At 32.9% G+C, this 57,671-nt stretch carries 46 protein-coding genes and 4 pseudogenes (1 of these 50 cut by a window edge); 31 read left to right on the plus strand and 19 right to left on the minus strand.

What is annotated here, in order from left to right; translation table 11 throughout:
- Positions 1-501: 501 nt before the first annotated feature.
- Positions 502-1,362: an exosporium protein D gene (locus tag ACQVV1_RS08895; RefSeq protein WP_309259093.1), complete on the minus strand. Its 861-nt coding sequence runs from the start codon at positions 1,360-1,362 to the stop codon at positions 502-504.
- A 420-nt stretch (positions 1,363-1,782) separates the two neighbouring features.
- Between ACQVV1_RS08895 and ACQVV1_RS08900 the strand changes: the two are divergent.
- Positions 1,783-1,944: pseudogene (locus ACQVV1_RS08900) on the plus strand (DUF6944 family repetitive protein); the annotation flags it as partial.
- Between the two features lie 617 nt (positions 1,945-2,561).
- Here ACQVV1_RS08900 and ACQVV1_RS08905 read toward each other — a convergent pair.
- The 4 genes from ACQVV1_RS08905 to ACQVV1_RS08920 all read right to left on the minus strand — a co-directional run bounded on the left by ACQVV1_RS08905 (position 2,562) and on the right by ACQVV1_RS08920 (position 8,185).
- A complete protein-coding gene (locus tag ACQVV1_RS08905) occupies positions 2,562-3,689 on the minus strand; it encodes a Ger(x)C family spore germination protein (protein ID WP_431168772.1) in 1,128 nt (375 codons plus the stop codon).
- Positions 3,686-4,789 carry a GerAB/ArcD/ProY family transporter gene (locus ACQVV1_RS08910; RefSeq protein ID WP_242254450.1) on the minus strand — a complete coding sequence of 368 codons (1,104 nt, stop codon included), beginning with the start codon at positions 4,787-4,789 and terminating at the stop codon, positions 3,686-3,688. The genes ACQVV1_RS08905 and ACQVV1_RS08910 overlap by 4 nt, the downstream gene beginning before the upstream one ends.
- Positions 4,776-6,284 (minus strand): spore germination protein, encoded by a 1,509-nt coding sequence (locus ACQVV1_RS08915; RefSeq protein WP_309259091.1) that lies wholly within the window; start codon positions 6,282-6,284, stop codon positions 4,776-4,778. The genes ACQVV1_RS08910 and ACQVV1_RS08915 overlap by 14 nt, the downstream gene beginning before the upstream one ends.
- Before the next feature lie 857 nt (positions 6,285-7,141).
- Positions 7,142-8,185, minus strand: a complete 1,044-nt coding sequence (locus ACQVV1_RS08920; protein ID WP_242254448.1) for a Fic family protein — start codon at positions 8,183-8,185, stop codon at positions 7,142-7,144.
- Positions 8,186-9,450: 1,265 nt separating this feature from the next.
- Here ACQVV1_RS08920 and ACQVV1_RS08925 point away from each other — a divergent pair.
- Positions 9,451-10,827, plus strand: a complete 1,377-nt coding sequence (locus ACQVV1_RS08925; RefSeq protein ID WP_242254445.1) for a lytic polysaccharide monooxygenase — start codon at positions 9,451-9,453, stop codon at positions 10,825-10,827.
- A gap of 193 nt (positions 10,828-11,020) precedes the next feature.
- Here the strand turns inward: ACQVV1_RS08925 and ACQVV1_RS08930 are convergent, their stop codons facing one another.
- The 4 genes from ACQVV1_RS08930 to ACQVV1_RS08945 all read right to left on the minus strand — a co-directional run bounded on the left by ACQVV1_RS08930 (position 11,021) and on the right by ACQVV1_RS08945 (position 15,706).
- Positions 11,021-12,430, minus strand: coding sequence for a phosphatidylinositol-specific phospholipase C (locus ACQVV1_RS08930; protein ID WP_431168773.1), 1,410 nt, complete (start codon positions 12,428-12,430; stop codon positions 11,021-11,023).
- Between the two features lie 409 nt (positions 12,431-12,839).
- On the minus strand, positions 12,840-13,409 hold the full coding sequence (locus tag ACQVV1_RS08935) for a methyltransferase (protein ID WP_242254442.1): 570 nt from the start codon (positions 13,407-13,409) through the stop codon (positions 12,840-12,842).
- A gap of 601 nt (positions 13,410-14,010) precedes the next feature.
- Positions 14,011-14,436: a hypothetical protein gene (locus ACQVV1_RS08940; protein WP_252209161.1), complete on the minus strand. Its 426-nt coding sequence runs from the start codon at positions 14,434-14,436 to the stop codon at positions 14,011-14,013.
- Between the two features lie 280 nt (positions 14,437-14,716).
- Positions 14,717-15,706 carry a LacI family DNA-binding transcriptional regulator gene (locus tag ACQVV1_RS08945; RefSeq protein WP_000256373.1) on the minus strand — a complete coding sequence of 330 codons (990 nt, stop codon included), beginning with the start codon at positions 15,704-15,706 and terminating at the stop codon, positions 14,717-14,719.
- Between the two features lie 98 nt (positions 15,707-15,804).
- Here ACQVV1_RS08945 and ACQVV1_RS08950 point away from each other — a divergent pair, with 98 nt between their 5' ends.
- From ACQVV1_RS08950 to ACQVV1_RS08975, 6 genes are all read left to right on the plus strand, one after another.
- Positions 15,805-17,130, plus strand: a complete 1,326-nt coding sequence (locus ACQVV1_RS08950) for a DegT/DnrJ/EryC1/StrS aminotransferase family protein (protein ID WP_431168774.1) — start codon at positions 15,805-15,807, stop codon at positions 17,128-17,130.
- Positions 17,117-17,977 (plus strand): HAD-IIB family hydrolase, encoded by an 861-nt coding sequence (locus ACQVV1_RS08955; RefSeq protein WP_431168775.1) that lies wholly within the window; start codon positions 17,117-17,119, stop codon positions 17,975-17,977. Before ACQVV1_RS08950 ends, ACQVV1_RS08955 begins: the two co-directional genes overlap by 14 nt.
- 17 nt (positions 17,978-17,994) lie before the next feature.
- Positions 17,995-19,044 carry a Gfo/Idh/MocA family protein gene (locus tag ACQVV1_RS08960; protein ID WP_431168776.1) on the plus strand — a complete coding sequence of 350 codons (1,050 nt, stop codon included), beginning with the start codon at positions 17,995-17,997 and terminating at the stop codon, positions 19,042-19,044.
- Between the two features lie 74 nt (positions 19,045-19,118).
- Positions 19,119-20,321 carry an MFS transporter gene (locus tag ACQVV1_RS08965; RefSeq protein WP_242254423.1) on the plus strand — a complete coding sequence of 401 codons (1,203 nt, stop codon included), beginning with the start codon at positions 19,119-19,121 and terminating at the stop codon, positions 20,319-20,321.
- 302 nt (positions 20,322-20,623) lie between these two features.
- Positions 20,624-20,839, plus strand: coding sequence for a DUF2164 family protein (locus ACQVV1_RS08970; RefSeq protein WP_063222316.1), 216 nt, complete (start codon positions 20,624-20,626; stop codon positions 20,837-20,839).
- A 388-nt stretch (positions 20,840-21,227) separates the two neighbouring features.
- Positions 21,228-23,210 (plus strand): serine hydrolase domain-containing protein, encoded by a 1,983-nt coding sequence (locus ACQVV1_RS08975; protein ID WP_309260278.1) that lies wholly within the window; start codon positions 21,228-21,230, stop codon positions 23,208-23,210.
- A gap of 444 nt (positions 23,211-23,654) precedes the next feature.
- On the opposite strand, the pseudogene ACQVV1_RS08980 reads toward ACQVV1_RS08975, so the two are convergent.
- Positions 23,655-23,765: pseudogene (locus ACQVV1_RS08980) on the minus strand (Tn3 family transposase); the annotation flags it as partial.
- A 100-nt stretch (positions 23,766-23,865) separates the two neighbouring features.
- Here ACQVV1_RS08980 and vanR-A point away from each other — a divergent pair.
- From vanR-A to ACQVV1_RS09020, 8 genes and pseudogenes are all read left to right on the plus strand, one after another.
- Positions 23,866-24,561: a vancomycin resistance response regulator transcription factor VanR-A gene (gene vanR-A, locus ACQVV1_RS08985; RefSeq protein ID WP_242254420.1), complete on the plus strand. Its 696-nt coding sequence runs from the start codon at positions 23,866-23,868 to the stop codon at positions 24,559-24,561.
- Positions 24,551-25,705, plus strand: a complete 1,155-nt coding sequence (gene vanS, locus ACQVV1_RS08990) for a vancomycin resistance histidine kinase VanS (protein ID WP_242254417.1) — start codon at positions 24,551-24,553, stop codon at positions 25,703-25,705. The genes vanR-A and vanS overlap by 11 nt, the downstream gene beginning before the upstream one ends.
- 621 nt (positions 25,706-26,326) lie before the next feature.
- Positions 26,327-26,569: pseudogene (locus ACQVV1_RS08995) on the plus strand (D-Ala-D-Ala carboxypeptidase VanY); the annotation flags it as partial.
- A 56-nt stretch (positions 26,570-26,625) separates the two neighbouring features.
- Positions 26,626-27,264 carry a VanZ family protein gene (locus ACQVV1_RS09000; RefSeq protein ID WP_431168777.1) on the plus strand — a complete coding sequence of 213 codons (639 nt, stop codon included), beginning with the start codon at positions 26,626-26,628 and terminating at the stop codon, positions 27,262-27,264.
- Between the two features lie 294 nt (positions 27,265-27,558).
- Positions 27,559-28,542 carry a glycerophosphodiester phosphodiesterase family protein gene (locus ACQVV1_RS09005; protein ID WP_309259086.1) on the plus strand — a complete coding sequence of 328 codons (984 nt, stop codon included), beginning with the start codon at positions 27,559-27,561 and terminating at the stop codon, positions 28,540-28,542.
- 549 nt (positions 28,543-29,091) lie between these two features.
- Complete coding sequence (locus ACQVV1_RS09010) at positions 29,092-30,291, plus strand: FAD/NAD(P)-binding oxidoreductase (protein ID WP_242254411.1); 1,200 nt, start codon at positions 29,092-29,094, stop codon at positions 30,289-30,291.
- Positions 30,292-30,357: 66 nt separating this feature from the next.
- Positions 30,358-31,794: an MBL fold metallo-hydrolase gene (locus ACQVV1_RS09015; RefSeq protein WP_242254409.1), complete on the plus strand. Its 1,437-nt coding sequence runs from the start codon at positions 30,358-30,360 to the stop codon at positions 31,792-31,794.
- 655 nt (positions 31,795-32,449) lie between these two features.
- Positions 32,450-32,875 (plus strand): DUF4879 domain-containing protein, encoded by a 426-nt coding sequence (locus tag ACQVV1_RS09020; protein WP_048530324.1) that lies wholly within the window; start codon positions 32,450-32,452, stop codon positions 32,873-32,875.
- A gap of 283 nt (positions 32,876-33,158) precedes the next feature.
- Here ACQVV1_RS09020 and ACQVV1_RS09025 read toward each other — a convergent pair whose 3' ends face one another.
- Positions 33,159-34,190 carry a S66 family peptidase gene (locus tag ACQVV1_RS09025; RefSeq protein ID WP_431168778.1) on the minus strand — a complete coding sequence of 344 codons (1,032 nt, stop codon included), beginning with the start codon at positions 34,188-34,190 and terminating at the stop codon, positions 33,159-33,161.
- Positions 34,191-34,479: 289 nt separating this feature from the next.
- Between ACQVV1_RS09025 and ACQVV1_RS09030 the strand changes: the two genes are divergently transcribed.
- A complete protein-coding gene (locus ACQVV1_RS09030; RefSeq protein ID WP_242254404.1) occupies positions 34,480-35,121 on the plus strand; it encodes a hypothetical protein in 642 nt (213 codons plus the stop codon).
- A 193-nt stretch (positions 35,122-35,314) separates the two neighbouring features.
- On the opposite strand, the gene ACQVV1_RS09035 is transcribed toward ACQVV1_RS09030, so the two are convergent.
- Complete coding sequence (locus ACQVV1_RS09035; protein WP_242254402.1) at positions 35,315-35,569, minus strand: SunI/YnzG family protein; 255 nt, start codon at positions 35,567-35,569, stop codon at positions 35,315-35,317.
- Between the two features lie 277 nt (positions 35,570-35,846).
- On the opposite strand from ACQVV1_RS09035, the pseudogene ACQVV1_RS09040 reads away from it, so the two are divergent.
- From ACQVV1_RS09040 to ACQVV1_RS09055, 4 genes and pseudogenes are all read left to right on the plus strand, one after another.
- Positions 35,847-36,113: pseudogene (locus ACQVV1_RS09040) on the plus strand (2TM domain-containing protein); the annotation flags it as partial.
- A gap of 352 nt (positions 36,114-36,465) precedes the next feature.
- Positions 36,466-37,305: a YitT family protein gene (locus ACQVV1_RS09045; RefSeq protein ID WP_063222304.1), complete on the plus strand. Its 840-nt coding sequence runs from the start codon at positions 36,466-36,468 to the stop codon at positions 37,303-37,305.
- A 152-nt stretch (positions 37,306-37,457) separates the two neighbouring features.
- The gene (locus tag ACQVV1_RS09050; RefSeq protein ID WP_000781967.1) at positions 37,458-38,135 is read left to right on the plus strand and encodes a response regulator transcription factor; all 678 of its coding nucleotides are present in this window, start codon (positions 37,458-37,460) and stop codon (positions 38,133-38,135) included.
- A gap of 1 nt (position 38,136) precedes the next feature.
- Positions 38,137-39,513: a sensor histidine kinase gene (locus ACQVV1_RS09055; protein ID WP_242254398.1), complete on the plus strand. Its 1,377-nt coding sequence runs from the start codon at positions 38,137-38,139 to the stop codon at positions 39,511-39,513.
- 143 nt (positions 39,514-39,656) lie between these two features.
- Here the strand turns inward: ACQVV1_RS09055 and ACQVV1_RS09060 are convergent, their stop codons facing one another.
- Both ACQVV1_RS09060 and ACQVV1_RS09065 read right to left on the minus strand, forming a co-directional pair.
- Positions 39,657-40,916 carry an MFS transporter gene (locus ACQVV1_RS09060; RefSeq protein ID WP_431168779.1) on the minus strand — a complete coding sequence of 420 codons (1,260 nt, stop codon included), beginning with the start codon at positions 40,914-40,916 and terminating at the stop codon, positions 39,657-39,659.
- A gap of 69 nt (positions 40,917-40,985) precedes the next feature.
- Positions 40,986-41,612: an ArsR/SmtB family transcription factor gene (locus ACQVV1_RS09065; RefSeq protein ID WP_242254394.1), complete on the minus strand. Its 627-nt coding sequence runs from the start codon at positions 41,610-41,612 to the stop codon at positions 40,986-40,988.
- A gap of 181 nt (positions 41,613-41,793) precedes the next feature.
- Between ACQVV1_RS09065 and ACQVV1_RS09070 the strand changes: the two genes are divergently transcribed.
- Positions 41,794-42,858: an ABC transporter permease gene (locus tag ACQVV1_RS09070; protein ID WP_431168780.1), complete on the plus strand. Its 1,065-nt coding sequence runs from the start codon at positions 41,794-41,796 to the stop codon at positions 42,856-42,858.
- A complete protein-coding gene (locus tag ACQVV1_RS09075) occupies positions 42,858-43,529 on the plus strand; it encodes an ABC transporter ATP-binding protein (protein WP_242254391.1) in 672 nt (223 codons plus the stop codon). The genes ACQVV1_RS09070 and ACQVV1_RS09075 overlap by 1 nt, the downstream gene beginning before the upstream one ends.
- A 64-nt stretch (positions 43,530-43,593) precedes the next feature.
- Here ACQVV1_RS09075 and ACQVV1_RS09080 read toward each other — a convergent pair whose 3' ends face one another.
- Both ACQVV1_RS09080 and ACQVV1_RS09085 read right to left on the minus strand, forming a co-directional pair.
- Positions 43,594-44,712 (minus strand): LPXTG cell wall anchor domain-containing protein, encoded by a 1,119-nt coding sequence (locus tag ACQVV1_RS09080; protein WP_431168781.1) that lies wholly within the window; start codon positions 44,710-44,712, stop codon positions 43,594-43,596.
- 150 nt (positions 44,713-44,862) lie between these two features.
- Positions 44,863-45,456: an ATP-binding protein gene (locus ACQVV1_RS09085; protein WP_309260277.1), complete on the minus strand. Its 594-nt coding sequence runs from the start codon at positions 45,454-45,456 to the stop codon at positions 44,863-44,865.
- Positions 45,457-45,660: 204 nt separating this feature from the next.
- Between ACQVV1_RS09085 and ACQVV1_RS09090 the strand changes: the two genes are divergently transcribed.
- From ACQVV1_RS09090 to cuyA, 4 genes are all read left to right on the plus strand, one after another.
- The gene (locus tag ACQVV1_RS09090) at positions 45,661-46,581 is read left to right on the plus strand and encodes a class I SAM-dependent methyltransferase (RefSeq protein WP_242254386.1); all 921 of its coding nucleotides are present in this window, start codon (positions 45,661-45,663) and stop codon (positions 46,579-46,581) included.
- A 212-nt stretch (positions 46,582-46,793) separates the two neighbouring features.
- The gene (locus ACQVV1_RS09095; RefSeq protein ID WP_431168782.1) at positions 46,794-48,335 is read left to right on the plus strand and encodes a serine hydrolase domain-containing protein; all 1,542 of its coding nucleotides are present in this window, start codon (positions 46,794-46,796) and stop codon (positions 48,333-48,335) included.
- Between the two features lie 196 nt (positions 48,336-48,531).
- Positions 48,532-49,764 carry a DUF4073 domain-containing protein gene (locus tag ACQVV1_RS09100; protein WP_431168783.1) on the plus strand — a complete coding sequence of 411 codons (1,233 nt, stop codon included), beginning with the start codon at positions 48,532-48,534 and terminating at the stop codon, positions 49,762-49,764.
- 279 nt (positions 49,765-50,043) lie between these two features.
- The gene (cuyA, locus tag ACQVV1_RS09105; protein WP_242254381.1) at positions 50,044-51,039 is read left to right on the plus strand and encodes a D-cysteate sulfo-lyase; all 996 of its coding nucleotides are present in this window, start codon (positions 50,044-50,046) and stop codon (positions 51,037-51,039) included.
- Between the two features lie 175 nt (positions 51,040-51,214).
- Here cuyA and ACQVV1_RS09110 read toward each other — a convergent pair whose 3' ends face one another.
- Entirely contained in the window at positions 51,215-51,505 is a 291-nt protein-coding gene (locus ACQVV1_RS09110) for a hypothetical protein (protein WP_242254380.1), read from the minus strand.
- A gap of 100 nt (positions 51,506-51,605) precedes the next feature.
- Between ACQVV1_RS09110 and ACQVV1_RS09115 the strand changes: the two genes are divergently transcribed.
- The 3 genes from ACQVV1_RS09115 to ACQVV1_RS09125 all read left to right on the plus strand — a co-directional run bounded on the left by ACQVV1_RS09115 (position 51,606) and on the right by ACQVV1_RS09125 (position 54,983).
- The gene (locus ACQVV1_RS09115) at positions 51,606-52,025 is read left to right on the plus strand and encodes a hypothetical protein (protein ID WP_242254378.1); all 420 of its coding nucleotides are present in this window, start codon (positions 51,606-51,608) and stop codon (positions 52,023-52,025) included.
- Positions 52,026-52,958: 933 nt separating this feature from the next.
- A complete protein-coding gene (locus tag ACQVV1_RS09120; protein WP_063222289.1) occupies positions 52,959-54,404 on the plus strand; it encodes a L,D-transpeptidase family protein in 1,446 nt (481 codons plus the stop codon).
- Positions 54,405-54,767: 363 nt separating this feature from the next.
- Positions 54,768-54,983 (plus strand): hypothetical protein, encoded by a 216-nt coding sequence (locus ACQVV1_RS09125; RefSeq protein WP_063222288.1) that lies wholly within the window; start codon positions 54,768-54,770, stop codon positions 54,981-54,983.
- 192 nt (positions 54,984-55,175) lie between these two features.
- Here the strand turns inward: ACQVV1_RS09125 and ACQVV1_RS09130 are convergent, their stop codons facing one another.
- Together ACQVV1_RS09130 and ACQVV1_RS09135 are read right to left on the minus strand one after the other, a co-directional pair.
- Positions 55,176-56,549 carry a sensor histidine kinase gene (locus ACQVV1_RS09130; RefSeq protein ID WP_309259079.1) on the minus strand — a complete coding sequence of 458 codons (1,374 nt, stop codon included), beginning with the start codon at positions 56,547-56,549 and terminating at the stop codon, positions 55,176-55,178.
- Complete coding sequence (locus tag ACQVV1_RS09135) at positions 56,546-57,220, minus strand: response regulator transcription factor (protein ID WP_242254372.1); 675 nt, start codon at positions 57,218-57,220, stop codon at positions 56,546-56,548. Before ACQVV1_RS09135 ends, ACQVV1_RS09130 begins: the two co-directional genes overlap by 4 nt.
- Positions 57,221-57,396: 176 nt before the next feature.
- Here ACQVV1_RS09135 and ACQVV1_RS09140 point away from each other — a divergent pair, with 176 nt between their 5' ends.
- Positions 57,397-57,671: the 5' portion of a hypothetical protein gene (locus ACQVV1_RS09140; RefSeq protein ID WP_242254370.1), read on the plus strand. It continues 196 nt past the right edge of the window; 275 of the gene's 471 nt are visible here — the first part of the coding sequence; the start codon lies at positions 57,397-57,399; its stop codon lies beyond the right edge, outside the window.

Raw genomic sequence — 57,671 nt, forward strand, 5'->3', positions numbered from 1 at the left:
ATTTAATTGTAACTATCATAGCAAAACAGAAGGGAAAATGAAGTGATTTTACATTTTTTTAATAATATTCAGAAAACAATTAATTGTTGTCGAATGTACTTAAAATTTAAGTTATCTGTTCGGTATATGTTATCAATCTAATGCTAATAACAGTCGGAATTATTAATCTTTTGTTTATAAACAGTATCTGGCTAAATATTTATTACTTTAAACCAAGATTTATATAGATAAAAGGTGCGCATTATTGAATGTATTTTTCTATCTGTGTAACTTTTAAACAAAATTGTTATTTTATAAGATAGGGAAAATAAAAAAGCTCTATAAATTTCAAAAAATGGGATTAATAAAATTTGTTTATTTTATAAAGATAAGAGTGGTTTAAGAGATAGGATTTGTAAAGGGGAATGGTAGATAAGTAATTACGTGAATGGTGAACACTTGAATGCTATTGGTGTAAAAGAAAAAGAATCCTTTATATAAAGGATTCTTTTGGCAGTTAATCTAACACTCAAAATCGTGATCGTTTTTATCGCAACATTCATCGCAAGGATTGCTCTGATCATTGCAGCAAATACAAAACGTCTTTTGGATAAATATATCAATGAAATCAAGGATATCGGAATTGTTTGTTAAAGTGAGATTTTGGAAATCTTCTACTTGAAAAATCCTTATTTCATTTGGAACTATTGTAGCCGTTATTGGTCTGCTAGAACCTCTGGTACGAATAGTTACTTCAATAGAACTGGAATCGTTAGGAACAGATATCTGAAGTAATGTTTTGTTATGATTACTAGTAAAATCTTCAAAAACCGTTCTTGAAGTGTTGGGAGGGACGATAATAGTTAGAGGTACATTTCCAGTAGAGGGGGTTCCTGAAGCAGCTATGGTATGGGTCTCGATAAAACAGTTACCTTTTTGGTTTAAAGAACGAGATGGTTCTTTATAATAATCATTGTGGTCATTACAGCAGATGCAAAAAGTTTTTTGGATAAAAACACCAATGTCGCTATTTATATTAGTATTATTTGTGATAGTGAGGCTTTCAAAATTTTCTACTTGAAGAATCCTTGTTTCACCTGTAGTTATTGTAGCGGTAATTGGTATACGAGAATTTCTTGTACGAATAGTTACTACAACGGGAGTAGAAGTACCAGGAACACGAAATTGAAGTAATGTTTTATTATGATTATTAGTAGAATCTTCAAAGACAACTCTTGAAGTGTTAGCTGGTATGATAATATCTAACATTCTATTTGATCCAGCAACCGTGTGGGTTTCAATGAAACAGTTCTTTTTTTGCTGGTGAGACTGCGAACGATTTTTATAGTGTTTTTTACCGTATTTATAATAATAATCAGCCATACTTATGTTGTTCTCCTTTCTTTAAGATGTCTATATATTTTATTAAACAAAAGGAAATAGTGCTTGTACAAAATAATAAAATCCGCCCTCGAAAATAATTAAAATGCTATTTGATATGTAAATGTAAGAGCACTTGGGAAAGTGCTCTCGTGACGAGATTCATTTTGTAACGACTATTTTAAAAAGAAAGGAACGTAGATTATTATATGTGCGTTCAGTTAATTGTGTGCTTTTTACAAACAAAGAACAGCTAGCAAAAGCTAACTGCTCATATAAAGAAATCGGAGAAAGATAACCATGTTTCTACAGTATTGACGGATTATTGATTTTTATTCAGAAGAGAGAGAAGCAGGTCATTAACATGAAGATGTGTCGATTCATATTCTGTAAGTACTAATTTAATGACGGGATAGATGGAGAATGGATGATCCGATTAAGGAGATAGTTGACGCTTGGTTTGTTGCAGTAGGGACAATTATTGCTGCGATTGGGAGTACACCTTTAAAAAAATTGAACAGTGAATTAAGAAAAGATTTGAGCGTATGGGAGAATGTATTACAGGCAACGGGGAATGGGCTGGAAGTGTTTGAAGTACTATGAGCACAGTTGGGCATTATTAATAAGAGCCCAATATAAAATTCTCTTGGATGTAAGAGGATTTTATTATTGGGAATAGTAAGGATGAGGGGAGGTGCATTACATATGGGAAAAGGTAGAAGTAATAATGCTGGTAAAAAGCAACCGAATTTCAATGATTCATCAAATTTCGCTAAACAAAGCCAACCAACAGAAAAGAAGAAGAAATAAGAAAAGGAGCTCTCTTGATAAAGAGAGCTCCTTTTTAAGGTATATTCACATTTCAGCACAACATATCAATCGCTCAACCATATATTCATAAGTGCAAGGCTTAAATTCACGTGGAGAATGGCATCAAATTTAATATTTTTATCCTGCCTTTTCTAATGCTACTTGACCTCATATAAAATGCCAATACTCCATTTTATATAATGAGATGTTTAATAAATAAATTTTAGTTCGAAAGAAAATATTGCCATTTCGATAAATTCGTTAAATTAGAGACTGGAACTTGATTACCCTAGTTGAATGGTTTTCCCTTTTAAAAGAACGGAAAAATTTTGAGTTAGCATCCTTTACAAAATAATTATTGAAGAGGGGAAATTCCACTGATAAATGCTAGACTAATTTCTAATGGTCCCAGTATCTTTTATTTTGATGTGTGTCTTTACATTTATTTTAGCCTCTGCTAACGCTTGCAACCAATCTCCTTTTACTTTTTTCCACTCTTTATATTGAAAAGCTCTAGCATATAGGGATAATCCAATTGGATCAATTTTATTCTGCTGTATTTCATTTAATATATTTTGTAAATTATCATTAATTTCTTTTTGAATAGCACTTTTTAAATTATTTATATTTTTTTTATTATCATAGTGCCCCTTAATTAAATTCGCATTGGTTTTTTCTATTAAAGCTACATTAGCATATATATTGAAATTAAATACAAACTTTCCGTTTTGATAATTAACATCTACCTTCCTTGTCGCGTTCTGTACGAAGATAGATGTGTTTGTCTTTTTGTTGGATTTTTTAGGAGGAATCGCAAGGTGTAGTATCATTCGGCCGTTACTTTTTGGCTTATTTATAATATTGAAAAATTTAACATTTTTTTTAGGGATATGAGTTAAGTATTTCCCTCGGCGATTTAAAAATGCAATTCCTACTGTGTCGATTTCATTCTTTGTTTTTTTGATAATTGGAACAGTTTGCGTCATTCCTTCTTCATTTTGTTCTCTCATTAATTGTTGAATTGTAGAAGAGACGGATTGGTTATTTTGAATTGACGATTCGATTACACCATTTATATAAGATGAAAGTGATGGTTTACTAGGCTTGTGAATTTTAAAAATTTCTTCTGCAGGTCCATCTACAAGTACTACTTTAGCATTAATGGTAGCGTAAGGATCACGATAAGAGGAATCAAGCTCCTGCAACCAATTTGCTTCTTGCGCCAATTTTTTCCCAATTAAAATGATTTCAGCTTTGGAAGCTGTCATAAAGCCAGTTAACTTCGTATCTATTTTACTGAATCCAGTATATACAGTAGATGCTTGTGTCCAATGTTCTATAGTGCTTTTTGGCTGTTTATGATGAAAGTGTGGTATGCTTGTTCCAACTTTTATGTCTCCATTAGGGGTTCTATCCAAGCCAATTAACAGGATTAATGAAACCTTCTCAAGAGGAATTCTCTGACTACAACCAATTAAATATACACAACAAATTACAATCCATATCCATTTTCGAATCAAAGTTGTTTCCTCCTAGTAATCCAAGTAAAAAGAATACTGTAAGCGAAAAATAAGATTGGTAATAGAATAAAGAAAACGACATTTAAGATATCCATAAGAGAATATATAAACAAATATTGATCCACATCGGGATTTAGGAAAATAAATAGGCCAACTATAAATAACATAAAAGCAAGCAGCGCCCAATTGCGCGCGTTTTTTTGAAGTGAAATGGTCACAGATTTAAAACTGAAAAATAAATACGGATATATCGTAGTGGAAAATACAATTAAATAGTAAGCGATATATATAATTTCTAATCGTTCCATGAAAGAAAAACGAACCCCTTTTAACAGATGAAATACTGGCCAGATTACGTCTTTTATCCCCTCCGGACTAAAGTATATATAAGAAAGAATAGTCACATATAGATAGAAAAACATGGTTCCAGTATTCGCAATTAGTAGTCCTTTTATGGCTTTTTGTTTTTTTTGTAAGAACGGGTATATATAATATGCAAGTTCTAAGCCAGCATAAGGAGTAATGGTTTCTTTTGTTGCCTTTAGAATAGGGTATAATCCATCTTTAAAAATAGGTAATAGGTGTAAAGGGTTGTAGTTAGTCTTTAGTGAAAAAAGAAGAAATAGTGGCATCCAAGTAGTGAAGAAGAAAACAAGCATAGAATAACTAGTAAGAGCCCTTAACCCACTCAGGGCCAAAATAATAAAAGGAAATAGTAATAATATGGTGATTTGATAAGCAGGAGTGGAAGGGAATATCCACACTTTTACAATATCAGTTGCCTTTAATAAAGTATTAAAGCCAGCAAAAAATAGATAAAAGGCATATAAAAGAAAAAGAATTGTCCCTATCCATTTACCAAAGTACGTTTTTAGGATTTGTGAGAAATTTTTGTTGGGATTTTTTTGTAACAATAATATAATAAATACGCCGATTATAGAAGTAGTTATCCAGCCAAGAATGATAGAAATCCAGCCATCTGTGCCAGCCGTAGTAGCAAGTGGGCTTGGCATGATTAACATACCTGATGCAAGTTGCAGTGAATGAATGAAAATAATAAATTCAAATAAAGTTATGTTTTGGAATTTAAGATTCCCCATGCGAACCACCTTCTTTTTTCTTTTTTTGTTTCGGCTGTCCTGTACTCGAGCGGGTGGTAATCATAGAAATAGGAAATCTTACAAAAGAATCTTTTAATTCTTGAAGCCGAAATGGCGCGATTGGCAATCCGTATGGTGAACCATAGGAGGTTAGTGAAACAAAATGAGCGAATAAGAGCATTAATCCACTAACGATACCTACAATCCCATAAAAGTATGCCAATAACATCATTGGAAAACGAATAAGGCGTATAGAACTTGATAAATCATAATTAGAAACAATAAATGATGCAATGGCTGTAATAGATACGATAATAACCATAACGTTACTCACAAGACCTGCTTGAACAGCCGCCTGTCCAATTACAATCCCTCCAACAATTCCTATGGTTTGTCCAATGGGTTGTGGTAAGCGAATACCAGCTTCACGTAGCATTTCTAGTGTGATTTCCATTATAAAAGCTTCTAATAAGGGAGAGAAAGGGACTTTGACTCTAGACGTTGCAATAGAAGTGTATAAATCTATAGGAATGATTTCAAAGTGAAAAGACACTATAGCAATATAAAATGCCGGTAAAAAAATAGCTATAATAAATCCTGCAAATCGTAATAAGCGAAAAAATGAAGCAATGAGCCAATGAATATTATAATCATCTGGAGTTTGAAAGAATCCAATTAAATTCATTGGAACAATCATTGCACCAGGGGATCTATCCATTAACACTGCTACTTTTCCATCGAGTATATGATTTGAAATGGCATCTGGGCGTTCGCTTAAATAAGCTTGTGGGAAAGGAGTCCAATTTTGATCTTTTGTATAATTAGATAGTTCTCCAATACTCAATACTGCATCCGTTTTAATTCTACAGATTCTAGTTTCTATTTCTTGGACTACATCTGCGTTTGCTACATCACCTAAGTAAATTAAATAAACTACTGAAGTGGCTCGTTCTCCAATCGTCAGCTTTTTGATCTTTAACTCTGTTGAAGGAAGATATCGACGAATTAAGCCTATATTTTTTGTGGCATTCTCAATAAATCCATCATGTGAGCCTTTAATAGTAACTTCTGAAATGGGTTCTTGAATTGCTCTTTCTGCCCAGCCTTTTGTATTTATTAGAATTGACCGCTTTTCTCCTTCCATAAATAGAACACATTGACCCTCAAGTAATCCTTCTTTAATTTCATTCCATGTAAATACTATTTTGGTATGAGTAGCAATAATATTAGAATTAAATATTTGACTGTCTTCATTTACTTCTTGTAGTAATGGTGTAACAACATTGCTTTTTAAAGCGACACCATCTGTAAGGCCTTCAAAATAATATAGTAAAATATTCGTGGTTGTTTTTAATTGCAAAGGATGTTCGATTAAATCTGCACTAATATCAAAGATATTATTTAATGTATTTTTAAGTTCTTTTAAGTTACTTGTTTGGATGTTTTTAATGTTTTTATCTGTTTTAGTTTCTAAGGTCTCTTCATTTAAGGACAAAATTGACACCTCTTTAATATATAACGATTAGTTGTATTTATTATTTTTAGTTGAGGGAATTTTATTCACAAATTTAAACAAATTTGGAATGGAAATTAATAATTGAGAGTAAAAAAGTAGAGGTAATTTGTGTGGAAATCTAAGTATCAAGATAGAGTTGAAATTTGAATGATTATAACAAAAAAGAACCCTTGTAAGGCTCTTTTTCATAGTTGGTAAATATGTTGTCAACAATAGAGGGCAATTAAGGTAGTAATTTAGATGTCTTTAAGTTAATCAGTTGAATTTTGTAGGAAGAATTCTTTTTTTCATATTTTAATGATCGATTAAAAAGACATTACATTTATTTGGGTGTTCTAGTGTATTTAAACTTTGCATGCTAACAATTTTTGTTTAGGGACAAAATATTTTTTTCTGAATTGACAGAAAAATTAAAGTGCAAAATTCCTATTGGTTATTTTGGTAGGTATCAAATATTTCTTTGGCCTTATTTTCTTGATGTTACCGTACATTTATATGTTTCTAAGGGAAAGAATTACTTTTATTTTTATTACCCTCTATTGTTTGATTAAGATGGTAACATGAAATTAAAACGTTTACAACCAGAAAATAAAGAAAAAATATTAAAATGAGACTTTTTTCGACAATTTTTCTACGTTAATATCTAATATTTTTATAGGAAAGGGTGGTGGAAAACGTACCCTTTTCCTATAAGATGTTTTGTAGGAATTAGATATAACTAAAGTAATAATAGCCTAAAATTAAAATGAAATTCCATGAATTTGAGCCCAAAGTCATGAAAACCATTGATAACGTTATAATTGAATTTTTGAACCGTAAGAGTTTTAAAAGTAAGGTCAAACTTTAGTCCACTTTGCGTTTCTTCCTTTTGTAACTAGCTTAATATGCCCAAATAATTGCAAGGAATTTAAAGCCTTACTAATTGTACTCTCTGCAATGTCTGGATATGTGTTACGAATACTTTCCTTAGTAAAGGGTTGTTTTTGTTTAAGTATAAAATCCTGAATTCTCTCAACTTTAGTATGTTTACATATAGAATCTAGAACAGTGTTATGCAGATCTTTGTAAGCCTCTAATATAATAGTTAAAAACGTTTTTAACCAAAAGCTACTATTGTGTTCCTCGCAGTACCAATTTACCGAAGATTTATAAATCGAATTGTAATATTCAGATTCATTTTTCTTAATATACTTATCCAAACATACATATTTTACAAATGTATGTCCACTCTTAATTAGCAGCAACTGCATTAACATAAATGCTAGCCTGCCATTACCTTGATTGAAAGGGACTATGCAATAAAAATTTAATATAAAACGAGCTATTAATAAAAGCGAATGTAGCCCCTTACTAGTATTTAATGAGTTGTATTGATCACATAATTGCTCCATAAACTGTGGAATGAGTTCATGTGGAAGAATGCGGTAACTATTCAAGTGCATTCCATGCTCAGGAATACCTGGAATAATAAAAGATTTTTCACGCCATTTGGCACTGTCAGAGGTAAGGTAATGTATTAGTTGAAAATGTAATTCCTGTATAGTTGCTGGATTAATTGATAAAGTACAGGAGTTTTTATGTACAAAAGAAAGTGTTTGATAATAACAAAAAATAGCATCTTCCGAAATGTTTTGAGGTACTATATCATCTAAAATAAGTTCTTTTAATCTTTTATTAGGAACTTTTATATCCTCATAAATAGTAGTGAAATTTTTTATGTAATGTAGTGGTATAGTTTTTTCTAAACTATTAAATATGTCAGGGTTTTGTTCCTGATAAGCAGCTAATTTTCCTTTGAATTCGCTAATTTCACTTATTAAATTGATTAACCTCCTTTTTAATTCAATATTTTTATACTTATCATCAAAAAAATCTCTCATTTTTGTTCCCCCTGTAACCCCTTAACACGTTGTTGCATATATCATTCCATTCCATTCTAAAGGTGTTTCATGACATCATTATCAAATAACGACATTTTTGTTCTGATTTTGATCTTGTTTTAGAATCTATATTTTTATTTGATAATAAAAATATAAAAGTTATAAAAAAGAATCGTTAGGATTCAATTTTAATAGGCATAATCCTAACATCAAATGTACAAATGTACAATAAAAAAATAAAAAATATAAAACTATCGACTCTTTTAAAAGATTATTAAGTAGTTGTGGCTATAGATATGTTTTAGTTTTAGAGTAAATATTGAAGTGGCAATAAATTTTTCATGGTTGAAAAAATAGATAAACTATTAATTTGTGACAGTTATGTGCCTAATCTATTCATTTGTTATGATGAGAATTCCAAAATTAAATCCTAACGAGCTTAACTTTCTATATTTAGGATAAAGATTAGGGGAGGTATGTTGATGAAATGTACCATTAAATATAGATATATGTAACGTTCAACACTTGTATTGTAAAATATTTTGACATGAGTTAATTTAGATACTAGGTACAGGAGCATTTAATAAAAATTCAGTAAAGTACCCTTTAAACGTTTCACCCTAAAAACGTTTATATTTATTGGAATTTCAAGCACACTGAAGTTTTTTGTTTGTTCCTGTACCTTATTAGGTAAAAATAATACAATAAATTGATAGAATGTTATGGGGGAATTGGATTTTTAATTCTCTTTTTCTTACTTTATATTATCAATCTCTAGATGATTTGTTTACAGTAAGGATTCAAAGGATAGAAGATGACTATTCCAAAGTACATAAAGTTAAGTTGGATATCTTAATGATTTTATTGTGTTTTTAGGGTTTAGAAAATATGTGTGAATTTAACCTTGGAAATGACTTGTTTGTATGTTATATAGCAGAAATGTGAAGTCTGGAAGAGACTGATTTAATTAGTTTCTTCCAGACTTTTTTTACTTTAAAAACGTATTTTTTTAGCATGAGGGTAAATATAATTCTTTAAATTAATATTTGAATTTTTTGTGAAATAATGTAAGGATTTTATTCCTCTATTAATACATAATGTTACAAAATAGAGTTATTGTATTTATTTTATTGATATATAAGATTAAAAATAATAATAAATGTATCAATGTATGAGAGATATTAGTATATTTAATAGCAATTTGTTCGTTTATCTCTATATTGCTATTATATTAGCGATAACAATAATATATTGGGGGGACAAGAATGAATTTGAAATTAACATCTAAATTTGAAGGATTAAGAAAAAGTAAAAAAGGAATTGGTGCCTGTATTTTAGCTGCAGGGGTGACGGCTATTACAATGATACCTCAAAGTGCGTATGCACATGGATTTGTTGAAAAGCCAAGCAGTCGTGCTGCTTTATGTAGTCAGAATTATGGAGCATTAAATTTAAATTGTGGAAATATAATGTACGAACCTCAAAGCTTAGAAGCGCCTAAAGGATTCCCAGATGGTGGACCGATTGATGGGAAAATCGCTTCGGCAGGAGGACTGTTTGGAGGGATTCTTGACCAACAAACATCAAATCGCTGGTTCAAAAATACGATTAAGGGTGGAGCAAATACATTTACATGGAAATATACAGCTGCACATCCTACAAGTAAATGGCATTATTACATTACAAAAAAGGGATGGGATCCTAATAAACCATTAACACGTGCTGAATTAGAACCAATTGGAACTGTGAAACATGATGGTTCTGCCGCATCAAATAATTTAACACATACAATTAACGTACCAACTGATCGAAATGGTTATCATGTTATTTTAGCTGTATGGGATGTAGCAGATACTTCAAACGCGTTTTATAATGTAATTGATGTAAATCTAGTAAATAATGAAACTCCCGATACAGTAGCTCCAAGTCAACCAACTGGATTAAATGCGTCTAAAGTTTCTGCCAATAGTGTTGCACTAACATGGAAGGCTTCTACGGATAATATAGGTGTAAAGGAATATCAAGTGTTACGCAATGGGGAAGTAATTGATACGGTACCAGGTACAACATTTATTGATAAAAAACTAAAAGCAAATACGGAATATACCTATACAATAAAGGCGTTAGACTCTGCTGGAAACATATCAAAAGAAAGTGAAGAACTAAAGGTTAAGACAACAAATGAAATCCCAGATATAGAAGCTCCGACTCAACCGAAAGGATTACATAGTATGAGTACAACAGCAACAACTGTTGACTTGATGTGGAGTCCGTCTGAAGATAATGTAGGCGTAGACCATTATATTGTATATAGAGAAAGCGCTGGAGTTATGAATAAAATTGGTACAACGGATAACACATCCTTTATGGATAAAGAATTGAAGGCTAATACATCGTATAAATATGTAGTGACGGCGGTTGATTTAGCTGGAAATGAATCTAGTAGAAGTGATATTTTGAATGTAACAACAAAGTTAGAGGATCCCACATATGAAAAATGGGATGCAAGAAAAGCATATACAAAAGGTGATAGAGTAGTACATGAGGGAAAAGTGTATGAAGCAGTTCAAGATTATCAAGGCAATGGTGACACAAATTGGATTTTTGCCCTATCGCTTTGGAAGCCAGTTTTGAATAAATGATAAGTGGGAAAATATAGTTAACATTTTTGGGTTTTTCTTTGAAGTAAAGGGTCGTTCCAAATATAAATCCCTGAATGGTTTAAATGATATGTTAATAAATTTAATCACCATCCTAATGTTTACGAAATGAAATCAGAAAAGAATCCTAATGGTATTCCATTAAAAAGGAACTCCAATGGGATTCTTTTATTTTCTAATTTGTAATAGCGTATATTTTCACAGTGAATTTGCTAGTGGCACCAATTGGACTTGCGATATAATATTTAGTATTTGAGTAAGCCTCAGTCCTAGATCCATGTGAAATATTTTTCCAACGAATAGAATCGGTACCTAAGGAAACATCAATCATTACATTGAAAGAGATAGTAGAAGGATGATCTTTCTCTGAAGGCTCAATAAACCATTTTAATTCTTTAGTTCCTACAGGTAAATTATCAATTTTAAAGTTTTGACTAGAACGATTTTGTTGTCCAGATAAAGGACTAGATTCGGATGGGATTTGCGAAATTAATATCTCTTTTTCATTCGAATGTACACCATTTAATTTAATGATACTATCAATTAAACCTGGCCCAGGAAAATCAGCTGCGATAATACCAGAATGTCTAACTCTACCTTGTTGTAAGAGTTCGGTCCCAAGTGTATTCATCCCACCATAATATACTTGCCCATTTCTATCGCGGGGGAAATCACTCCACGCATTAGTGTAATTCGTTTGAATCAACTTAGGGCTACTATCAGTATTTCTATTCTCTTTTCCGCTTGCAACAAACCAAGGATATACATTATTTAAAAATGCGGCTGCACCACCCGTACCACTAAAATGGTTAAGATATATTTTTCCATTATTAAAGTTAGTATTTGCACTTTGTAGATGAGTTTTTATCGCATTCCATTTTTCATATATTTCGTCTGGTCCGCTTCCAATTTCAAATTTATCTTGTATATTCAAACTATCGTAATCAATACCGTATAATTGAGAGGATGCAAAGTTTTGTAAGACTACAATTTTACCTCGGATATCGCCTAAAGTAGGGTTGTTTCTGTCTATAGCTGGTACGGAATTAGGATCCCAAAAATATGAAGCATTAACGTTTTTATATTTTAAAAATATTTCCTCAAATGATGGAGATCCACTTTCAGGTGTAGTTTCTTCTTTTAAGCGCATTAAAATTGTTTCAGTCGGATAATCTTTTAAAAATTGAATTGCATCTTTTAATACATCTTCAAACACTGCTTTTTGATTTACAATGCCATGGTACATTGCAAAAGAATCTTTTACACGTTTAACGCGCATATCTACATATCGAATTCCAGAATTTAATTGTTGGGGTAAACTCATAGTTTGATTTCTTGTCAAATTTTCATCAAGAAAACTTGCGCCATGTAAAGCCATTGTGCCATGAGTTCCTGGAATAGATATTTCACTTAATTTTGTTGAATCTGCTACTTCTGACATCCACGATGGATTTTGATAACCTAGATTGGGTTCATAGGAATAACCTGGATGACTATCAGCTAAAATAGTTGATGGTGTACCTAAACTTGCTAGTGTAAAACAAGTGAGGATGCTAACTTTAAAGAAATTTTTTATTTTGTTCATTTTATCTCTCCTGACCTTTACATAATAGCTATAATAAGATGGTTTTTGACTATATTTATTGTTTTCTATTCCTAATGTAATGAATTTTTGTAATTGAAAAAGGGGTAGTGAGCTAACTTGAGATATTATAAATTTACTGTAATGAATTGTATCTAATAGCCAAACGGATTCTTAAAGAATAGTAGCATAAAAAGGTGAAAAATAAGCTTTTTGCTGTATTGTATACAAACAAAACAGAAGCCTTAAAAAGACTTCTATTTTGTGACATATTATGAATGATAAGGTGGTTAACAAATTAAGATAATGTGAGTGAGCGGTAAAAATCTATTTATAGCTGTTTCAGGAATTTCTTATAACAAGGCTATTCAGGAAAAGTGGTCCCTACAATGCTAATAAAAATTAAAACATACTATTCATTAAAACTTAGACTAACTACAGTTGCGATAGATTGGGCTGCATGTTCCCAGCTTCCATCTATAACTTTACCAATCTGCTGCCCAAGTGTATTTAAATCATTTGGATTAACTGGAATTCCATTATACGCAGCAAGAATTGATAAAAGTGGAGCAGCAAATGGTGTCCAACCACCTCTATCAATATTAAATACAGGCTTATCTACTACTTTTCCATCTTGCACAGTGAACTCATAATAAAATTGATCATCTGGACGGAAACTTAAATGATGAGAAATTTGTCCCTTAACATATTTTTTTCCTCCACCTAGATTTACTACTTCTATTTCTTTTACATTAAATTCATGCTCAAATACTTTTATTTTTTTGACTTCTGGACCATTTAAGGCAGCATTAACAGCTGTTTCTAAATTATTTTGTGCTAATGGTTGAATACTCATTTGTGCCTCTTTTTGTTGGATAGGAGCCTCTTTTTCTGCAGCAAATACTGATGTAGAAGGTAGTGCACCTGTAGCTAACGTAGCTGCAAGTGCTGTTGTCATCATGATTTTTCTTTTCATCTTCATAGTTTATCTTCCTCTCTTAAAGTTTTGATATATAATCTTTTAAAGACTGACATTGTGTAATATTTTATTTCATAATGCACAAAAAACTGGTTTAAGAATTATGTCAGAGAATTAAAATTATATATGTATTTTAGATGATATCTATCTACACATATTTTTTCAATTTTTAGACAAATATAATGGTAATGACTTCTTAAGAGTCAATTTAGTACCTTGTTTATATATAGAAATCCTATAAATAAACTAATTCTATAGTGAATGTAATATATTTGATATCAAATGTCTTACATAATGCTATAAAATTTCACAATTTTTTATTTTAAAGAATGGAGCAATAGGGATTCTAATTGCAAGGGATACGGGAATAGCCTAATCAATTAGAGTTTGAAAGAATTCTTTTCTTAGGATTCTCTCACTTCTAAATGAAGTGAAAGAGGGGGTAGTTCAAAATAATGAGAAAGAATCAAAGTTATGATGTATTGAAAGAAAAGAGAAAAGAGCGTACTAATTTTCCGAACCGGGGTTAAATGTCAAAGGTTCGAAATAGTCTTCTAAACCTTGAAATAACAGGTAAAAATAATAAGCACTCACGTAGAAGTGCTTATTCAAATTCGATTTCTGTTTTACCATCTGATGTGAAGTATCTTATGGTTGTTTTGTCGTATTCTTGCAAGCCACTCTGCGCAACGGCGTCTTTTAACTTTGTTCTCGTTCTGTAGCCGAAATTTTTCCGTAAGCCTTCGTCAGCATTTGACAATGCTGTTTTGTCAACGAAAACATATAAGACATACAAGTTATTTTCTTTATTTAATTCAACCGCTGTTACAGTACCACCGAAATATTCTATAATCTCCTTGGTTCTACGTTCAATACTTTTCGTCATTCGTGTCTGCTCATCTTTTGGTTGTTCTGTTTTCACCGTTGTTTGTTGTGTTTTTGACTGCTCCTGTTGAACCATTTCTTTTTCACCGCAAGCTGCTAACATTACAATCGATAAACCAACTACTAATACTAATTTCTTCATCATCTAAATCCTCTCAATGTTAATATCTAAATATCATCATAAAATGAAATTTGTTACTGAATATGGAGTGATATGTAATGCTTTTCATGGGTATGAATTATGTGGTGTCACCTATTGTAACAGTTAAAATGTTAGTACTTATCTTTCTTAATAACTTTATATATTTGACTTCGTGAAAAGCATTTTAATGGATTGTTTTAGCTTAATATAAAAAGAGAACGCATTATTATTTACGTCCTCTTTTTATATATTAGATAAATTAAAGCAGAAACTTTTATTTTAATTATGTAGATTCACGAATAATTAAGTTAGTAGGATATTCAATAATTTTACGTTTAATAGATTCATCTGTATTTATATATAGTAGTATCTCGTTAACGGTACGTTTACTCAGTTCAACAATTGGAATATCAATAGTACTAATTGTTGGGGTTGTAACTGTACAAATTAATTGATTATCATAACCACAAACAGCTAAGTCAGTTGGAATAGAATACCCTTTAATAGTAGCTCCTTTAATGACTCCAGCAGCAACTTGATCATTTCCAGTAAATAATGCAGTAGGTTTATCTTTTAATTTATCTAGCTTCTCAAAAATTTTAAATCCATCATTAATAGTAATTGCATCTCCAAATAGCCAATTTTTATTGAATGGTAATTGTTTTTCTTTTAAGGCATGCAGATAACCTTGTTGGCGTTTTAATTGTGCTTGACTATTAAGAGAGTCAAAACAAAAGCCAATTTTTTTATGACCTTTGCTTATTAAATGTTTAACAGCTTTGTATCCAGCTTCAAATTCATCGTAACAAATTATCGGAATAGGTGCATTTTCCTCATACTCATTACAAAGTATTATGGGCCCATATGCTAAATAATGCTCTATATTTTCCCAACTATTTTCTAGGGATGCGAGAATTACACCATCTACAGCTTTATTCTTTAGTAATGAAAGTAATTCAAGCTCTATTTTTTTCTCATAAAAAGTCTGATAAATTAGCAATTTGTAATTGTGTTTTAATAATTCTTTAGAAATTTCTCTAGCTAATTTCCCGAAAAAAGGATGATCTATATTTGGAATTGATAGAGCAATGGTTTGTGTCTTATTTATCCTAAGATTCCTAGCAATAGCACTAGGAGTATAGTTGAATTCTTGCATTACTTTTATTATTTTCTCACGTTTTTCTGAATTTACATAAGGATGATTATTTAGAACTCTTGAAACCGTAGCATTTGATACATTACATAATTTAGCTATTTCATTAATTGTTACCATAGAGAAACCCTCCGTAAAAAATATGTTGACATGTAATCGATAACATAAAATATAGTCTACTCATGATTTTCAAAATAATTTCTTAGAGGTGATTTAACGTGAAAACTCTTACTACAATTTCTGGACATAGTAAAGACAATTTAGCTTTATTAAAGTGCCTACAGGGGGAAACAAAAGAAAAAGAATTTGAAATTAGTAATATATTGCCGAATCACAAGATGAAAGAGAAATTATTTAGGGAAAACAAATTGAAAATAGATATTGATATAGAAAAAGATATTTTCAATTATAGCAGAAAAAATATACAGAAAATAGAATTTATGCCAGTTAATCGGTTGATTTCTCAAGATGAGGTTGAAAAAATTATTGGAGTTTTAAAAGATGTTTTACCAACAGGTCAATTTACAAGTGGACCATTTTCAAAAAAGCTAGAAGAAGTAATCGGAAGTTATTTAAATAAAAAGTTTGTAATTGCAACAAGCAGTGGTACAGATGCCCTTATGGTGTCATTGTTATCTATTGGTATTCAGCCTGGAGATGAAGTAATTATGCCAGCTAATAGTTTTGCGGCTACTGAAAATGCCGTGTTAGCAGTCGGAGCAAAACCTATATTTGTAGATATAGATCAGAAGAGTTATTGTATTGATCCATCTAAAATAGAAGAAGCTATAACCCCAAAAACTAAATGCATTTTACCTGTACATTTGTATGGTAAACAATGTGAAATGAAAAAAATTCGTGAAATTGCTGATATATATCAATTAAGAGTTATTGAAGATGCATGTCAAGCTATTGGTTCTTCAAATCTTGGAGAATATGGAGATATTATTGTCCTTAGTTTTAATCCATATAAGAATTTTGGTGTATGTGGTAAGGCAGGAGCAATAATTACTGATAATGAAACTCTTGCCATTCGTTGCAATCAATATAGTTATCATGGATTTGAAATTGATAAAAAAAATAAAAAGGTATTAGACTTTGGATTCAATTCTAAAATTGATAATTTGCAAGCAGCTATTGGTTTGGAAAGAATTAAGCACTTATCATATAACAATTTAAAAAGGGCGTATTTAGCTCAACGATATATACGTGATTTAAAAGAATTAGAGGATAGAGAACTAATTAAGCTACCTACAATGACAGAAGATAATGTCTGGCACCTTTTTCCGATTAGAGTTGAAAATGGAAGAAGAGACGAGTTGAAAAATAAATTGTACCAATTGTATAACATTGAAACAGATATTTATTATCCGATATTATCTCATAAACAAAATACTAAGTGGATAAAGGAAAATGATTTGCAAAACAATATGTTCAATACAGAGCAAGTTCATAAAGAAATATTACATTTACCTTTACATCCAAATATGATGTTAGAAGAGCAAAATTTCGTTCTGGAGGGATTATTCAATGTCAATAAGTAATGAAGTTTTACAGTCTTTAAATTTTGAAAGATTACCACAAGTTAAAAAGCCTAAGTATGTAGTGTTCTGTGATTTTGATGAAACTTATTATCCTCATAACATGGATGATTCTAAAAGAAGCAATATGAAATTGTTAGAAAAGTATTTGTATGAACAAGGAAGTAAAGGGGATTTAGCAATTGGTTGGGTAACGGGAAGTAGTTTAGAATCAATTGTTGAAAAAATGAAAAAGGGTGGTATTCAGTATTTCCCTCATTTTGTGGCGAGTGGATTAGGTACAGAAATAACGTACTTTGATAGTAATGGGACTACTATAGATGATCAAATTTGGGAAGAGAGAATTATAGAGGGTGGTTTTGATTCTTCGAAGATTGAAAGAATTCTTAAATTGCTAGAAATGAAATATGAAATTTTTTTAAGACCTCAGACACAATTAGGAAGTTCTAAGTACAAATTTAATTTTTATTATGAAGAGCAAAATGAATTTATTGATGCAAAGAATTTAGAAAAGATAGAAGAAATCGGAGAGATATTCCAAGTTGGAGTTAATATTAACAAATGTAATCCATTAGCTGGTGATCCAGAAAATTGCTATGATGTAGATTTTATTCCACTTGGAACAGGTAAAGATGAGATAGTGAAATTTATTTTAGACAAGTACGAACTAGATAAAACAAATGCAATTGCTTTTGGAGATAGTGGGAATGATTTAAGGATGCTACAAGCTGTAAGGCATGGCTATTTAGTAGAAAATGCAACAGAAGAGGCCAAAAAAACACACTCAATGTTAGCTCAAGGTGAATACTCGATTGGAATTTTAAATACTCTAAAGCACATTATTAATTAAAAGGGGATGTTCATATAATGAATATTGGGATTATAGGTGCAGGAAGTATTGCAAGAGCTCATTCTAGAGCATTATCAACTATTGATAATTGTAAATTAGTTGGAGTGTATGATGTTAATTCTGAGAATGCCGATAAATTGGTAGGGGATTTTGGTGGGAAGGTTTTTAATAGCTATGAAGAGTTACTAGAAGTAGTTGATGGGGTAATAATATCTTCCCCGAATTTTTGTCATAAATCTCAAGCAGTTCAAGCGTTATTAAAAAACAAACATGTGTTATGTGAAAAGCCTATGGCAATTTCTTGTGAAGAAGCAAAATACATGATGACAATAGCAAAAAATACTAATTTAGTCGCTTCAATGGGGTTTAACTATCGCTACCTATCTTATGTTAAGGCTTTAAAACAATTAATTCAAAATGAAGAATTAGGGGAAATAGTAGTGGTAAGATTGCATTTTAAAAAGAATAGCGCTTTTAGGAGAACTTCGTTTACTTGGCGAGATGATTTTCAAAGTAATAGAACTAGTGGAGCCTTGGGAGATTTGGGAATTCATCTAATAGATTTACTATGGTTTTTATTTGAGAGTGATTTTAGAGAGGATACTGTTCGAACTAAAATTAAAACAAATGTTAAGGAAAAAGAAAGTAAACCAGTTTTTGTTGATGACTATGCTGAGGTTTATGGCCAATTGAAAAATAAGGTTTTTGTTAATATTACAACATCTAAAAGTTCATTTCTTGATGATTGTGGTTTTAGTATAGAGGTAATAGGTACGAAGAAAGAATATAAGTATTCTTCTAAAGAGCCAAATAAATATATACTTTTTGATGGATTGGAAAAACATGAAATTCCGTTACCGTTACCTTTACTAGTCGATCCAGAAAATGAGATTTTTGAATGGTCTGATTCGTTTAGAAGTGAAATTATAGAATGGGCTAAGGCTGCGGAAGGTGGTCCTAATAAGTCTGTAGCAACATTTGAAGATGGATTTCGTTCACAAATTATATTGGATATGTTTTTTGATAAAAGCAGTAGTAATAAAGAACGATCTGTAGCAACTATTTAGTTTTATGGTAAAAACAGGGGTTTAGAACTTTTACTTAAATCCCTGTTTTTATTTTGGATTGGAGTTGAGAAAAGATGCGGTTAATGTTTTATTATGGTTGCTTGTTTTATTTTATTGTAGGAATAATACATGTTTGCATCGGTAGTTTAATTCCTTCATTAATACAATATTATGGAAGAACCCCTGATCAATTAGGTGTTTTAATATTTTTTCAATTTACAGGTTTTTTATTTGGTGTTCTAAGTTCACCCATACTAGTAAGAAAGTATCATTATTTTAAAACAATAACATTCGGTGTTTTAGTAATGTCCATCGTTCTAGGAGGTTTTATATATATTAAAGAATGGGCATATTTAGCCGTTATTTGTTTTGTATTAGGCTATGGAGCAGGTTTGTTAGAAACTACTATGGGTTCCTTTATTATTTCAACAGAAAGGAATAGTGCTGCTAAATTTAGTATTCTCGAAGTATGGTTTGGGGTTGGGGCGCTAGGGTTTCCGTTACTAGTTAATTATATTACAAAATTTTATGAGTGGTATTTTATTCTTTATGGGATATTACTATTCTTTATTTTTACACTATTTGTTTGGTACATGCTTGGACGTACAAAATTTCTAAATTTTTCTCCTCAAAAAAATGAAAAGGGAGGAGCATCCCTTTCCTCATTCAATCTTAAATTTAAAAGTGAAAAGATTAAAGTTATAGTATTTATTTCACTTTTTGCATTCTTATATGCAGGCATAGAAACCAATCTTGCAAATTTTTTATCTACTATAATGATTCTTACCAATAATGAATTAATCAGTTCAGTAAGTATATCTTGTTTTTGGTTAGCCATAGTTATAGGAAGAATACTTGTAGGTAAGTTAGCTCATAAATTTAATTATTGGACATACATTACATCTAGTTGCTTTACATTAGTGATTCTATTATTTCTATTCCCCTTTGTTCAAGGTACAGGTATGTATTTGTTTATCATCTTCATTATTGGTTTAGTCATAGCGGGTGTTTTTCCAATAACATTAATCTTAGCTTCCCGTATTATGGAAAATAATATTGATGAAGTGACTAGTTTATTTATTGCATCGGCCAGTTTAGGGGGGGCGCTAGTATCATTCCTAATTAGCTGGAGTCTATCATTAAATACTATAACTGTTACTTTTGGGATATTTTCTCTTTTTGCATTGAGTCTAGGTTGTATTATTTTAAAAATGAGGAAAATTGCAACTTACGGTAATGAAAGTGCCAAAAAGGTAGAAAGTATGAAAAATTTGTAGAAAGAATTTTTATAATATGAAAAAATTAATTTTATTTGGAATTCCTAAAAAAGTTGATAAAGTTAAAAATTCTGTATTTGGGCTTTGTTTTATATATTGTGCTGTGTAATATATAAAACAGAGATACTTCAAAAATAAAAATGATATGTAACAGTGACCAGTTCTCAGGCAATTGAATGTTATGATATGAAAAGAATGCCTTGTTGTATATACAATAAGGTAGTAAAGAACATATTTTCATAAGTAATAAAAAGTTATTTTAATTAGCTTTTAAGATTAATCTAAGAGGGGTTTGTTATCGAATGGAGATAAAGATTAGTAAAAAGGATAAGATTAATATCTCTAAAAAATTAAAGTCCTTTTTAGCTGAACAATATTCACTGGAATTGGGTGAATACATAAGCTATGAGTTACTTGAATTCATAATAAAGGAATTAAATCCACATTTTAATCAAGTTACTAGGGATAGGTTGGAAATGTTGTTAAAGAATATAGAGAAAGATATATACAGTCAATAGACTTTAAATGACAATTGAAAAAATAAGGTATCATTTTAGATACCTTAATACCCAGTAAGAATAGAATAAGTAATGCGTTACAAAACACCCATCCAATTTTATTGATTATAAAGGATGGGTGTTTTCTTTCTTAGGATATTATGAAAAACTTGCCGATGAAAGTCTATATTAAAGACTGTCTTGCATTTTTGTATGCTATATCATTTTCTATAACTAAAACCTAATGATATATAGACTAATTCCAAAAGTAGTTAATAAATGACAGAATTGAAATAAAATTAGAAAAAATAACTATATAATGGTAGAATATGGTTGGTTAACCTGTGGATGAATAATCAATAAATCTATTATTAAAGGGGGAATTAATTTGGGTAATAGGAATAAAATAATGAAAATTTATTTTCAAAGGTTAGTAGCTGTAAGTGTTTGTTTTTTGTTAGTTTTTCTAGGGAGCAATTATTCAAAAGCCGAAACTGTTGCACCAATAACATTAAATCCTAAAGATGTAGAAGCATTCACCAATAAAGTAATTCCAGAGAAAATGAAAAAAGAAAACGCAGCTGGTGTAGCTCTTGTCGTTGTAAAAGATAATCAAATTCTATTTCAAAAGGGATTCGGATTTTCCGATAAAGAAAAGAATACTCCCATCGATCCTAAAAAAACAGTTTTTCGATTAGCGTCAATATCAAAAGTTTTTACTGCTAGTGCTGTCATGCAGTTAGTTGAGCAAGGAAAAATTGATTTAAATAAAGATATAGTAAATTATATGGGGGGATTAAAGTACCAAAATAACATGGATGAACCAGTTACAATGGAGCATTTACTTACCCATACAACAGGGTTTGATTACGTAGATCCTAGACCAGAGGACATCCATTATCAAGATAATGATTATACAATGCTTAAAGATTATGTAGAAGATAATATGCCCACAGTAGTGAGAAAGCCAGGAGATACATATACATATGATAATTTTGCTTCTATGCTTCAAGGGTATATTGTTCAAAATCTGACAAACACACCTTTTTACAAATATATGGCCAAAAATGTTTTTTACCCTTTAGAAATGCATAATAGCAGTTTTGTTATGACAAATTTTATTAAAGAAAAGTTAGCAACAGGATATGATGCTAAAGGTAATGCCATTCCATTTTATCAAACTAGACCAACAGATATGCCACAAGGGAGTATGTTTTCTACAGGGAGTGATGTAGCCAATTTCATGATTGCTCAATTGAATGATGGTAAATTTAAAAATAACCAAATACTACAAAAAGAAACTGTAGAAGATATGCAAAAAACAAAATTTGCTTTACATCCCAAATACCCTAATATGACATACGGATTTGAGTTCTTTTCACCGCAAAGTCATAATGGGCAATATGTGTTTGGTAAAGGTGGAAATATACCAGGTTTTTCATCTTTAATGTGGTTAATTCCAGAGCATAGAATTGGAGTTTTTGTTGTTACAAATAAAGATAGTTCAGCACTACCTGTTGAAGTATTTGATGATTTTATGAATGAATATTTCCCAGATAAGACAAAGCCTGAATATTTGAAACCTAATGAAGAAGAATTAAAGAAATTTGAAGGGGTTTACCGTGATTTGAGATTAAAAAACCTAATGTCACATGTAAACATAAGTGAAGGAAAATTATATGTAAGTGATAAAGCATATGGTAAACAGGAGCTAAAACAAATAGACCCTTTACTATTTGAGGATGAAAAAGGGAATTATATGGCGTTTAAACTTCACAAAGATGGTACCGTGAAAGAAATGATACATTGGAACTCTGGTAGTTCAGCGGTGAAGCTAAGTGAGCCTGAGAGATTTAAAGACGTAGATGAAAATCATCCATATGCTAAGTTTATAAATCCTTTACATCAATACGAGGTATTACAAGCAAATAAGGAGGGGAATTTCACTCCAGAATCTTCTCTTACACGAGCAGAGTTTGCATATTGGTTATCTCAAATTGCTTACTTTACGCCACCTTCAAAAAAAGAACCAGTGTTTTCTGATGTGAAAAATCATCCATATGCACCACATATTCAAAAGTTATATGAAATTGGTATTTTATATGAAAAAGAAGGGGAACAATTCCATCCAGACCGTGCAATTACTAGACAAGAAGCAGCATGGATTACCTGGCAGTATTTAAAAATGTTAGGAGCGCCATCTGCAGATGCAACATTAAAGGGAGAAACTGATGAATGGGCAATAGAATCCGTGAAAAACATTGTAGGTCATCGTTTAGTAGGGCCTGAGGTTATATATAATGAAGATGGATCAGCAGATTATCTATCAAAACAAAGTATGAAACGGCAAGAGGCAGCTGCATTATTATTTTACGTTTTATTATCTAGTTAATTTGTTTTGAGATAAATTTCATGAAGAGAGAAGATCTAAAGAGCTTGAAATAATACACAGAAAAAGAATAATCTTTGACCAATGATTATTCGTAACAAATAGAGGTGGCGGAGTTATAAGCATACTCCAAATCTTAAGTATAGCTGTAATTAGAAGGATTTCATAAGCGTTTTGTAATGTAAGGAGCTCCTTTTAGGGGAGCTTTTTTTATATTATTAATAATAATTTCATGTACCGTAATTAATAATAATAATATAAAAACCTATAACAAGGGGATTCAGTCCAAGCCAGGTCACAGTAATACATTCGTTACCGCCTTTCTTTTTTTGAAGGAGATTTTAGTATTTTGAAATAGCGCAAACATTGCTATCAAGTTAAGATTATGCAAAGTCAATTTAAGACGAAATTGTTCTTTTTTCTAAAGGGAGAGTATATTGCTTTAACTATTGTAAATAATTTTGAGTCCAATAGATCTCTTATTCTTGGCGTAAAATTAAACCCCAATAAATGGGTAAATCCGAAAATCTATTTTGTGTAACCGACTGTGTCTGTATACAGCAATATGACTTTACTTGGTTTAATAGGTATGATAGGCTCGTTATTCAGAAAAGATTCCGATTGAGAAAAGCACATCCATAAAGGAGGATTGGTAATCATGAGTGATAAAGTACTTATTGTGGAAGATGAACGTGAAATTGCCGATTTGGTTGAGCTATACTTGAAAAACGAGAATTATACGGTTTTCAAATACTATACTGCTAAAGAAGCGTTGGAATGTATAGACAAGAATGCGATTGACCTTGCAATATTGGACATTATGCTTCCCGACGTAAGTGGTCTCACTATCTGTCAAAAAATAAGAGAAAAGCATACCTATCCAATTATCATGTTGACAGCGAAAGATACAGAAGTAGATAAAATTACTGGGCTAACAATTGGCGCGGATGATTATATTACAAAGCCTTTTCGTCCACTAGAGTTAATTGCCCGAGTCAAAGCGCAGTTACGCCGGTATAAAAAATACAATGGAGTAACGGCACAGAACGAGAATATTATCGTCCACTCTGGTCTTGTTATTAATATAAGCACGCATGAGTGTTCTCTGAACGAGAAACCGTTATCTCTCACTCCCACCGAGTTTTCAATCCTGCGTATCCTCTGTGAAAACAAGGGAAATGTGGTTAGCTCTGAGCGGCTGTTTCATGAGATATGGGGTGACGAATATTTCAGCAAGAGTAATAACACTATCACCGTGCATATCCGACATCTGCGAGAAAAGATGAACGACACGGTTGATAATCCGAAATATATAAAAACGGTATGGGGGATCGGCTATAAAATTGAAAAATAAAAATAAGAATAAAAAAATCGATTATTCAAAATTAAAACGGAAACTCTACCAATATATCCTTACGATTGTCATGGCAGCAGTTGTATTTGTGCTGTTTTTACGTCTATTTATCCAAGGAACACTTGGAGAGTGGATCGTACGTTTTTTGGAAAACAGTTATCATTTAGAGCGTTGGGACGCAATGATAATATATCAGTATACTATACGGAACAATATAGAAATTTTTATTTATGTGGCGGTAGCCATTAGTATTCTTATTCTATGCCGAGTTATGCTTTTAAAATTTGTAGAATACTTTGAAGAGATAAATACCGGTATTGATATACTTATTCAGAACGAAGATAAACAAATTGAGCTTTCTGCGGAAATGGATTTCATGGAACAGAAGCTCAACACGTTAAAGCGAACCCTTGAAAAGCGAGAGCATGATGCAAAGCTGGCCGAACAAAGAAAAAATGAAGTTGTTATGTACTTGGCACACGATATTAAAACGCCTCTTACATCAGTTATCGGTTATCTAATCCTGCTTGACGAGGCACCAGACATGCCAAGAGAGCAAAAGGCAAAATATGTGCGTATCACGTTAGAAAAAGCGTATCGCCTGGAACAGCTAATTGACGAGTTTTTTGAAATTACGCGATATAACCTTCAAACGATTACGCTCACGAAAAAACATATAGATCTATATTATATGTTGGTGCAAATGACTGATGAATTTTATCCCCAGCTTGCCGCGAAGGGAAAACAGGTGGTACTCCATGCTTCTGAAGATTTGACCGTATTTGGTGACCCTGATAAGCTAGCGAGGGTCTTTAACAATATTTTGAAAAACGCCACTGCATACAGCAAGGACGACAGCGTTATTGACATTAAGGCGGACCTATCCGAGGATGTGGTATCTATCGTTTTCGAGAACGCTGGATGCATCCCGAAAGATAAACTCGCTACCATATTTGAAAAGTTTTACAGATTGGATGATGCCCGTTCTTCTGATACGGGCGGCGCGGGACTTGGATTGGCGATTGCAAAAGAAATCATTGTTCAGCATGGTGGACAGATTTACGCGGAAAGTAATGATAACTCTACGACATTCACGGTAGAGCTTCCAGCCTTTCAAGACTGGGTTGATAAAGAGGGTTCATAGAAAATAATCATTGTTTCTTAAGAAATTCTTAAGGTTATTTCTACTTTTTCTTAGGAAATTAACAATTTAATATTAAAAAATGGCTCGTTCTTATGCGGTAGACTTAAACCAGAAGAACGAGCTTTTTTATTTCGTCAAAGAAAGATATGATAACTTATGCGTGGATTAAAATAGCTCAAATGTTTAGAAAAAGAGTGACACAAATATTTCTTTTCCTTTTAACGAATTGTGTCAAATGAGCAATCTGCTGTTTTGGATGTACCTGCACACAACTGAACAGAGTATCCACATAGATATAGCTTCGCTTTGCAGAAAGTAATCGTTAAGAGTTACATATCCGAAATCTTCAACGCTGAATCAGCGTGACATCATCATCAAGTCATTTACTTAAGGAGGAAGCTGAAAATGAAGAAGTAGTGTTTTTTATTGTTATTTTTCTTAGGTTTTGCTTTCATGAATAAAGCACTGTTTTTTCAGAATAAAGTAGAGGTACAAAAATATAATCAAAATCACAAAGATAACATAGATAATACAGGGACTACCTCAATTATTCAAAAGAAAGAGATTGTAAAAGAACAGATCTATCAAGGGAATTTGCTCTTAATTAACAGTAAATAGCCTATTCGCTATGTCGGTTTGCCTCACAGTACGATTATGCAAAAAATGAATTTAGCCTTGGAAGAATACCTGGATTATTTAAAAGAAGAAGAGAGCATTTCAGCAAGCATTGATGGGAAAAAATATACGATTTCATATTATCCCTTTTTTCAAAACAAGACAATTGACGTTGAAATACCAGTAAATGAATTTTGTGAAATACCTGGAAATAATATAGATGGGGTGATTGTGACCACCCGTGCTTGAATTATATTCTAAAATGACAAAGTTATAGATTACAATGTAAAGTTAGGAGATTTTAAATGCATTCAGGAGTTTTGATTAATTATTTATATACTTATTTTTTTACTATTATTTTTTGTATAGTGTTTCAAATTGGATTTTATTTTAAAACGAAAAAAAATAAATCTATTCAGCATTTTGTATGGGTGTATGTTTTTCTATTCTACCTTTCACTAGTGTATAAGGTAACGCAGATAGGGACTATATGGGACATAGGTAGATACGAAACATTAATTCGTGCAAATCAAATTAACTTGATTCCATTTGCTTCTGAAGGTATGACTACTTATGTCTTAAACATTTTACTGTTTATGCCATTAGGTTTTTTATTGCCGACTATTTGGCCGCAGTTTAGAACAATGAAAAGTGCTGCCTATGCTGGATTCGGTTTTTCATTGGCTATTGAGTTAGGTCAATTGCTAGATAATAGAATTACAGATATTGATGATTTATCTATGAACACCCTGGGAGCAATTATTGGGTATTTATTATATAGAGTATTATTCAAAATGATATATAAAAGAGATGAAAAAAAGATTGATAATAATATTTCTCTAGTAATAAAATACGAGGCTATTTTTTATTTAGTTTGCTCATTTATAGGTATGATGTTGATTTATTATCCAGTTTTATTTAGACGGCCTCTAATCCTTCAATAAGGTGATTAAGATACTGTCAGATAATATACATATAGCAAATTGATTCTTAAATAATAGGATATTACATATACCCATTTATATTAAATTCTCATAGAAATTTTTCAAAACTATTCTTACTGAAAGTTGAGTGGTTATTGAATTGATTTCTATTGCTCTCGTTTTATATCAAAGTACTAGCCTTTAATTAACAATTATATCCATTGTAAAAAAATAAGATAGGCTTTAATATTTACCAGTATTTAAATGCCGAAAATTATTTAAGGCATTTCAACCAAAATTTAAGAGGAGCATACAATGAACAAACTAAAAAGGATACTGAAACGTAAAATGACTTGGATAATTCTTATCCTATTCGTATTTGTTTATGTAAATAACAGTTCTTTTTTTGCTAAGAGGGACGATGGGACTCCTCTTCTTCTCGCTCACCGAGGACTTTCACAAACATTTAGCATGGAAGAGATTGAGAGTGATACATGTACAGCAGAACGTATAAATAAACCTGAACATTCTTATTTAGAAAATACAATTCCATCTATGGAAGCGGCATTTAAATCTGGAGCTGATCTAGTAGAGTTTGATGTTCAACCAACTAAAGATAATAATTTTGTTATTTTTCATGACTGGACTCTTGATTGCCGTACTAATGGTAAAGGTGTTACAAGAGATTTTACAACAAAAGAATTACAAGCACTTGATATTGGTTACGGTTATACAGCTGATGGGGGTAAAACATTCCCGTTTCGTGGCAAAGGGATTAATCTTATGCCAACACTTGATGAAGTACTTACCCATTTTCCAGACCGTTCTTTTCTTATTCATATTAAAAGTGATGATGAAAATGAAGGAATTCAATTGGCTACTCACCTCAAGAAATTACCAGCGAAGCGCCTTGATCAACTAACTGTATATGGTGGTGATAAACCAATTGCTGCGATAAAAGAGCGCATCCCTAGTTTACGAACAATGTCAAAAGCGACCATGAAAAAAGATCTTATTACTTATATGGCATTAGGGTGGACTGGCTACATACCTTCAAGCCTGAAGCATGGAGAATTACATATACCAGACAAAGTGGCTCCTTGGCTTTGGGGATGGCCAAATCGTTTTCTTAATCGAATGGATAAAGCAGATACTCGAGTTATCATTGTAGGAGGAAATGGGTTTGGGTTTTCAAGTGGATTTGACTCATCTGAAGATATAAAACGCCTTCCTGAAGATTATACAGGTGGAATTTGGACAAATCGCATTGATAAAATAGCACCTGTATTTAAGAAATAAGGGATAATATAACAGTCGAAGTTTTTTCATCTGTTTAACCATTTATATTTTAAAAGAAGACTTATTAATAATTTTAAAGGTTTATATACCGAAAAACACCCCTGATTTCCTATGAATAATGGAAATCAGGGGTGTTTTTCGGATGAATGGAACTTATTTTATAAGATGGTTATCATTCAATAGCTGACATTACGACAAAGTTTTCTGTTAATTCTGGAACGATTAGAGCTTGGAAAATAAGCTATGAAGTGAATGGTGAAGACGGCCTAGAACAAGCACTTTCTTGGAAAAAGGAGATAAAGATAGATTTGAGCGTAGAGAGAAATTGTAATTAAAGTAAGATAGGACAAAGACTAGCATTGAGAAATATAAAAGATGGAAGTAACATAGGGGAATTACGCATAAAGTAATATTGACGGTTTAATTAACAAAATTTTCATTTTAATCAAATAAATACATGGTGTTTTTAAATTATAATAATGTTAATAGGATGAAAATACAGCTACTAATTAGTTATTTTAAAAATCAATTTTAGATAGGAAGAGGATAATGAAGACCAGAGATAGTTATAAAATTATTGTAATTGGTGCTGGGACTGCTGGAATATCTTCTACTGCACATTTGTTACGAAATGTACCCCTATTGAAAGAAAGTATTGCAATTATTGATCCATCAAAAAAACATTACTTTCAACCACTATGGAGTTTAGTGGGGGGAGGAATTGTATCAAAGGAAAGTACGATACGTGATCAAGAATTGCTTATTCCAAAAGGGGCAACATGGATCCCAAAAAGTGTTGTTAAGTTGTTTCCGGATGAAAATAAGCTACTTTTAGATGATGGACTGCTGCTTGAGTATGAAATTCTTATTGTAGCAGCCGGTATACAAATAAATTGGGACGGCATTAAAGGCTTAAAGGAGTCTATTGGGACTAATGGGGTTTGTAGCAATTACTCTTATAAATATGTTGATTCTACTTGGAGAGAAATTGAAAAATTTAAAGGAGGAAATGCGGTGTTTACCCACCCAAATACTCCTATTAAATGCGGTGGTGCTCCACAAAAGATTATGTATTTAGCAGAAGAGTATTTTTCTAATAGCGGTGTAAGAAACAAAAGTGAAGTAATGTTTTATACCGCAAACGCTAACATATTTCAGGTTCCACGATATGCTAATACATTAGAACAAGTACTAGAAAGAAAGCAAATAATAACAAATTATAATAAAAACTTAGTAGAAATTATCGCTGAGAAGAAAGAGGCAATTTTTGAAGATATGCAAACACTGAAAAGAGAGACAGTACCGTATAGTATGATCCATGTTGTTCCACCTATGGGGCCACGTAATTTTATTAAAGAGAGTGAAATAAGTGATTCCCAGGGCTGGGTAGATATAAACCCTTATACTTTGCAACATGTACAGTATAAGAATATTTTCGGACTTGGAGATTGTACCAATTTACCAACCTCTAAAACTGGAGCGGCAATTCGAAAACAAATACCTGTCTTAAAACAAAATATTATGGACGTACTTAACGGAAGAGACTTGCATGCTAAATATGATGGATATACATCGTGCCCCATTGTTACAGGTTATAAAAGTCTTATACTCGCTGAATTTAACTATGAACATGAGCCTCAAGAAACGTTTCCGTTTAATCAAGCGAAAGAACGATATAGTATGTTTTTACTTAAAAGATATATGTTGCCCTATATGTATTGGAACTTTATGTTGAAAGGGATCCTATAGGAGAATATAGAAAGCGATTACAAATGTTGAAAAGTAATTTGAAATAACTATTTGGAGGGAATAGCTATGCTTTTAAAATATTTTTATGATGAAAAATTAGCACATGCTTCCTATTTAGTCGGTTGTCAAAAGGAAGGTGTAGCAATTGTAATTGATCCGGGTCGCTATATAGAACAATATATAGAATTTGCTAAGAAAGAGGGGATGGAAGTAATTGCTGTGGCTGAAACTCACATTCATGCAGATTTTCTTTCTGGGTCTAGAGAACTTTCTACTCTTTATCATGCCAATTTATATGTATCTGATGAAGGTGATTGTGATTGGAAATATCAATATCTTAACGAAGGTCGATATAATTTGGTTAGAGAGGGGACAGAGTTTAAAGTAGGTCATATAAAATTTAATGTAATTCACACACCAGGGCATACACCTGAAAGTATTTCTTTTTTAGTAACTGATACAAGTCAAAATAACTATACGAATGATAAGCCAATAGGAATATTCACAGGTGATTTTATATTTGTTGGAGATATAGGAAGACCCGATTTATTAGAAACTGCTGTAGGTATGAAAGATACCGCAAAAATAGGAGCGAAACAATTATTTGATTCTATACAAAAAATAAAAATACTCCCTGATTATTTGCAAATATGGCCATCACATGGTGCAGGAAGCGCATGTGGAAAAGCATTAGGAGCAATTCCGACTTCTACTTTAGGTTATGAAAAGATGTTCAATTGGGCATTTCAGTGTAATGAAGAAAGTGATTTTGTATCGACTTTATTGACGGGGCAGCCAGAGCCTCCAAGTTATTTTTCTTTAATGAAGAATTTAAATAAGTATGGTCCTCCAATTCGTAAGAAAAAAGAAGTTTTTGCTATTAAAACAGTAGAAGAACTTCAAGAAGTTATGAGAAGTGTTCAGCAAATAGTTGATATAAGAGAGGTAGAGAGTTTTGCTTCTGGTCACATCGAGAAATCAATTAACATACCGTATAACAATTCCTTCACAACCTGGTGTGGATGGTTACTAGATTATAAAACAGAAACTTTAATCATTCTAGATGAGGAAAAGGTTAGAGTGGAGGAGGTTATTAGGGACTTTGAATCTATTGGGCTAGATAATATTATTGCTTTTGCACCCTTACAAGTAATACAAAGACTTGATAGATTTGAAAGTTACAAAGAAAAAACATCGATTGAATTATATCCGCATATAAAGGATGGTAGCGTTAAGATTATCGATGTACGTAGTAAAAAAGAGTGGGAGGACGGTCATCTTCAAGATGCAATACATATCCCCCTAGGAAATTTATTTAAGCAGCTAGATTGCATACCAAAAGATTGCCCATTAGTTTTACAATGTCGAACCGGATTGCGTTCCGCTATAGCAGCTAGTATTTTACAAAGAGCTGGTATAAAGGAAGTGGTGAATCTAAAGGGAGGATTTCTTGCATGGAAAAAAGAAGAGCTTCCTTATACAACTTGTAGTATCAATGTGTAGGGAAATGATTCTTACTAATTTAAAATGGGTCATGATACACTTTACAATCAAGGAGAAGAAATAGAATTGAAGTGAAATGAAATTCAAGCCACATTTTACAGTTGAAATAGAAGAATTTTAAAGAGCTGAAATATAAAAAACACCTTATAGCTATAAGGTGTTTTTTATACCTCTTAAAATGACTTAAGATATGTTTACTTGAGTTCATTAGGTAGTTAGAGTTAGAGGTTAATAGACTATCTTTAACGAAAAATGTTGAGTAGTTCCCTTTTATTATACATTAATATATATAAATGAAAATGAATTCTTGCATCTTCAATCCTTTTCTTATTTAATACAACCTTGAATTTTATTTTTTCTCTCGTTTCTTTTCTTCATCTTGTAGTATGCCCCTAGTGATGATGTTCATACTAAGGCATGGACAGATGAATCAAAATAAAAATCATATAGATTCATAGGTTAGAAGCGTATAGGAACAAACAATATGATCTGTTCCTATTTTTTATTAATAAATAATTGGATGTCATATAATTGCAGAAACATAAGATAGAATATTCTCATTAATATTTCTACAGTTTTAAACTATATACATATAAAGGTAATAGGATTATATTTGCAATGAAAGAGAAAACAATAGATGGAAGGGGATGTTTTTATGTTTAAAAAAGCAGCGCTTGGTATTTCATCTTTGGCAATTACTGCGTTTGTCGGATTAGGAATGGCACCAGAAGCTTCTGCTGGACCTGCAGCACCACTTACTTCACTAAACGTTGTACAAGTAGAATCTGAGCAGGGCGGAGTAGAAACGATTAATCCAAACAGTTTTAGCACAACACGTGACCACGGGGGAAAATACTTATATATTACTACGAAGGAAATGGGATATGGTCAAAATCCATTTGCGAAAATGAATGGTTTTAATGTGAAAAGTATTGGCTCTACTATAATTGGTGGAAAACCAATTGTTGGTTGGTATTATAAGTGGGATGCCTCAGGACATCAGCAAGGAACATTTGAATATCAAAAAACATCTATTAACGCTCCATTTAATACAATGCGAACATCAATCTATATCAAATAAATATTGTGCACAGCTATAGGGTTATGACACGCAACATGAAATTTATAAAATTGAATTCATTTATATGATAAGTAAGAGTCTTCCTTAATGGAAAGACTCTTATTTTATTGTAATGATTATGTGAAGGGGGGAAGACAGAAATTCTAAAGCGATATTTAACATAAAAAAATAAACTAAATTTTCTTGAATACCTATGAAAAGAATAAATTTTCGTTCTGGGAGAACTTCAAAATGTTAGCTTGATAGCGATGTGAATGGAACCCTCACTGATTAAAGTTTCACTTTATTCCACGCCACTTTCCAAAATAGAGAAAGCTCCATTTCCACAATTAATTTCTGCCATCGCACCGTAAGGTAAAATAAACTTCGGTTCAGTATGGCCAAAATTTAAATTATAAAGAATTGGCAAATTTTCTAAATGATGTTCCTTCATAACCTGCAGTATTTCATGTTTATATTCTTCATAATACATTTCGTCTTTTGGCTTACCAAAAATAATTCCTTTTGCTTTTTGCAGAATGCCTTGCGCTGCATAATATCGTAACCAATATTTTATATAACTTGGTTCTGGATGATCTTCAGAAGTTTCAAAGAAGAGAATACTATCCTCCCAATGTTTTTTCTCAGGCCAAAGCTCCGTTCCTTTTGCAAATTCCAATACTTCTATACACCCACCAATTAAACGCCCATGTACAGTGGTAGAGCCTTGAAGTACCTCATATCCATTGTTTTGCTGCATCGTACGCCTTGTATCCTTATTTATTTCTATCCATTCTAAACGCTCACTCGTCCATTCATGAGCTGGTTGAATCTCGCCAATCGTTTCAGTTGAAAAGAGAGTTCGATTTATCATTTCAACTGTATATGGATCCATCTCTACATTTTCGGCAAAGTCGGTCAAAATTGCCGGACCGTATAAAGAGGAAAGACCTGCTTTATGACAAAATAAATGTGAAATAGTAACGTCAGAGTATCCCATAAAAATTTTCGGGTTTTCACGTATTACATTAAAATCTATATAGGGAAGTAGGCGAATGCTATCTTCACCGCCAATATTCGCAATAATTGCTTTCACGCGGGAATCTTTAAATGCTGTCATTAAGTCTTCTGTACGAGCTTGTGGGTTGTTATAAATGAATTCACTACCTTTTAAACTATTTGGCATAGGAACAACCGTAAGACCAAAAACTTCTTCTAATCTTTTTACTCCTTGCTCATATCGCCATCTTATTTCAGAATCACCTGCACCGCCCCATGAAGGACTTACTGTCGCCACAATATCTCCTGCTTGTAACCTCTTTGGTTTTATTAACATGTGAACACCGCTCCTACATAATGTAATGGACTACGATTATACAACCTGTAGTATTGAAAAATATGATGCATGACATTAGTTTCTTCATCATCAATCCGTTTACCTGCTGGGATTCAAGAATTCAGTCTTAGTGTTGAATATAGGAATAATCGATTTATATTTGAAAATTACAGTATGCAACATTGCATAAGAAAGATGGTTGCTATTTTGACCAACCTGTAACTATAATAGTTACAGGTTGGTCGTATCCAATCAAAAATAAAATCATCATGAATGGAGATGTTTCATAATGGGTATGAAAAAAATAATTTTAGCAGGTGCTTTAGGAATTGCAGCATTATCAGGAACAAATTTACCAGGATTAGAAGTAACAAAAGCGAGTGCAGCTTCTATTGAATCGAATTTCTCGACGTTAGAAGGACGAGTAGTAGAAGTAGATAACGGTGTGATTGTAGTAAAATCTAAGCAATACGAAGAACCTGTTAGTGTATATATAGATTCTCTTTCAAACGTGAAAGTAGGAGATGAAGTAAAAGCTACTGGATCTATGATGCGTAATTTTACAGAATATATGGTTGCAACTGCAATTGAAAATACAACAAACAAGTTAGGTATGCACATGAAAGAAGATGGCTCACCTGATTATGTAATTGGAGAAGTATCAAAAGTAGGAACGATGGAAGATGAGGGAGAAGGTGCTACTAAATATGTCGTAGTGGAGTATCCATCCCTAAACGGGAAGAAAGTGATTATTGATGTTTTCTTAACGAAGGGACAAGTATTTAATGCGGGTGAGAAAGTGAAAATTGATATGAAGTATGTGGGCTGGGGCGGAAGTTCTATTAACTGGAACACAACGGATCATATCGAAAAAGTGCATGAAGTAAAGAGCAACGTTGAAAATAATGATGATGTTTGGATTTGGTCTTAATTAGAGTTCTGTAAATAACAAATGTATCATGCAGTACCCATCGAATTATCATATGTATGATAATTCGATGGGTACTTTTTCTTTATTTTATATTCGGGGCTAAGGTACATCATTGTATCTATAATAATTTTAAAAATGCGGGTATACAGTTGAATTGAACAACCTCATACAGACAAGTGTTTTAGCCTACTGCTTATGCATCGATTTTATTCAAAATTGCGACTCTGTTCGTCGTAAATAATAGATAATTTTGTTTTACTGTTCTGATTAAAATCCGGTCTGTTGTAGCGTATGCTGTTCCAATTCGGATTACGTTTTCTTCTTCTACACCAGCATAGGTTTCATCTTCTGTAACTTCAATAATTTCACTTAATGGAATTTGAACCTTAGCTAGTTGCCATGAAATAATTAATTCTTCATCTGTTTTTTTAACATCGATACCTAGCATGTTACCAAAACCTTTCTGTATTAAAATGTCACTATTAATTTTATTATACAGATTTAAAGGTTTTATTTCTATTATGAAATTTGATTTTTCAATTTTTTCACAAGGTATCGTACTACGAACAAAAAAAGGTATCCACTGGCATCTGCAATCTTTCTACAATGAAGACGATCTTTTTTATTTTGTAAATTTTTGAGAATAAGGGATTTCCGATTAGAATATTATGTTTAAATCGGAGCGAATTTAAAAAATACAATAATGAAAGAGGTGTTTATATAAGGAGCGAGATGAGAATTATTTACGAGCTAAAAAAAGAGTGGAGAATTTGAAAGCGTTTTATATTCATTTAGCGGTATATACACTAGTTAACTTAATGCTTTTTTTTATAAATATAAGCTCTGATTCAAGTAAATTATGGTTTTTATATCCACTTGCAGGTTGGGGGATCGGTATCGTTATACATGGTTTGACAACTTTTCCATTTGGGATATTCGGAAAAGAGTGGGAAGAACGAAAGATTAAAGAATATATGGAGAAAGATAAGTGAATTTATTTCTGGAATGTATGAATATAAAATCTCATATAAATTTCTATGATCAAACGCTTGATGCGAAGTCTATTTTATAGCTTCGCTTATTTGCTTTGTATTCGAAGTTTTTGCGAGTGAGAGTATTTATATTCATTTTTTAGGCTGAATTGCATGTGAAATCAAAACTTTATTTGTAGCGCATAATAAATACAGTTGTTATCCTTTTTTAATTACATGTCGATATAGGATAAAGTTGATTTATCATTCTATATTAAAATAAAAATAAACCACTGTTCGATTTGAATATTCCACGATATAATGGTGAGAGTTTATATCTGAAGAAATATTTGCATAAGAAGTGAGGTACTGTATGAAAAAAAGAACGACAGACATTATTTTTATTATTATTGGTGCATTCCTTTTTGCTTTAGGTGTCAATTTGTTTGTTATCCCGAATGAGTTCGGTGAAGGCGGGGTAACAGGTATCACGATTATTACTTACTACTTATTTGAGTGGTCACCAGGTTTAGTCAACTTAATATTAAATGCGATTTTGTTAATAGCTGGTTATAAATTTTTAAATAAGATTACAACAATTTATACGATTATCGCTGTAGTTACAAACTCGCTATTTCTTCATTTAACAGAAGGATGGACGATTGCTTCTGATGAAATGCTCGTAAATGCCATTTTCGGTGGAATATTTATCGGTTGCGGGATTGGTCTTATCATTCGCGTTGGTGGAACGACAGCAGGTACTACCATCTTAGCGAGGATGACACATAAATACTTAGGCTGGAGCATTAGTTATGGTCTACTGTTCTTCGATCTAATCGTTGCGTTTTCATCTTATTTCATCATTGGTGCAGAAAAACTGATGCTGACAATTATTATGTTATATGTAGGAACGAAAGTGATGGAATTTGTAATTGAAGGGTTAAATCCGAAAAAGGCCATTACGATTATTTCTGATAATCCGGATGAAATTGCCGGGAAGGTGACAACCTTAATGGGCAGAGGGGTTACCGTGTATTCTGGTCATGGCTATTACACGAAAACGCCGAAGGACATTCTTTATGTTGTTATTAATAAGCAAGAAGTAGTGAAGCTAAAGAGGATTGTTCAAACTACGGATCCGGCTGCGTTCATCGCTATACACGATGTTCGTGATGTGTTCGGAGAAGGATTTGTTGATATTTCGAAGGCTTAAAAATTGTTTTTGATTAAAATAATCTAAATACTAAAACGTGAGAATCTATTTTGAATCATCTTTTTTCAAAATAGATTCTTTTTCTTTTTCTTGCAAAAAATCCAATTGTTTCTTAATGTAGTGATGTAGAAGGATGAACAAGAGAGGGTTTAATGAAGATGATACATATTTTATTAGCTGATGATGATAAGCATATTAGAGAATTATTACATTATCATTTACAAAAAGAGGGGTTTAAAGTTTTTGAGGCTGAAGATGGAAAGGTAGCGCAAGAAGTATTAGAGAAGGAAAATATTCATCTTGCGATCGTAGACATAATGATGCCTTTTGTTGATGGCTATACGTTATGTGAAGAAATACGGAAGTATCATGATATTCCTGTTATTTTATTAACGGCGAAAGATCAGTTAGTGGATAAAGAAAAAGGATTCATTTCTGGTACGGACGATTATATTGTAAAACCATTTGAACCGGCTGAAGTAATTTTTCGTATGAAAGCTTTATTACGTCGTTATCAAATGTTGAGTGCTGACATGATTACACTCCACGGAACGACTATTGATCGTAAAGGTGTTGAAGTAAAGTGTAACGGTCAGACAATTTTGCTTCCATTAAAGGAATTTGAATTATTATCACAATTAGCTAGCTATCCTGGGAGAACATTTTCAAGAGAAGAATTAATTGAGTTAGTATGGGGAATGGATTTTGAAGGGGATGAACGAACGGTTGATGTTCATGTGAAGCGACTAAGAGATCGTTTCTCCAAACGAACGGATGATTTCCAAATTACAACGGTGCGCGGACTCGGGTATAAGTTGGAGTTGAAATAAAATGAAATCACTATATTCTAGATTTGTTTTTATGACAGTCGGTATTATGCTACTTAGTAGTATTATTGGATTTTTATTAACGAACGTATATTATCAGGTGAAGTTAAAACCGTACAATAGCGAAAAGATTTTAAAGTATGCGAAAGAAGTTAAATCGTTATATGAAAAGCAAAGTGAAGAAAATCAAGAGGCGTACTTACATTCTATTGCAAAGTTAGGGTATGAAATTTATATTGTCGATGATCAAAAGAATGGAAAGCGTATCGGCAATGCGTTTCGTAAGACGACGATAAGTGATGATACCGTCCGTAAAGTATTGCGAGGGGAGACGTTTAATGGTGTCTCTACGTATCCAACGCGTCTCTTTATTACAGGATTTTTCGATAACGAATTAATTAATAGTGTCGGTGTACCGGTAAAACACGGTGATAAACAGTACGCATTATTTATTCGTCCTGACATTCAGAATCAATTTGGTGAAATGCGAATTTTTCTAGCGGTATTACTTGGGTTTATCGTTTTATTAAGTATCATTTTTATAGCGATTGCAGCAGGGTATATTGTTCGTCCAATTCGTAAATTTACGAACGCTACGCAAAAAATTGCGAGTGGGGAATATGAAATTGAATTAGACGTAAAACGAAAAGATGAGATTGGTACGTTATCTACAAGCTTCCAAAAGATGACGAAAAGTATTAAAGAACTAGATGAAATGAGACAAGAATTCGTTTCGAACGTTTCACATGAATTCCAGTCACCGCTTTCTTCCATACAAGGTTTTTCGAAGACGTTGCAAACAGAAAAGATGAGCGTGGAAGAAAGAAACCATTACTTACAAATTATTGAGGGTGAAAGTAAGCGGATGTCTAGTTTATGTAAACAGTTACTTACGCTAGCTTCTTTAGATAAAGAGGAAAAGGTTCTACAAATAAGAGAATTCAATCTACAGAAGCAAATTAAAGACGTCATTTTTATGCTCGAATGGAAATGGCGCGAGAAAGATATCGCCGTTGAATTTGATGTGCCAGATATCACTATAAAAGGTGATGAAAACTTACTTCATCAAGTATGGAGTAATATTTTCACGAATAGTATTAAGTTTTCAAACGATGCTGGGACGATTGAGTTTTTCGTCGAAGAGTTAGAGTCTAGTGTCATTATCTCTATATCTGATAACGGAATCGGTATGGAAAAAGAAGAAATGGATCGTATTTTTGACCGTTTTTACAAAGTAGATATAGCAAGGGCAAGAAACGTAGAAGGTAGCGGTTTAGGGTTATCGATTGTGCAGAAGATTGTTGAACTGCATAAGGGAACTGTTTCAGTATATAGCACAAAAGGGGAAGGGACGACTGTTCGGGTGGAACTTCCGAAATAGATGGAAGAGGCTGTTTGGGAACAGCCTCTTTTTTGTCGTTTTTTGTTGGTAAGTCGATATAATCGAAAAATCGCTGATATAATTCGAGTTACGCTGATATATTTAAAAAATCGCTGATATTAATTTCATGTACTGTATTTCTGCTATAAAGCCGCACCTTTCCCGCGCTCTTCCTTAAACCGAACTCCAAAAGTATCCGCTGTAATTTCATCAGCTTTCGGCAATGAACGTAATTTCGGATGAAGTAGCCATACTAGAGAAATGAATAAAATCCCGATGCTAGCGAGCGCGAAAATGAGTTGGCTACTAAATACATTTGCGGTGTATCCGCCAATTAAAGAACCGAACGGCATAGCAATTGTGCCCATACTTTGCATGACTGAATTGATCCGTCCAATATATTGATTTGGAATTACAATTTGACTAATTGTCGCAAATAAGATGTTCGTGGCTCCAATTGGAATCCAAGCTAGGCCGAATAAGAAAATAGATAGCCATTGAAACGGTACGATCGTAGAGAGAAACCAAAAGAAAGCGCCAGCCGCAAAGCTAATAATGGAGACGTGGCCAACATTACGTTTGCCAACCCATGAACTGAAGAGTGCTCCAATTAAACTGCCGGCGGATATAGCTGCTAAAAAGAAGCCATATAATTTCACGCCTCCTAAAGAATCAGCGAAAGAAGGGAGTATCGCCATCGTCATACCGATAGAAAAATTAGCGACAACTGAGCCGATTAAGAAGACACCCATTAAGGAACGAAAGACGATTGAAAAGCCTTCTTTTAAATCTGAGAAATATTGTTTAGTTGAAAGTGATGTGCCCGTTTCGGTTTGCGTTGGCATTTTTAATGAAAAGAACAAAAGGGCAGTAATCGCGAATGTTAAGGAGTCGATCACATATAAAGTAATGGCACCAAGTAGTGCTACTAATATTCCAGAAAGAGTCGTACAAATTAAATCAATACCTTGATACGCAAATGAAAAGAGAGAGTTTCCTTTTAATAATTGTGTTTTATGCAGTAGAAGTGGTAAAGCTTTCGATTGTGCGGGATAGGCGAATTGTTCGATAAAGGCTACGATGGGCATAATGATGAGTAGTAGTTGGACTGTTAATAGGTCGAAGTAGTGTGTAATAGGGATGATTAAAATAAGAATGCATTGCAAAACTTGTGTGATGACGAGGGTGTTTTTGATTGACCATCTATCAACGAATGGACCGGTAAGAAATTGTAATGCAGAAGGTAATAACGTAAGGAAACCAGCTAATCCAGAATAAAAAGGATTACCACTCAGCTTATATACGAGCCACATCGCTGCTACATAATACAAGCTATCTCCTATGTTTGTAAAAATTCTCCCTAAAAATAATAAGAGGAAATTCCGGTTTTTCAATATGTCCATTTAATCTACTCCTTTATAATAAATTTATTCGGTAAAATAAATTTGACCGTTTATGTAAAAAAAATCGTGTTACGATTTTTCTTCTTCTTTCACAAATCGTTGCATTGCTCGTTCATCGATTTGTAGTGCAGTGGTAGAAATGTAATACGATTTACTATTTGGATCGTTTTCCGCGTCTTTTGTGATTTCATTTAATTCAGCCATCAATTCATAAAACTTTTTCACCCACACTTGAAATTGTTCCGGCGTAGCATCAAACTCCCAGCAGGATGAAACGTAATTCCACTCAGCCGGGTCTTCGCTTACTTTTCGTAATGTAAAAGCTTCTTCTGGTGCAGCGAGAATATGGCTTTTCGTCATTTCTGTCATTTGTAAAAAGATTTGGCGACCTGACTCGCTTAACATTTCTAAATGAGGTAATAGATCTGCAGCAGGTGTGAAGCCTTTCGCGACAGATTGATAAAACTTTTGAACGATGCCATTTTTTTCTTCTGTATATACGATTTCTATAAAACCATTTTTCTCTAATTCTTTTAAATGATAATGAATTTTCGCCCTTGGAATGCCGAATTTCTCAGATAGTAATTGTCCTGTATAAGGACGTTCGCATAGACGCATCATCATTTCGACACGTAGTGGGTCGCTTATTGCTTTTAGTTGGCTATAAGTAGTTAGTGTGAACATGGGCTTCAACATAATCAACTCCTCAAATGAAATTACTCGGTCAAGATTATTTGACTGAATTGTATCAAGGATTTTGTTTATTTTCAATACTTTCTGAAAATTTAATCTTTCTTCTGTAATCTTCTGTTCATATTCCGTTCATATTTCTTTTTTATGATAAGTGCATAGAAAGAAAGAGGAAGGAGCGAGCGAAATGTTTTTAGCTCTGCGTGAATTGAAACAATCAAAATTAAGATACGGATTAATCGGACTGATTATGGTGTTATTATCATTTTTAGTCCTTGTTATTTCAGGATTAGCAAATGGATTATCATATGATAATGCTTCATCGATTCAAAATATGGAGGCAAATAAGTTCGTTTTAGCAGATGATGCGGAAAATAAATTACTCCGTTCACAAATTAAGAAAGACGATGTAGATAACGTAGTCAATCAAGTAGGCGAGAAAGAGGCAGTTCCGTTTCGCGTGAAAGTTTCAACGTACGAAAAGAAAGATAGTTCGAAAAAGGTTGATATTGCCATTTTCTCAAGTGAACGCGATACATTTTTAGAACCGAACATTGTAAAAGGTGAGAAATTAAGTACAGCAAACAATGAAATGGTTGCTGACGAATCCATTAAAGAAAAAGGAATCGATATTGGGGATACAATTATTGATCCTGTTTCAAAGAAAGAATTTAAAATCGTTGGATTTACGAAAGACCAAATGTTTAGCCATACACCAGTCGTATATGTAAATGAAGATGTATGGGGGGCTATCTCACAACCAAACCAAAAAGATTATAGTGCAATTGCGCTTAATACAGATAAAGAGATTAAAAATGCTCATGTTATTGATAAAAAAGAAGTACTACAAAGTATTCCAGGGTTTAAAGAAGAGCAAGGAACATTAACGATGATTATTGCGTTCTTACTTGTAATCGCTGCGTTATTAATCGGTGTATTTTTCTACGTTATTACACTACAAAAAACACAGCAATTAGGCGTATTAAAAGCAATTGGTACAAAGAATTCTTATTTAGCAAATAGCTTAGTCGTACAGGCGTTATTTTTATCAGTCGTTGCGATGGTAATTAGTATTGTTCTTGTACAAGGGTTAGAAACAATTTTACCAGCAGGTATGCCGTTCTTATTAACAATACCGATGATTGCACAATATGCAGCAATCTTTATCGTCATTAGTATTTTAGGAACACTTATTTCGTTATACCAAGTATTAAAAGTTGATGCGCTAGAAGCAATTGGAGGCGGGATGTAATGACTTCATTATTAAAATTAGACAAAGTAAGTAAAGTGTACGGAGAAGGGGATACAGAAGTAACAGCCCTTCATCCGATATCGCTTGATGTGAAAGCCGGAGAATTTATCGGAATCGTCGGTCCTTCTGGATCAGGGAAAAGTACGTTATTATCAATCGCGGGTGCTTTATTATCACCGTCAAAAGGGGATATTTACATTCGTGAGCAAAATATTACGCAGTTATCGGAAAAGGAAATGACAGACATTCGTTTGAAAAAAATCGGATTCATTTTCCAATTTGCAAATCTTGTTCCATATTTAAATGTGAAAGAACAATTGCTTTACATTGCAAAGCTGAAAAAAGAAAGTAAACAAGAATCAGAAAAGCGTGCGGATCATTTATTAACGGCATTTGGATTAGGAGAAAGAAAAAATCATTATCCAAATCAACTATCTGGTGGGGAAAAACAAAGGGTGGCAATCGCTCGAGCTTTCATGAACAACCCAGATTTAATATTAGCAGATGAACCAACGGCAAGCTTAGACTCAAAACGCGCACGTGAAGTCGTTGAAATGATGAAACGCGAAGTGAAAGAGAGCCAAAAAGCAGCCATTATGATTACACATGATGAAAGAATGCTTGATGTATGTGATCGTATATTGACGCTTCGAGATGGACAGTTAATATAAAGAAAAAGGCCAACCGTACATGCGGTTGGCCTTTGTATAATTGTTTTTAAGAAGTATAATGGCTTTATTTTGAGAATAACGTTTTAATTCTATTTCGTGTTACTAATAAAATCCCGCCTAATACAGATAACATACCTAAAGTCATATTATTTGATTGCTCACTACCAGCGTTAGGAAGTTCTCTAGCATTGTTGTTTGCATTTGTAGTACCAGTCTTTGTTTCTGTTTGTTTCGATTGAGATACTTCATTGATCTTGTTATCTACATTTTGCTTCGTTGTATGTATCTCAGCTAATTTGTCATCAATTTTTTTCTCAGTATGTTTAAAGTCGTTAATTTTAATGTCTAAGTCTTGTTTTTTCTTTGATAGATCGTCTGAAACAGTTTGTTTCGCTTGTTTAATTTCATTGATTTTATTGATTAAGTCTTGTCTAGCCTTTTGTAATTCAGCAAGTTTGTTTTTCACATCTTGTTTAGCTAGTTCTAAGTTAGCGGAAAGACTATCTAAATTGCCTTTAATTTTCTTAAGTTCTTTTAACGTGTTACCAGTATTCGGCTTGTTTTCTTTTAGCTCAGCAAGTTTGTCCTCAGCAGTTTGTTTCGCTTTCTTTAACTCAGCTAATTTTTCATCTACTTGTTTTTTAACTTCCTTAAGTTCAGTAACTTTCTGATCGATGTTTTCTTTATGTTGCTTAATTTCATTCACTTTTTCATCGACAGTTTGTTTATGTTCTTTAATCTCATTAACTTTATTATCGATATTTTGCTTATGCTCTTTTACTTCAGCAACTTTATCATCTACTTGTTTTTTATGCTCTTTCATTTCAGCGATTTTATCTTCGGCGATTTGTTTATCTTGCTGAAGTTTTGCATCTAGCTCTTGTTTATGTTGTTTAATTTCGTTGATTTTTTCATCGGCAACTTGTTTACGTTCATGTAGTTCATTCACCTTCGTATCAACATTTTCCTTAACCTTGTTAAGTTCATTCAATGTTTGATCCGCGTTTTCTTTGTGTTGCTGCAATTTCGCATCTAACTCTTGTTTATGTTGCTTAATTTCAGCTAATCGATCTCCCGTACTTTGCTGAGGAGTAGCATCAGTTACTTCTGCATGAGCAGAGTTTGCGCCAGCAATCATTGCTAAAGCTAGTGTAGACGCAGCGATTGTTTGTTTTGTTTTCATATTTTTGTACCTCTTTTCTTTCATATGCATGAGCTGTTTTGTGTAAAAATGAGCATATAGAAGTAGATTATCTTATCATTATATACCATGTTAGGCGCTTAGAGGAAGGATTTGCATAATAATCTATGATTATGTAATTTTAAAATTCTTTTATTTTGGGGTAGGGGACAAATCTTTAGCTAGATGAACAATTTCTTCTATAGTAAAGTTTACATCTTTACTATTGCGAATAACAAACAAATAATCAGCCTCGTTTTCTACAGGATCCACCACATCTTCATGTAGTGATTCAGCCTGTTGTCGATCGAGTACTTCTTTGAAACTAGAATAACCACCTCTAAAAATATTCGTACTTCGCGTGCTTCGAGCCACTCTTTCATAAAGTACATCATTTGGAATGTCAAAATGAACGAGTATGCGTACGTATTCCTCTTTCTGAAACAATTCATTTAGCAAATACATCCGGCCGTTTCGGCTTCTATTTGAATTGCAAATAATAAAGTGTAAACTCGTATGTTCTTTTGCATAATCAACAATGAATTTTGAAAGACCGTGCTTAAATGTATTAGCGCCTTCAGTTGGCTGTAATTTTTCATAATGCGTGTTAACAAATTCTGCTTGGTTATCTTGATCCATAACGAAAGAGTGGGGTAACTCTTTTTCTAAAGCTTTTGCAAATGTAGTTTTTCCGCTGTGAGTTTTTCCTACTGTAATAATGACGAATCGTTTCATATTGGCCTCCATAAGTATTGTTATAATCAGGAATGTTCGTTGTGAATCGACCATTTTCCTGCCAGATAATATACAAAGTGTCGGAGTGATAGTAGGCTGGAAACTTGACAAAAAAACTTATTTATGCTATAATTTACCAATATAAAAATAACGTGTATAATAGGGTTCTCCTGGCCAGGGGGATCCTATTTTTATTGTGAAAATGAAGGAGAGTGTATGTGCGTGAAACAAGGTGAAGCAAGTGTAACGTCGTTAGTATCAGCTTTCGGAAGGGCATATCATAGTGAATTTGATAATCCGAAAATCTTTGATGATTACATCGCTAAAGAATTCATATCGCCAAAAGAACGAATTAATATTGAAACGAATATGGTTCAAGGGATACATTTTTTCAATACAGACATTGCTGAGCAGTTTCAAGATAATCCGAAAGAAATATTAAAATGGATTACACAAGTTCAGTTATCACCAACACCTTTAGCACGTGCGGCATATTGTGAAAGAGTATTGTTACATGAAATTGCATTAGGCGCAAAACAATACGTCATACTCGGTGCAGGCTTAGACACATTTAGTTTTAGACACCGAGAGTTAGAGGATAAAATAGAAATATTTGAAATAGATCATCCTTCTACGCAAAGATTTAAGAAGGAGAGAATAAAAGAAGCAGAATTTGAAATTCCAAACAACCTTCATTTTGTTTCAATGGATTTTACGAAAGGATTTTCCAATGAACAGTTACGGAATGAAGCATTTGAAAATAAAAAGACTTTCTTTAGTCTTTTAGGTGTTACGTACTATTTAACGAAAGAGGAACTTTCTAGTTTAATAGAATACTTATTCGAGATGGTTCCGGTAGGGAGTTCTATCGTTTTCGATTATCCGGATGAAAACTTATTTACGGAAAAGGGATTGTCCAATCGAGTTGAAAACATGGTAAAAATGGCTGCGGTAGGTGGAGAACCGATGAAATCATGTTTTTCTTATGCCGAAATGGAAGCACTGTTAGAGAAGGCGGGCTTACTCATTTATGAGCATTTATCACCAGAAGACATAAATAAATTATATTTTGAAGGACGAAACGATTATTTAGAAGCTTTTGAAACAGTGCATTATGTACATGCGGTGAAGAAGTAGAGGATTAGTAGGCATGGGGAGGAATCTCTGTGTCTTTTTTTCGTATTAAATTCATTGCCCTTGGATAAAGAACAGTAAAACACCTAAGTATTTAACTTTTTGATTTTTATTACAATTTTGTAAGGTTAAGTAATAAAAATCGATAGAACGGGATATTAGAATGGGATACTCTGATTGATGGGTAGAATATTCTGAAAAAAAGGGTGGAGCAAATGAAGGATAGACAAAAAGCATTGATAATATGCAAAGGTATTTTATGTTTAATTATTTGTATGCTAATTACGAATGAAGTGTGGTTTATGAAAGTAGCGAGGGCAGAATCGGGTACATTGACTGATAGGAATATAGAAAACTTTAAAAAAAAGATGGATGAACAGGTACCAAAATGGCAAGAAAATTATAATGTACCAGGGGTTGCAATAGGGATTGTATATGAGGGGCGTATTGCTTATACACTTAACTACGGTTATGTAGACAAAAAGACAAAAAAAGCGGTTAGTGATGATACGTTGTTTCAAGCTGGTTCCATATCTAAAAACCTTACAGCGTGGGGAATCTTGCATCTTGTAGATGAAGGACGTTTATTACTAGATGATCCCGTTGGAAAATATCTGACCAAATGGAAATTACCTAATTTAGAGTTTAATAATAATGAAGTAACCATAAGAAGATTGTTAAGTCATACTGCAGGGCTATCTGCACATAAAGGATACCTTGGGGTTGCACCGGGGAAGCATCTTGATTCTATCGAGGAATCTCTGTCTGGAAAAGGATGGCTTAATGAACCAGTGGAGGTTACCGATAAACCAGGTTCAGAAACAAATTACTCTGGTGGTGGATATACAATTTTACAACTTGTAATTGAAGAAGTTACCGGAATACCGTTTGATCGTTATATGGAAGAACAAATTATGAAACCTTTAGGAATGAAATCTAGTTCATTCTTACAACGTCCTGAAAACCATAACCTTTCGAAAGCTTATGGATATTTTGGAGAGGAGCTCCCTAGTTACCAATTTACCGAACAGGCTGCTGCAGGTCTTAAGACAAATGTTACCGATATGATGACATTGATACTTGCAAGTATGGATGCAAATAATAAAGGTAATGGTGTCATCAAAAGTGAACGTGTTGAGGAAATGCAAAAGCCGGTATTAGGGGAGAATGGTTTAGGTATATTTGAAAAAAAACTATCTAATCAATGGAAATTAATTTATCATTCTGGTGACAATCGAGGTTGGCATTCTTTTTATGGTTTCATTCCTAATACAAAGGATGGATTGGTAATTCTTACGAATAGTGAAGGGGGTATAGACTTACGACAGGATATTTACCACGCATGGATTGAATATGAAACTGGAAAATTACCTGAAAGTTACTTCGCTCTAGCTGAGCAGAGAAAAAACAACTCTATTACATCAATTGTTATTGGAGCCACACTTGGTTTATATTTGCTGCTGTTTGTGATTAGATTGTACAAAGGTAGAAGAACTTTCATTCTTAAGCAAGAGAGGAAATCTTACATCGGATTAGTAGTTAGGACATTTTTACTTGTTATTACTGCTGTTCTCGTTTTTTGTGCTGCCTATTTGTGGAGAGTTTTCAGTTTGAATTCCGGTAATACAATAAATTTTATTCTAATAATGGCTTGGATTATAACTCTATTAATTAGTGGATTTTTCCCGAAAATTAAAAGTAATAAAAAACAACGTATGAAACTAAGAGATTTAACATCAAAATTTACATTTATGTAATGTTGAAAGCTAGAAAGCTAGATTGGCGCGAATCGTTAATTGCGGAGTGCAAAAAACGACAAAATCTCTTAAAAAACACTTAACTTTTAATGCCATCTATCTTTACAATCCCTCATTATAATGTGAATTGGACAAGCACCTAAGAGAAGGCAGAACATGTCAGTTTGTACATTCTATTATTAGGGGGAGAATTTGTATGAAAAAGGCAGTTGCTTCGTTAGCAGTTATGGCGGTATTATTGCCGACGTTTTCAGTGCATGCGGAAGGGAATGAGCAAGTTCGAAAGTCAGCTACAACTTTTAACGTTATTAGTGACATTCAAGGGGATTTAGGAGATTTTGATCACGTATTAAAAGATATGAACAAAGTGACGCCACTTTCTAGAGCGCTTATTATGAATGGGGATATAACGTCAACTGGACAACAGTCCCAATATGATGATGTGAAGCGTGTATTAAACAAAAATAAGCATCCAGAGAATGTATGGTCAACTGTTGGGAATCATGAGTTTTATGCTGGTAAATGGACAGCTGATGGGAAGCTCTCTCAAAGTACATGGCCAAATGGTGTAACGGAAGAAACGCTATTTGGTCGCTACTTACAATTTAGCGGACAAGAAAAGGTATATCATAAAAAAGAATTAGACGGTTATCCGCTTTTATTTTTAGGAACTGAAAAATATATGAAATACCACGATTCAAAAATGTGGGATGAAGTATATATGAGTGATGAGCAATTAGGTTGGTTAAAACAAAATTTAGAAGAATATAGTCAAAAAGATAAAAATAAGCCAATCTTCATTTTCTCTCATCACGTTTTACCTGATACAGTATCTGGATCAAGACAAAATCCGTATTTACAAGATTATTTAAACGTTGATAAGTTGTACGATATATTAAAAGACTATCCGCAAGTTGTTTTCTTCACGAGTCACACGCATTGGGATTTAAACTTACCAGACTGGGCTGGTAAAAAGAAAATTACAGGCGGAGATAATAAAGGATTTACGGTTGTAAATACGGGCGGGATTGAAACGGGCTGGATGTCGGCTGGACCAAATGGCGGAGAGAAGACTGCTCCTGATGGCTATTCATTTAAACAAGGGTTGCAAGTGAAAGCATATGGTAGCGATGTAATGGTGACAGCTTACGATTACAAACGTGATAAGGAAATAAAAAAATTATTAATTAGTGATTCGAAAATTGCACAAATGGCACCAAATGTAACCGCTGATGATAGTAAAAACGTAGTTGTCGGTGCAACAGAATACATGGAGTACTCTATAGAAGGAACGAACGAGTGGCTGACGTATAATCCAGGGAATCCTCCGAAATTTGATGGGAATAAGATTGTATACGTACGCCATAAAGGCGAAATGAATTTAGAGCCAGGATTAACGCAGCTTCTTCGTTTTTCGGAAAATAAGTGATTGGAGGGAGCCCACATTTAAATGTTTGGGCTCTTTTGGTTTTGTCACTTTTTGTCGGTAAGTCGATATATTTGAAAAATCGCTGATATATTTGAAAAATCAATGATATAAATTTCATGCACCGTATTGAAGTCTAAAGTACTCGTATAATTTCATGTACCGCAATGAAAATTGAAAATCCAATACATTTTTCCCCTAGAAAGATGACTTCACCATTTTTACATGCAATAATAGTAACGTTACATACATTGTGAAAGAAGTACAAAAGGAGCGTTATTTATGAATTTAGCTAAATTCCCGAGAAAAAAATATACAGAATCATATACACCAATTGAAAAAATAAATAATTTTTCTGAAGCACTTGGTGGGCCGACTATTTATTTTAAACGAGATGATTTACTTGGTTTAACAGCTGGTGGAAATAAGACGAGAAAGTTAGAGTTTCTAGTTGCAGATGCACAGGAAAAAGGTGCGGATACGTTAATTACAGCTGGTGGTATTCAGTCGAATCATTGCCGCCTGACACTGGCAGCTGCGGTGAAAGAAAAAATGAAATGTATTCTTGTATTAGAAGAAGGGCTTGAGCCAGAAGAGAAGCCAGATTTTAACGGAAACTATTTCTTATATCATTTATTAGGTGCTGAAAATGTAATTATTGTACCAAACGGAGCAGATCTTATGGAAGAGATGCAAAAAGTAGCGAAAGAAGTAAGTGAGAAAGGTAGTACACCATATGTAATACCAGTTGGTGGATCAAATCCTACTGGTGCATTGGGATACGTTGCTTGTGCGCAAGAAATTATGGCGCAATCATTTGATCAAGGAATTGATTTCAGTTCAGTTGTTTGCGTAAGTGGTAGCGCTGGTATGCACGCTGGTTTAATTACTGGATTTGCAGGAACACAAAGTAACATCCCAGTAATCGGAATTAACGTAAGTAGAGGAAAAGCAGAGCAAGAGGAGAAAGTAGCAAAACTTGTAGAGGAAACGTCGGCTCACGTTGGTATTCCAAACTTTATCCCGCGCGAAGCGGTTACATGCTTTGATGAATATGTAGGGCCAGGTTACGCGTTACCAACGCCAGAAATGGTGGAAGCAGTTCAATTACTTGCGAAAACAGAAGGTATTTTACTTGATCCAGTGTATACAGGTAAAGCGGTAGCGGGACTAATCGACTTAATTAGAAAAGGTACATTTAATAAAGAAGACAACATTTTATTCGTACATTCAGGTGGTTCACCAGCGTTATATGCGAATACGTCTTTATTTGCGTAAGTGTGAAAAAGCATTGGGTATCCAATGCTTTTTTGTTATATAATGGAATTGTTATGAAGTGAGAAGGGGGAGTATATGAGTTCAAATGTAAAATGGATTATATACACAGTACTCGGCATTTCTATTCTATTCTATTCATTTTATTTGTGGCTTATGGAGTTTATTTATATTTCACTTAAGCGAAATGGTAACCAAACCAAAGGAAAAATAAAATAATTACTGTGTTAAATAGAGTAAAACATAAACCGATAATTGATAAAACTTTCTTTTCAGTACGGCTACAGAGTGAAATAACAGCCAATATAAGCGTTATAACAGCAGAAGCTAATATGAAGTAGGCGAAAGGCAAGACATATTCTACTCCAACTCTTTCTAAAATAGGTGTGAAGAGAAAGAGATTAATAGTAACGAATATACTTACAATAAGAAACGTATAACTTTTCCAAGTGTATGTTTTTAACTGCATGAATGGTGCTCCTTTCCTGATATTTTTTATATTTCTAACCATAAAGTAATTACCTTTATTTTATAATAATCTGAATTTTTATGAAATGAGGTAGATGAATATGAAGGGTAGAAATTTATCTGTGGTTTTTATTGCCATAGTTATATTCATAGTAACGGGCTGTTCGAATATGCTAGGAAATGAAGAACAAACAATCAAAGTGCAAAAACATGTTGATGATAAATATGAAGACTTGAAGGTAGTTACAGATAATAAGCAAGTTCGGCAAGTAAAGAAAATATTAAATGATACTAATTTTGAGAATAAAAAAGTGGAAATGTCTCGTCCGGCTGATTATCACTTTATTTTTCAATCTAAAAATCCGAAAATAGAGGCGAAAGCTGTGCTATATCAAATTTGGGTAATTCCTAATAAGGATAAAATAGAAATCATAGCGGGGAATAGTCAGTACGTTCAATTAGAAGGGAAGAATGCAGCCACGTTGTTTCGGATTGTTACGGGAGATAAGTTAGCTGAATAAAGATATATGGTTATAGAAATTCAGTTCGTATTTTTCATTTTGAGAGGTAATTAGTTTTCAACAAAATAGCTATCTTTTTATATTGGAATAAATATTGAGAATCGGATAAAATGGAAATTGGACATTGCCGGATTAAGGCACTTTAAGGTGCCTATTAATCCGCTAATGTATAATAAAAACAGAAAATATATTGTTTTTACAAAGGTTCGATGTTATGTTTAATTTTCTTAATATAATATTTCGCTTATGTAGGAGTGGCTATTTGAATAAATTAATGTTATTGGTTTTATTGGCTACATGCTGTCTCATGATTGCAGGATGTTCTAATAATATAATTACACCAAAGAATGAGTCTAAAACCTCAACACCTGTAAAGATTAGTCGTATCAACAAAGCGTGGTACAAACATATATAATAGTTTAAAGAAACTTAAAATTGTTGATGATAAAGATCATAAGGTGAAATTAGTTAGGCTGATAGTAGATGTTGTGAAACGTGGCGAAAAGCGGGAAGCATTTATATGTAGTGAAATAGGGGATTATAACTTTATAAAATATGCTACATTAAAATATTCACAAAAAAGAGTCTAAAATTAGAACCTTTTTTGTGGATATTTTTCATAAAAGAAATTCTACGGTGCCTTCCTCTAACTTGAAACTTCTAAAAAATATTTCACTAAGTTAAAGTGTTCATTGAGAGTATAACCCTTCAAAATTTGGGGAATGCAAGGGGGCTGTAATAGTTCGATTGGTGGCTCCCTTTTTCACTTTATCTACCATCTTTATATATCTTTCTATTAAAAAATCTAACTTTAATCGATTAAATGAGATAAAATCTTGTTAAAAACAATGAAATTTCAGGAAAAATAAGGTACACTAGTCAATGGTTTTGGTTTAAAATCAATTGACGTTAATGTATACGGGGGAAAGATTGATGAACAACAATACAGTAAATGAATCTGTTGAAGAAGTTGAGAAAAAACGGGTAAGATCGAAAAAACGTTTTACAAATTGGAAGCTTATCGCAGCGGGTGGCGGTGTAATTGCACTTCTCATTGGGGGAATGAGTTATTACCAGGCAACTCACTTCAATTCAAATGTTACGATTAACGATACAAAAGTCGGTGGTATGAGCGCTGATGAGGCAATACAGAAATTAAAAACATCTGGACTAGCAAACAAAGTCTATATTGATCAACAACAAATTTTAGATGAAAAAGAGACGAAAACGGAACTGACGGAAAAAGATTCGCCGCAAGTTAAGAAACTATTAAAAAGCCAGTGGACATTTTTCCCTTCTGCAAAGGAAAAAAATTATTCACTACTACCAGAAAAGGCAGAGAAGTACCGTAGTGAAACGATGAAAAAACTTGTAGAAGAAAAGCTCGTCTCTATGAATGAAAAATTAAAAGCACCTCAAGATGCTATGGCGAAGCTTGAACAAGGGAAAGTTGTTATTTCGAAGAGCGTTGATGGAAAACAGTATGACGTTACGAGTTTACTAAAAGATTATGATAAGCAGAAGCATAAAAGCGAAATTCATCTAAAGTCTGCATACATACAGCCTATTAAAGAAGACGATCCGATTATTAAAAAAGAAGAAAAAGCATTACAGAATCTTCTTGGGCAGTCTGTTGATTATAAAGTGCAAAATGAAGTGTATTCATTAAAAGCGAAAGATTTAATTCAAAATGCCTCTATGTCAAAGGATATGAAAGTGACAATCGATGCGAGCGATATTAAGAATAAGATTACTGAAATTAATAAGGCTAAATCTACATTACATAAAGACTTCGCTTTTAAAACACATTCTGGTTCGGTCATATCAGTAAAAGGACAAGGATACGGCTGGGCATTAGATGTTGAAAAAGAGACAAAACAAGTTCAACAAGCCTTTGAGAAAGGCGAAAAATCACTTTCTGCTTCTAATATTCACGGAAATGGTTGGGAGAAGGAAGGTATCGGTTATAAAACAACATCGAATAATGGTATCGGAGACACATATGCAGAAGTTTCAATTGCAGATCAGCAAATTTGGATTTATAAAGATGGGAAATTAGTCGTTACAACAAATGTAGTAACGGGTAAACATAGCACGGGTGAAGATACATCACCAGGTGTGTGGTACGTCCTATACAAACGAACACCATATACGCTAAGAGGTAGCGCAGTAGGTAAAGCTGATTATGCAGTTAAAGTAGATTACTGGGTTCCATTCACAAATAGCGGTCAAGGATTCCACGATGCCGGCTGGCGAAAAGACTGGGGAAATAATGCTTATGTAACAGGGGGATCAGGCGGGTGTGTGAACCTTCTTCCTAATGTTGCAAAAACTGTGTATGATAGTTTGAACACGTATGATCCAGTTATTGTGTACTAGAAAATAGCTACGTATCAAAAACTTAAACGAATAAACAAAGCAGGAAATCTTATCTAATGGTACATGAAAAAACACCTCTTGAATTCGCATACTAAGTGTGGGAATTCAATGGAGGTGTTTTTTGTTAGAATACAAGAGTTAATTGCTTATAAAAAACAAAGTAAAAAGAGATTAAAATAAAGAATAAGTATTAAAATAGTCAATAAAATTGACAATGAATATCATTTTCACTTATTATAGAATCGTCGTATTTAATTAGATATGACTTTTTTGTTAATATAATAGATTTCTATTAAGGTATCACATTCAAGAACTATTACTAAATCTTTTAAGAACTTAAAAGCAGGAAAGGGTAATATAAAAATGAACTGGAAAAAAGGCGGATTATGGGTTATTATTTTTTTCGTTGTAAAAGGCACGATTTCTACGCTTTTAATAGTTACAGGTGCTAAATATTTTGATTTGTCATTTATGCAACTTATCGTATTGATCCTGACTTTATTAGTGATTTCTCTAATAAGTCGAAAATTGCTGTATAAACATAAACAAAACAAAAAGCAAAAAGAGCTAAATATATAATGCAGCCCCAGAGACCTTTGGATTTCTGGGGTTTTATTTCGATCGTTTTTTCCACATGTATATTAACTTAACGGAACAGGTTGTCCAAAACGATAAAATCGATGATGCTTAAAATGCGTCAATTACTTTTATATAAGGGTTGAAGAGAGCTTTTGAATCAATCTTTATTCTGAAGCTACAGACGTGCATAAATTATGCTTGTTTTTCAATTGGTAGTTTAAATGTAAAAGTACTGCCTTCTCCTAATTCACTTTCAACCGTAATGTCTCCTCCGTGTAGTTCGACAATCCATTTTACCATCGACAATCCTAAACCTGTGTTTCCGATGTTTGAAGATGTTCGTGCTGCGTCAACTCGATAAAATCTGTCCCATATTTTCGTAATATGTTGCTCGCTGATGCCTATGCCATTATCGGAGACTTTACCTATTATGTTGGCTTCATCGCGGAACAGTTGCATATGAACAGTTCCGTTCGCTTTGCTATAAGCAATCGCATTCGTTAGTAAATTCATTAATAAACGCATCATCAATGTTTGATCTGCTTTCATAAACAGGTCTTCCTCTATATTAGTTGTTATATCAATTGAAGCTTCTTGAACCATTAGTGAAAGCTCTTCTACAACGATTTCCGTTAATTCACTCATATTAATACATTCAAATTGGAAAGTATTATGGTTTCCTTGGTCAGCTCTTGCTAATAGTAAGAGTTGTGAGATTAGCGAGGACATCTTACGTGATTGCTTTAAAATTACTTCTAACGATTCTTCCATTTCTTTCGAATTATTTCTCTGCGATAAAGCGTATTCGCATTGCGAAATAATAACAGATGTTGGTGTTCTTAATTCATGAGATGCGTCAGATGTAAATTGTTTTTCACTTTCAAATGATGTCTCCAATCGCTCAAACATTTTGTCAAAAGTTTGTGCTAAATGATACATTTCGTCTTTCGGTGAACCTTTTAAATTAATTCTCTTCGAAAGGTCTTTACCATCACCAATTTTACTGGCTGAATCACTCATTTGTTGCACAGGTCGAAACGCTCTTTGCGTAATAAAATATCCTCCCACTGCCGCAATGAGAATAAGTAATGGAAATGAGATGAGTGTTACTATGATAAGTGTATTCATCGTTGATGATAATTGGCTCATGGTCATTATTCCACGAACCCAGACTTGCTCATCGCCGCCTGTATTATGGAGAAAATCATATACGATCCATTCTTTATTACCATCTTTAATGGTTTGTATTTCATCGGATTTAAGCGATATCTTTTTATTAAAGCTTGTTGGACTATTTCCTACCAGCAGCTCACCTTGTTTACTATAAATGATGATATTTACTCCATCTTCTAAGGTTTCAAAATCATCGTCCATCTTTAATTGTCCATGCTTATACTCGATATCCTCAATGCTTTCTTTTACTGTGCTCTTCAATTGATCTTTCATATTAAAAAGCAAAACTTTATCTGAAGAAGTTAAAATAAAAGCTAACACGAGTGCCATAATAATTACAATTAGCCCCGTATACCACAGGGTTACTCTCATTTTTATTGATAGTCTTTTCATGATTCTACTCGCAATACGTAACCAGTTCCTCGTACTGTATGAATTAACTTCGTTTCAAACTGGCTATCAATTTTTTTACGAAGATAGCGGACGTAAACATCAATAATATTCGATCCACCTTCATAGTCGTAATTCCACACATGTTGCTCAATTTTATCTCGTGTCAACACAACTTCTTTATTACGAATCATATATTCTAAAATAGCAAATTCTTTACTGGAAAGAGTGATAACTTGGTCTCCTCTTGTTACTTTATGCATTTTGCAATCTACTACTAGGTCAGCGATTTCAAACACATTAGATGCATTACCTGTTTTTCTTCGCATTAACACTCGAATTCTTGCTAACAGTTCGTCAAAAGCAAACGGCTTTACTAAATAATCGTCCGCACCTAAGTCGAGTCCTGTTACGCGATCATCAATTGTATCTTTAGCTGTAAGAAGCAAGACCGGAGTTGTATGATTGTCCGCGCGTAATCTTTGTAATACTTGTAAACCATCTATGCGGGGAATCATAATGTCAAGCACAATCAAATCGTAGGTAGCCATGTTTATATAATCCAGGGCATCTTCTCCATTCCCACATGCATCGACACTATAATGTTCTGCATTTAATCGTTTTACCAATATATTTTGTAAATCTTGTTCATCTTCGACAATAAGAACTCGCATTAACATTCTCCTTTTCTTCTTATTAATATGTATCACTATAATTCCAAAACATTAAAGAAAGATTAGAAACGATTTAATTATATCATTTTATTTTTTGTTATATTAATCTTCCTTTAATGTTTGTTCAGTAATATAAAGGCAAGGTTAAGGTGCACATGTAAAGGGAGGAAAACAGAATGAGAAAGTGGATGTTGATTGGAGCAATGTCTTGTTTATTCTTAACAGCTTGTTCTACTCAAGCTGATAACAATACAGAAGTACAACAACTGAAAGTGGAAAATGATACATTACAAAAAGAAGTTGCTCAACTGCAGCAAGAACCAAACAAAACAGGGCCTGCTACGAATGATACGAAGCAAATACAGGATTTCAAAAACGAAGTCACATCTATCGTTGAAAAGGCAAATAACACGAACCCAGTTGGAGTAAAAGAAGAAAACTTAAATACGTA

It is taken from the genome of Bacillus basilensis, from assembly GCF_050630465.1.
Taxonomy (GTDB): Bacteria; Bacillota; Bacilli; order Bacillales; family Bacillaceae_G; genus Bacillus_A; species Bacillus_A basilensis.

Bases quoted from the DNA above. Each gene is read 5' to 3' on its own strand.
- cuyA (WP_242254381.1), top strand. From the start codon at position 50,044: ATGAATTTAGCTAAATTCCCGAGAAAAAAATATACAGAATCATATACA.
- ACQVV1_RS09045 (WP_063222304.1), top strand. From the start codon at position 36,466: ATGAAAAAAAGAACGACAGACATTATTTTTATTATTATTGGTGCATTC.
- ACQVV1_RS09090 (WP_242254386.1), top strand. From the start codon at position 45,661: ATGTGCGTGAAACAAGGTGAAGCAAGTGTAACGTCGTTAGTATCAGCT.
- ACQVV1_RS09110 (WP_242254380.1), bottom strand. From the start codon at position 51,505: ATGCAGTTAAAAACATACACTTGGAAAAGTTATACGTTTCTTATTGTA.
- ACQVV1_RS09020 (WP_048530324.1), top strand. From the start codon at position 32,450: ATGTTTAAAAAAGCAGCGCTTGGTATTTCATCTTTGGCAATTACTGCG.
- ACQVV1_RS09115 (WP_242254378.1), top strand. From the start codon at position 51,606: ATGAAGGGTAGAAATTTATCTGTGGTTTTTATTGCCATAGTTATATTC.
- ACQVV1_RS08920 (WP_242254448.1), bottom strand. From the start codon at position 8,185: ATGAGAGATTTTTTTGATGATAAGTATAAAAATATTGAATTAAAAAGG.
- ACQVV1_RS09085 (WP_309260277.1), bottom strand. From the start codon at position 45,456: ATGGAGGCCAATATGAAACGATTCGTCATTATTACAGTAGGAAAAACT.
- ACQVV1_RS08930 (WP_431168773.1), bottom strand. From the start codon at position 12,430: ATGAACAAAATAAAAAATTTCTTTAAAGTTAGCATCCTCACTTGTTTT.
- ACQVV1_RS09015 (WP_242254409.1), top strand. From the start codon at position 30,358: ATGCTTTTAAAATATTTTTATGATGAAAAATTAGCACATGCTTCCTAT.
- ACQVV1_RS08935 (WP_242254442.1), bottom strand. From the start codon at position 13,409: ATGAAGATGAAAAGAAAAATCATGATGACAACAGCACTTGCAGCTACG.
- ACQVV1_RS09100 (WP_431168783.1), top strand. From the start codon at position 48,532: ATGAAAAAGGCAGTTGCTTCGTTAGCAGTTATGGCGGTATTATTGCCG.
- ACQVV1_RS09055 (WP_242254398.1), top strand. From the start codon at position 38,137: ATGAAATCACTATATTCTAGATTTGTTTTTATGACAGTCGGTATTATG.
- ACQVV1_RS08965 (WP_242254423.1), top strand. From the start codon at position 19,119: ATGCGGTTAATGTTTTATTATGGTTGCTTGTTTTATTTTATTGTAGGA.
- ACQVV1_RS09030 (WP_242254404.1), top strand. From the start codon at position 34,480: ATGGGTATGAAAAAAATAATTTTAGCAGGTGCTTTAGGAATTGCAGCA.
- ACQVV1_RS09000 (WP_431168777.1), top strand. From the start codon at position 26,626: ATGCATTCAGGAGTTTTGATTAATTATTTATATACTTATTTTTTTACT.
- ACQVV1_RS08970 (WP_063222316.1), top strand. From the start codon at position 20,624: ATGGAGATAAAGATTAGTAAAAAGGATAAGATTAATATCTCTAAAAAA.
- ACQVV1_RS08895 (WP_309259093.1), bottom strand. From the start codon at position 1,362: ATGGCTGATTATTATTATAAATACGGTAAAAAACACTATAAAAATCGT.
- ACQVV1_RS09010 (WP_242254411.1), top strand. From the start codon at position 29,092: ATGAAGACCAGAGATAGTTATAAAATTATTGTAATTGGTGCTGGGACT.
- ACQVV1_RS09125 (WP_063222288.1), top strand. From the start codon at position 54,768: ATGAACTGGAAAAAAGGCGGATTATGGGTTATTATTTTTTTCGTTGTA.
- ACQVV1_RS09075 (WP_242254391.1), top strand. From the start codon at position 42,858: ATGACTTCATTATTAAAATTAGACAAAGTAAGTAAAGTGTACGGAGAA.
- ACQVV1_RS09025 (WP_431168778.1), bottom strand. From the start codon at position 34,190: ATGTTAATAAAACCAAAGAGGTTACAAGCAGGAGATATTGTGGCGACA.
- ACQVV1_RS09070 (WP_431168780.1), top strand. From the start codon at position 41,794: ATGTTTTTAGCTCTGCGTGAATTGAAACAATCAAAATTAAGATACGGA.
- ACQVV1_RS09080 (WP_431168781.1), bottom strand. From the start codon at position 44,712: ATGAAAACAAAACAAACAATCGCTGCGTCTACACTAGCTTTAGCAATG.
- ACQVV1_RS08975 (WP_309260278.1), top strand. From the start codon at position 21,228: ATGAAAATTTATTTTCAAAGGTTAGTAGCTGTAAGTGTTTGTTTTTTG.
- ACQVV1_RS09135 (WP_242254372.1), bottom strand. From the start codon at position 57,220: ATGCGAGTTCTTATTGTCGAAGATGAACAAGATTTACAAAATATATTG.
- ACQVV1_RS08940 (WP_252209161.1), bottom strand. From the start codon at position 14,436: ATGATGAAGAAATTAGTATTAGTAGTTGGTTTATCGATTGTAATGTTA.
- ACQVV1_RS08910 (WP_242254450.1), bottom strand. From the start codon at position 4,789: ATGGGGAATCTTAAATTCCAAAACATAACTTTATTTGAATTTATTATT.
- ACQVV1_RS08925 (WP_242254445.1), top strand. From the start codon at position 9,451: ATGAATTTGAAATTAACATCTAAATTTGAAGGATTAAGAAAAAGTAAA.
- ACQVV1_RS09095 (WP_431168782.1), top strand. From the start codon at position 46,794: ATGAAGGATAGACAAAAAGCATTGATAATATGCAAAGGTATTTTATGT.
- ACQVV1_RS08955 (WP_431168775.1), top strand. From the start codon at position 17,117: ATGTCAATAAGTAATGAAGTTTTACAGTCTTTAAATTTTGAAAGATTA.
- ACQVV1_RS09035 (WP_242254402.1), bottom strand. From the start codon at position 35,569: ATGCTAGGTATCGATGTTAAAAAAACAGATGAAGAATTAATTATTTCA.
- vanR-A (WP_242254420.1), top strand. From the start codon at position 23,866: ATGAGTGATAAAGTACTTATTGTGGAAGATGAACGTGAAATTGCCGAT.
- ACQVV1_RS09060 (WP_431168779.1), bottom strand. From the start codon at position 40,916: ATGGACATATTGAAAAACCGGAATTTCCTCTTATTATTTTTAGGGAGA.
- ACQVV1_RS08945 (WP_000256373.1), bottom strand. From the start codon at position 15,706: ATGGTAACAATTAATGAAATAGCTAAATTATGTAATGTATCAAATGCT.
- ACQVV1_RS09130 (WP_309259079.1), bottom strand. From the start codon at position 56,549: ATGAAAAGACTATCAATAAAAATGAGAGTAACCCTGTGGTATACGGGG.
- ACQVV1_RS09005 (WP_309259086.1), top strand. From the start codon at position 27,559: ATGAACAAACTAAAAAGGATACTGAAACGTAAAATGACTTGGATAATT.
- ACQVV1_RS09050 (WP_000781967.1), top strand. From the start codon at position 37,458: ATGAAGATGATACATATTTTATTAGCTGATGATGATAAGCATATTAGA.
- ACQVV1_RS09065 (WP_242254394.1), bottom strand. From the start codon at position 41,612: ATGTTGAAGCCCATGTTCACACTAACTACTTATAGCCAACTAAAAGCA.
- ACQVV1_RS09120 (WP_063222289.1), top strand. From the start codon at position 52,959: ATGAACAACAATACAGTAAATGAATCTGTTGAAGAAGTTGAGAAAAAA.
- ACQVV1_RS08960 (WP_431168776.1), top strand. From the start codon at position 17,995: ATGAATATTGGGATTATAGGTGCAGGAAGTATTGCAAGAGCTCATTCT.